This is a genomic window from Achromobacter agilis, assembly GCF_900496965.1.
Lineage (GTDB): Bacteria > Pseudomonadota > Gammaproteobacteria > Burkholderiales > Burkholderiaceae_B > Achromobacter > Achromobacter agilis.
The window spans coordinates 1-55,556 of the sequence record NZ_UFQB01000035.1 but is presented as its reverse complement, the minus strand read 5'-3'; the positions used below and the strand labels follow the sequence as shown (position 1 = coordinate 55,556).

Sequence of the window (55,556 nt, the reverse complement as noted above, 5' to 3'; positions counted from 1 at the left end):
GGCGGAATTGGTAGACGCGCATGGTTCAGGTCCATGTGCCGCAAGGTGTGGAGGTTCGAGTCCTCTCCTGGGCACCAATTATTACATCACGAGGTACCTGCGTGATGCGCCAAAAAAACCCCGAACGCGTAAGCGTCCGGGGTTTTTTCTTTGTGTCGCGCAATTTGTGCGGTCGATATGGTGCGGGCCGATATGCTGCGGTAGATATCGTCCAGCCGATGTTGGCGCCCGGCCCGCGCACCCTTTGAGCCGGGCACAAGCTCGCCTACTTCAGCACGCGCGTCATGACCACGTGCGGAATACCGGCTTCGATGAATTCCTCGCCTTCCACGCTGAACCCGTGCGCCTGGTAGAAGCCCGCCGCATGCGTCTGCGCGTGCAGCACCAGCATGCGGTGGCCGTCTCCATGGCCCTGTTCGATCAGCGCGTCCAGCAATTGGCCGCCCACCCCCATCCCTCGGGCCCGTTTGTGAACCGCCATGCGGCCAATGTGGCCATCGGGCAACAGCCGCCCCGTGCCCATCGGCGCACCGTCGGGCCCGTATGCCACGGCGTGCACCGACACCGCATCGTCGTCATCCATCTCGACTTCCGGCGGCACCTTCTGTTCGACGACGAACACCTCGTGGCGCACCGAATAGGCGTCCTCGCGCAAGCGGTCCCAGGTCCCCAGGGCAATACGCACCGTTGCTTGTTTGTTGGTCGACATTTCCTTCCCTCGCGTGCAGCAAATGAATTAAAGAATCCTACGCCGCATTTTCGCAGGGATGAAGACAGCCCAAAAGGGGGTACGATCGCGGCTTGCCCACGCCGCTCGTGTCCCGACATGCCGCCTGCCGCTCCGCCCCCCTGGTTGAAAGCCGCTCCCGCGCTTTTCCTGCTCCTCTGGTCCAGCGGCTTCGTCGTGCTCAAGGTCGGACTGGCCTACGCCGATCCCATGACGTTCCTGGCGTTGCGCTATGCCTGCGTGGTCGTGATCCTGGCTCCCGTGCTGCTGCTCGTGCGCCCGCCGATGCCCCGCGGGGCGAGCGTCTGGGGCCACCTGGCGATGGTCGGCCTGCTGTTGCAGGCAGGCTACTTCTGCTTTACCTACCTGTCGCTGAAGCAGGGCATGTCAGCCGGCGGCATCGCGCTGATCACCTCGCTGCAGCCCATTCTGATCGGCCTGCTGGCGCCGGCGATCGCTCACGAACAAGTCGATGCCCGGCGCTGGGCCGGCCTGGGGCTGGGCGTGTCGGGCGCCGCGCTGGTGATCGTCGCCAAGGCCTCGATCGACGTACTGTCGCCGCTGGGGCTGCTGTTCGCCGTCTGCGCCTTGCTGTGCATTACCGGCGGCACCCTGTATGAAAAGCGCTTCGGCACGCAGACCCACCCGGTCGCCTCCAACCTCGTGCAGTATGCGGTCGGCCTGGCCGTCACCGCGCCGCTGGCCTTCTGGCTGGAACCGATGCGCATCGAATGGACCGGGCCGCTGTGGGCGTCGCTGGCCTATCTCGTCGTGGGCAATTCCCTGGTGGCCATCACCCTGCTGCTGACTATGATCCGGCACGGCGAGGCCTCGCGCGTATCGGCGCTGTTCTTCCTGGTGCCCCCCTGCACGGCCATCATCGCGCTGGCCATCCTCGACGAGCCCATTCCCCCGCTGGCGTGGCCGGGCATGGCGCTCGCCGCGATCGGCATCCTGCTCGTCACGCGCGCCAGGCCCGCAAGTCCACGCTAGAATGAGCGCCGTCCCGCAAGCCTGCCCATGAACGCCGTCATTACCGCCGCCCTGCCGGTCTTCGCCCTGATCCTGACCGGCTGGCTGGCTGCTCGCTGGCGCATCCTCGGGCCCGCCGCCACCGATGCGCTGAACCGCTATGTCGTATACCTGTCGCTGCCCGCGCTGCTGTTTCGCGCCATGACGCAGGTGGATCTGGCGCAGACGGCGCACTGGGGCTTCGTCGCCGCCTTCGCCGGCGGCATCGCCGCCACGTTCCTGGCGTCGTTCCTGGGGGCCCGGCGCATGCAGCCGGCGCTGACCGACCGCAGCATCCAGGGCCTGGCCGCCTCCTACGCCAACGCCGGCTACATGGGCATCCCGCTGTGCCTGGCGCTGTTCGGCGCGGAAAGCCTGGCGCCCGCCACCTTCACCACCCTGCTCACCGCAAGCGTGCTGTTCGGCTTCGCCATCGCGCTCATCGAGTTCGACCGCCAGCAGGCGCCCAGCCTGCGCTCCACCCTGCTCAAGGTCGGGCGCGCGCTGATGCGCAATCCGCTGCTGGCAGCGCCGGTGCTGGGCCTGGCCTGGGCATTCACCGGGCTGCGCCTGCCGGAAGGCCTGGACCGCTACGTGTCGCTGCTGGGCGCATCCGCCAGCCCGTGCGCGCTGGTCACTATCGGCTTGTTCCTGGCGCAGACAGAAACGTCCAGCTCCGGGCCGGGCGTGCTGCGCCTGGTTGCCGGCAAGCTGCTGCTGCAGCCCGCCGTCACTGCGGTCCTGGCCTTTTACGTATTCCCCATGCCGCCCATGTGGGCCTGGACCGCCGTGCTGATGAGCGCCCTGCCTATCGGCACCGGTCCCTTCATGCTGGCCTCGATGTACGGCCGCGATGCCCGCGTGACCTCGCGCGCCATTCTGGTCAGCACCGTGGCTTCGGTGCTGACCGTAAGCCTGCTCGTCGCCTGGATCAGCGCGCACCCGCTCTCCTGAAGTCTTCCTCCATGCTGCTCGCCGCCGCCATATTCATTCTCACCATCACGCTGGTCATCTGGCAGCCCAGGGGCCTGTCCATCGGCTGGAGCGCGGTGCTCGGTGCCGCGCTCGCGCTGGCCACGGGCGTGGTCCACCTGGCCGACATCGCCGACGTCTGGCGCATCGTCTGGAACGCCACCGCGACCTTCATCGCCATCATCGTCACCAGCCTGATCCTGGACGAGGCCGGCTTCTTCGAATGGTCGGCGCTGCATGTGGCGCGCTGGGGTGGCGGACGGGGCCGGCTCCTGTTCGTGCTGATCGTTCTGCTGGGCGCGGCCGTGTCCGCGCTGTTCGCCAACGACGGCGCGGCGCTGATCCTCACGCCCATCGTCATGGAAATGCTGCTGGCGCTGGGCTTCGGGCCCGGCGCTTCACTGGCCTTCGTCATGGCCGCGGGCTTCATCGCCGACACGGGCAGCATCGCGCTCATCGTGTCCAACCTGGTCAACATCGTCTCGGCGGACTTTTTCAGCATCGGCTTCGGCGAGTACGCTTCGGTGATGCTGCCGGTGAACCTGATGGCAGTGGCGTCCACGCTGGCGGTCCTGCTGCTGTTCTTCCATCGGAGCATTCCGCCGCGCTACGACGTGAGCCAGCTGCCGGCGCCCGCCTCCGCCATCCGGGACCTCACCACGTTCCGCGCCGGCTGGGTCGTGCTGGGACTGCTGCTGGCGGGCTTCTTCATCCTGGAACCGCTGGGCATCCCCGTCAGCGCCATCGCCGCCGCGGGCGCGCTGGGCCTGCTGTTGATCGCCGGCCGCCAGCACATCGTGGGCACGCGGCGCATCATGCGCGAAGCGCCCTGGCACATCGTCATTTTTTCGCTGGGCATGTACCTGGTGGTCTACGGGCTGCGCAACGCCGGCCTGACCGCGCACCTGGCGCAGGTGTTGGACCGCTGCGCGGCATATGGCCTCTGGGGCGCGGCGCTCGGCACCGGCCTCATCACCGCCTTCCTGTCGTCCGTCATGAACAACCTGCCGACCGTGCTGGTGGGCGCGCTGTCCATCGCGGACACCAGCGCCACCGGACCGGTCCGGGACGCCATGATCTACGCCAACATCATCGGCAGCGACCTCGGCCCCAAGATCACGCCGATCGGCAGCCTGGCGACACTGCTGTGGCTGCACGTGCTGGCGCGCAAAGGCCTGCGCATCACCTGGGGCTACTACTTCCGCGTCGGGATCGTGTTGACCCTGCCCGTGCTGCTGCTGACGCTGGCCGCGCTGGTGTGGCGGCTGCAATAAGCCCAGCGGCGGGCATTTATATTACTTGTAGTTATTTAAAGAGCACAAATTGATGCTTTGAGAGATTTACCGCACGCCTTAGACTTTCAGGCATCCCACGGGTGCGGCCTCGCGCCCGTTTGCATTTCTACGTATTCCCCCAGGACTCATCCATGAGCGCCAACGCTTCGACCCTTCCCCTGCCTTCCTCGGCCCTGCCCCCGATCCGGATCAACCACAAGCCGCTATGGATCGCCCTGCTGCTGGTGCTGGCCGGCGCGCTGTACCTGAACCAGACCGTCAGCTGGCGCCAAGGCGCGCTCTGGATCGTCGGCGCCCTGCTGGGCGTCACGCTCTACCACGCCTCCTTCGGTTTCACGCAAGCCTGGCGCGTCTTCGTCTCGGACCGCCGCGGCGCCGGGTTGCGCGCACAGATGCTCATGCTGGGCGCGGGCGTGCTGCTGTTCTTCCCTTTCCTGGCCGCTGGCACGCTTTTCGGCCAGCCGGTCAGCGGTTTCGTATCGCCGCCGGGCGTGTCGGTAGTGCTGGGCGCCTTCCTGTTCGGCATCGGCATGCAATTGGGCGGCGGCTGCGCGTCGGGCACGCTGTTCGCGGTCGGCGGCGGCAATACCCGCATGCTGGTCACGCTGCTGTTTTTCATCGTGGGCTCGGTCATCGCCACCGCCAACTTCGGCTGGTGGTCGAATCTGCCGGCGCTTGCGCCGACCTCCCTCATCAAGACCTGGGGCCTGGCGCCCGCGCTCATCGCGAACCTGGCTGTTTTCGCGCTGATCGCCTGGGCCGTCACGGCGCTGGAAAAGCGCCGCCACGGCCACGTAATTTCGTTTGCCTCGCGCACCGCACGGCCCGGCTCCCTGCTGCAAGGTCCCTGGCCGCTGATCTGGGGCGGCATAGCCCTGGTCGTGCTGAACTTCATCACGCTGGCGCTGGCCGGTCGGCCCTGGGGCATCACGTCCGCCTTCGCGCTGTGGGGCGCCAAGACCCTGGACGCCGTCGGCGGCGACGTGGCCACCTGGGCCTACTGGGCTAAGCAGCCGTCGCTGGCCGCGCCGCTGCGCCAGGACGTCACGACCGTTATGGACATCGGCCTGATGCTGGGCGCGCTCGCCGCCGCCAGCGCGGCCGGCAAGTTCGCGCCCATCTGGAAAGTGCCGGCCCGGTCGCTGGCCGGCGCGGTCATCGGCGGCCTGCTGTTGGGCTACGGCGCCCGCCTGGCCTTCGGCTGCAACATCGGCGCCTATTTCAGCGGCATCCTGTCGGGCAGCCTGCACGCCTGGTTGTGGCTGCCCGCCGCCTTCGCGGGCAGCGCCCTCGGCGTGCGGCTGCGCCCGGCTTTCGGCCTGGCGGTCGAGAAAACGCCGTCGGCATCCAGCTGCTGAGAAACAGTATTCCAGCTACGCCTCCCCGTCGCGGGGGCCCGTAGCTGGTGTATGGTTGCTCCATCCCGAAATACGGAGATGGACATGAGCTGGATTTTCGGCCGCTATACGGCTTTTCTGTTGACCTTGGCGGGCGCGGCGGTCACCGCCGCCCTGGCCTTCGCAAGCTCCGCCTGGTGGCTGTGGATCGCTGTGCCGCTGGCGCTCCTGGGCGCGCTGGGCGTGTATGACCTGATCCAGACCCGCCACGCCATCCGGCGCAACTATCCGGTCCTGGGCAACCTGCGCTTCCTTTTCGAATTCATCCGCCCCGAGATCCGCCAGTACTTCCTCGAAGACGATACGCAGGCGGCGCCGTTCTCGCGCGCGCAACGCTCCATCGTCTACCAGCGCGCCAAGCGCGAGATCGACAAACGCCCCTTCGGCACGCAGGAAGACGTCTACGGCGACCGCTACGAATGGATCAACCATTCCATGTCGCCCTCGCGCATCGACGACACCGACTTCCGCGTCACCGTGGGCGGCCCCGACTGCACGCAGCCCTATTCCATGTCGGCCTTCAACGTATCGGCGATGAGCTTCGGCGCGCTGTCGGCCAACGCCGTCCTGGCCCTGAACGAAGGCGCGCGCCAGGGCGACTTCGCGCACGACACCGGCGAGGGCGGCATCAGCCGCTATCACCGCCAGCCCGGGGGCAGCCTGGTCTGGAATATCGGCTCGGGCTATTTCGGCTGCCGCGACGAGCATGGCGCGTTCTCGGAAGAGGCCTTCGTCAAGAACGCCTGTACGCCGCAGGTCAAGATGATCGAGATCAAGCTGTCCCAGGGCGCCAAGCCCGGGCACGGCGGCATCCTGCCCGCGGGCAAGGTCACGCCCGAGATCGCCGAGGCGCGCGGCGTCGCCCCCTGGCAGGACTGCAACTCGCCGGCCACCCACTCCGCCTTCGACTCCCCCATCGGCCTGATGAAATTCGTGGCGCGCCTGCGCGAGCTGTCCGGCGGCAAGCCGGTGGGCTTCAAATTCTGCGTGGGCCATCCCTGGGAGTGGTTCGCCATCGTCAAGGCCATGCTCGAAACCGGCATCACGCCGGACTTCATCGTGGTCGACGGCGCCGAAGGCGGAACCGGCGCGGCGCCGGTGGAGTTCGTCGACCACGTCGGCACGCCCCTGCGCGAGGCGCTGCGCCTGGTCCACAACACGCTGATCGGCGTGAACCTGCGCGACCGCATCAAGCTGGGCGCGTCGGGCAAGGTCATCACCGCCTTCGACATGGCCCGCGTCATGGCCATGGGAGCGGACTGGTGCAACGCCGCGCGCGGCTTCATGTTCGCCATCGGCTGCATCCAGGCCCAGGCCTGCCATACCGGCAAATGCCCTACCGGCGTCACCACGCAGGACCCGCTGCGCCAACGCGCGCTGGTCGTGCCGGACAAGGCGCAGCGCGTGGCCAACTTCCATCGCAACACACTGCATGCGCTGGCCGAGCTGCTAGCCGCCGCCGGCCTGACGCACCCCGGCCAGCTCCGACCGCACCACATCGCGCGCCGGATCTCGCCCAGCGAGATCCGGCTGTTGTCCGCGCTGTTTCCCGAGCTGGCGCCCGGCGAGCTGCTGCGCGGCGAATTCCGGCACCAGGTGTTCCGCGCCGGCTGGGCCATGGCCCAGGCCAACTCGTTCCAGCCGACGCGCGACATCACCACGGCGCTGGCGCAGGAGCATGCCGCCCAAGCCGCGCCGGCCGCAGCCGCCCGCGCCTGATCGGCTGCGCTACAACCAGCGCTCGAACATGCGCGAGAAGAACTCCATGTAGCGGTCGCCCACGCCCCGGGCCTTCCAGGCCTCGGGCGTAATGCGCACCGAATCGGCGACATCGCGCTGGAACAGCGCCTCCATTTCGCCCGCGAAATCCGGCCCCAGCACCACGGCGTTGATTTCGTAGTTCAAGGCAAAGCTGCGCCAATCCATATTGCTCGATCCCACGGTGGACCACACGCCGTCCACGACCGCGGTCTTGGCGTGCAGCAAGGCATCGCGCCGCTCGTAAAGCTTTACGCCCGCCTCCAGCAGGTCGGCGTAATGCGAACGGCCCGCATGGAAAACCAATGACGAATCGCTGAAGCCCGGCAGCACCAACGCCACGTCCACGCCGCGGCGCGCGGCCGCGCTCAGGACCTCGATGAACGCGGGATCGGGAACGAAGTACGCCATTGTGATGTGGATGGACTGCTGCGCGCTCTCGAACGCCGACATCAGCGTCAGGTAGACCGTGTAGCCGTCGCGGCGGTCCGGCTGGTTGGCCAGTATCCGCACGCTCGTCGCGCCCGAAGGGGGCGCCACGTACGAGCCGCCGCCCTTCATCGGCTCCTTGGCCTGCGACTCCCACCCCGCCTGGATGACCGCTTCCAGCTGCGCCACCGCGGGCCCCTCGATGCGCAGGTGCGTATCGCGCCAGGGCGCAGCCTGGGCGTCTCCGGTCGCCGCCGCGTCCGTCTTCGACGCGCCGGATCCCGACGCGGAACCGGGCGAGGACTCGTACACGCTGCTGACGTTGATGCCGCCCAGGTAGCCGACCTTGCCGTCCACCACCAGCACCTTGCGGTGGTTGCGCTGGTTCGGCGACCATCCGGCACGGGCGCGGACCGGATTAACCGGATTGAAAACGGCTACCTGCACGCCCGCGTCGCGCAGGCGCTTGAACAAGGTGTCGGGCGTTTTGAGCGTGCCGACCGCGTCGACCATCAGGGACACCTCGGCCCCGCGGTTGCGCGCCGCGATCAGCGCTTCGGCGAAGCGCGCGCCCTCCGCGTCGTCATCGAAAATATAGGTTTCCATGTGCACGTACCGGCGCGCCTGCCCGATGGAACGCAGCATGGCCTGGTAGGTGCTGGGGCCGTCGACCAGCAGCCTGACGCGGTTGCCCGCGACCAGGGGCTCGCCGCTGACGGCCTGTTCGACGGCAAGATGGCGCGCCAGGAAATCGTCCTTGGGCGTTCCGGGATCCGCGGCGATGCCTTGTCCGCGGCGGTAACTGTCGAGCGCCGCATCGGCGGATTGGGCGGCCTGCGCCTGACGTTCCTGGCGCTCTTGCGCATCCGGCACACTGGCGCAGGCGGCCAGCAGCGCGGCACAGGCCAGCGGCAGGGCCCGCGCCCACCGGAGGATGCCGGGCAGCCAGGACGCCCCGTCCGGCCACGGTCGGGGCCGGCGCGCAACCGGAGGCGACCTCATGAGCGCAAGGCTTAGCGCCGGCCGCCCGACATGAGGAAGCATCCGAGCAAGGCGCCGACCAGCGCCGCTACGCCCACCGATTTCCAGGCATGTTCATGCACGTACTCATCGGCATAGAGGCTCGCCCGGCGCGCGCGCTCCCGCGCCACGCCCGGCCACTCGGCCGCGGATTCACGCGCCTCGGCCATCTGGCGCCGCAGGCGCGCGCGCGCCGCCTCGATCTCGGAGCCCGTATACGACGCCGTCGAGCGCAGCAGGTCTTCCGTGCCCGCCAGCAGTTCCTCGAAGCTGTCGCTCACCCGTTCGCGGTGCAAAGCCATTTCGGCACGTTGATGCTTTCGGTTCATGGTCGCTCCTTGTGATTGTTTGAGGGGTGTCGGGCCTGCCTCCGCACGCGGCCGCGCGCTCCGCCAGGCCCATCTCCATTGTGGCGGCCATTGCGCCGCGCCGCCAGAGCGTTGGCAACCAGCCGTAATCCGATATTTCAGCGGGGAAAGAGCGTTCCGCAAGCCTTCCCTGCACGGCGCGCCCGCCTCGCCCGGACGGGGCTACCCGATTTCGTAAAAGTCCATTGCATTCAGCGGCTTAGCGCTTGACACCGCAACCCCTATCGCCGCCACAATAGACCTTTGCAATGCGCTTCACCCCCCTCGAAAAAAGGAACTGAACGCATGGTTTCCCCTTCCACCCTGTTTACCCCCGCCGCGCCGGAATTCATCGGACGGCACCTGCAGCACCCCAGTCCTGAACAGATCGAACTGCGCGACGGGCTGATGGACCATCCGGCCCACGTCGATCCCAAGTTCCTGTACGACGCGCTCGGCTCGGCCCTTTTCACGGCCATTACCCAGTTGCCGGAGTACTACCCGACCCGGTGCGAAGCGGAGATCTTCCAGCGCCACGGCGCCGACATCGCCCGCCACATCGGCCCCGTGCAATCGATGATCGACCTGGGCGCGGGCGACTGCGTCAAGGCCGAACGCCTCTTCCCCAGCCTGCGCCCCCGCCACTACGTGCCCATCGATATCTCCGCCGACTATCTGCAGTCCGCGGTGCGCCGGCTGCGGCTCTCGTATCCCGACTTGCAGATCACCGCCATCGGACAGGATTTCACGCATGCGCTGGCCCTGCCCGCCGGCATCCCCGCCGAACAGCGCCTGTTCTTCTATCCCGGATCCAGCATCGGCAATCTTAGCCCCGAGGACGCGCACGCCATGCTGCAGCGGATACGCGGCCAGTGCGAAGGCGGCGGGCTGCTGGTCGGTGTAGACGGCGTCAAACCCAGACAGGTGCTGGAACCGGCCTACGACGACGCGCTGCACCTGACCGCGGCCTTCAACCTGAACCTGCTGCGCCACGTAAACAGCGTGCTCGGCGCCGATTTCGACGTGGACGACTGGCGCCACGTGGCGCTCTTCAATAGCGCCAGATCGCGCATCGAAATGCACCTGGAAGCGCAACGGGCGGTCCGTGTGGCCTGGCCGGGCGGCCAACGCGAATTCGGCGCCGGCGAGCGCATCCACACCGAGAATTCCTACAAATTCACCCCGCCGTCTTTTGCCGGCCTGCTCGCCAGCGCCGGCTATCGCGATGTTGCGCACTGGTCCGATTCCCGCGGCTGGTTCTCTATTTTCAGCGCCCGCGCCTGACGCGGGCTTTCCCCACCCGCCACTGGAGGATCGCCATGGAACCTGCGTGCCTGCTGACCCACCCCGCCACCGGACCGTACGCGGCCGGCCAGGCCGGCCAGCACGACCGGTACGACGCCGTGCGCACGACCAGCACCGCCCTCGCCGCCCCGCTGAGCCCCGAGGACTGCCAAGTGCAGTCCATGCCGGACTGCAGCCCCGTCAAGTGGCATCTGGCGCACACGACCTGGTTCTTCGAGACCTTCCTGCTGACGCGCTTTCATCCGTCCTACGCGGTGTTCCATCCGCAATACCGCATGCTGTTCAACTCTTACTACAACGCGATCGGCGCCAAGCACCCGCGCCCGCAGCGCGGCCTGCTGTCGCGCCCCGCCCTCGGCGAGGTGCTGCGCTATCGCCAGCACGCCGACGCCGCCATGCACGAGCTGATCTCGCGCCTGGGCGGCAACGATCCGGACTTCGATGCCCTGCTGGAACTGGGCCTGAACCACGAACAACAGCACCAGGAACTGATCCTGAGCGACGTAAAGCATATGCTGTCGGCCAACCCGCTGCGGCCCGTCTACGTAGCGCCGGGCCCTTCCGCACTGCCCCCGGCCACGCCCGCCGGCTGGACCCGCTATGCCGGCGGCATCACCCGCATCGGTCACGACGGGCGCGGCTTCGGCTTCGACAATGAAGGCCCCGCCCACGACGTCCTGCTGACGCCGTTCTACCTGGCCGACCGCCTGGTCACACAGCACGAGTACCTGGCGTTCATCCGAGACGGCGGCTACAAACGACCCGAACTGTGGCTGTCCCTGGGCTGGGACCTGGTCTGCGCCCAGGGCTGGCAGGCTCCGCTCTACTGGGAGCGCCAGCGCGATGACTGGCGCGTTTTCACGCTGCGCGGCATGCAGGACCTGGAACTGCAGGCCCCGGTAACCCACGTCAGCTATTTCGAGGCCGATGCCTACGCCCGCTGGGCCCGCGTGCGACTGCCGCGCGAAGCGGAATGGGAACATGCCGCGCGCCAGTTGCCCGACGGCGCCCTCGCCGGCCGTGCCAACATGCTCGAAAACGGTCATCTGGATGCCCGCCCCGCCCCCGTGCGCAACGGGTCGGGCGGCCCCGTGCAGCTCTTCGGCGACGCCTGGGAATGGACGTCCAGCGCTTATGACGCCTATCCCGGCTTCAAGCCCGACGCCGGAGCCGTCGGCGAATACAACGGCAAGTTCATGTGCGGCCAGTACGTGTTGCGGGGCGGCTCCTGCGCCACGCCCAGGGATCACATCCGCCCGAGCTACCGCAACTTTTTCCCGCCCGAAGCCCGCTGGCAGTTCTCGGGCATCCGCCTGGCCCGCGACGCCTGAAACGCTTCCTGGAAATTTCCATTTCCGGCTACTTGCACGACAGAAAAACTTCATGCTAGAATTTCGTTCTTCGTTGATCACCACTTGCAACGCAACAGTGATCAAGGAAAAAGTGGCGCATTAGCTCAGCCGGTTAGAGCGACGGAATCATAATCCGCAGGTCCCCTGTTCGAATCAGGGATGCGCCACCAAAGAATCTGAAAGGCCCTCACTTCGTTGAGGGCCTTTTGCTTTTCCGGGCCTTTTGCTTTTCCCGCCCGCTAAAACGGATACACCACGACTCTGTTCCTGCCCGCGTTCTTGGCGCCGTACAGCGCCTGGTCCGCGAACTTCATGACGGCGTCCGTGTCGCCGCTGTCTTCGGGCCAACGGGCCACGCCGATGGAAATGGTGATGCGCCCCACGCCTTCGGGCATGTCGGTGCGCTCTACCGTGCTGCGGATCCGCTCGGCCACCCGGCGCGCAATGCCCACGTCGCCCGCCGGCATCAATACCAGAAACTCCTCGCCCCCCACCCGGCACGGCAAGTCGCCGGCGCGGATGCTGGCGCGCATGAGATCGCCCAGCACGATCAGGACCTTATCGCCGGCGGCATGGCCGAACGTGTCGTTGACGCGCTTGAAGTGATCGATATCCAGCGCCAGCACGGCAAACGGCTGGCGCGAGGCTTTGAGCCGCTCGACTTCGTCTTCCACGCCGCGCCGGTTCAAGAGCCGCGTCATGGGATCGGTCAGGGTTTCCGTGTTGAGCTCGGTAATCTGGCGCTGGTGCTGCGCCAGCGTCACCCCCACCGCCTCGCGCAATTGCTGCGCCTCGAAATACCACGGCGAAACGCCCTGCAGCGCGGCCCGGCCCTCGTCGCCCCGCAACAGCATGGCCTGCGCCAGGCGGGAAAGCGGCTGGGCAATCCAGCGGGCCAGAACATAGATCAGCAGCAGGGTCAGCACCGCGGCAGGAACCGAATACAGCAGGGAGCGCCACAGCAGATCCTGTTGCGGCTCCAGTATCACGTCCTCCGGCGTCTGCACCACCACACCCCAGTTGCCGCTGCGCATCGGCGCGTAGCCGGCGAAGAAGCGCTTGCCGCGTGTATTGGTGACGGCCATGGCGCCCGCCTCGCCGCGCCCCACCGCATCGACGACCACGTTGCCGCTTTCGCTCGTTCCTATCCTCGACTTGTCCCGATGCACCAGGATCTTTCCGTGGGAATCCACGACATAGACATAGGATCCGTCGTGGTGGAAATGCACGCTGATCAGGCGGTCCAGTTCGTTGTCCCGCTTGAGGAATATCGCCGCGCCCACCAGGCCGAGATACTCGCCTTTGGCATCGCGCACGGGCTCGGAGAAAAGAACGGTCGGAAAACCCTTGGCGGACAGGTATGCCGCCGAAACATGGCCCGCGACCTCTCGCTGGTCGATTTCGACGCGACTCAATTCAGCCGGCTTTTCAGTGAGCTCGGGCGCCAGGGACTCGAAGGCGATGATCCGGTTGGCACTGTCGGCAACGAATGCCGCGACGACACCGTCCGACTGTTTGGCCACTCTCAGGGCCTCGGCATCGAGCGCCTCCTGGGAGGCGAGCATCGCGGGAAGCCGGCTGGCGCTGACCTCCAATTGCCGCTGTATCGATTCGACGTACAGGTCGACCGTCTCGGCCAACTTGGCGGCATATGCCCGGTTGGCCTCCAGGGACCGGGCGATCAGCTGGTCTTTTTGAACGATCTGGGCCACGACCAGCGCGTTGATGAATGCAATCATCGCCGTCAGTATGGACAGGGCGACAATGAGGACCAAAAGCGTAACTCTCGATTTTCTCAAGCAAGCACCCCGCGCCTAAGCGACCAAGTACGAATCTGCTTTCTACCATCTATGGCGCAAAATGCACATCCCGGCGAATGCGGCGGCAAAGGCTCTGCCCCCGCCGCCGCGGGGGCGCTGGGCGTTTGGATGCATCGCATCCGGGCGGTGACGCCGGCGACAGAATCGAACGCTTGAAAGTCCTTGCATGCGCTGCGCGTTGCGCGCGGGTGCAGGGCTGTCAGGCCAGGTCGATCGTGCGCGGATCGCTGGGATCCGGCCGGGGCGGAACGGACGGATCCTCGACGGGTCCGTCCGGCGGGGGTTCCGGCGCGGGCACGGATTCGTCGGGCGGCAGGTTGCCGGGAAGCGCGGGATCGCCCGGCGGCAGGTCGTCGGGCAGGCCGGGTTCTCGATGCATGGATTGGGACATGGCGGAATCTCCTCGATCGGCGCGATAGGCGCTCCACCTTCCCAGCAAACCGTGTTCCCGGCCCGCGCTCCAAAGAAAAAAGCCCTCTGGCGAGGGCTTCGAGGCGGATTCTGCGGGCCAGATCAGGATCTGGGCTTGGTTTCCTGGCTTTTCTGACCGCCGCCGCCCAGGAATTCCAGCACGGCGGCCTTCCCCGCGGAAGAAGCCTCGTCCTGGCTGCCGTAGCGCCGCTCCGAGTAATTGGTGCTGCGCACATTACCGGTTTCGGGATCGAACAAGGTGATGATCCAGGCGAACTCGCCGGGCATCAATTGCCTGACCTGCAACGTTGCGCGCGTGCCCGGACGCAATTTCTGCGGCATCTGGCGGCCTTTTGGATGATTCGACGCCGCCATCGTAGCGCAAACCGGCCATCGTCACGACATCCGGAATGCCATCGAAAAATGCTGCGCCCGCACATCCAATCCATGCTGCACACCCCGCGGCAAATACGCCACAGACGGCGCAAAGCGCCTGGAAAACCCTAGGGCCCGGCACGCGAATACAGGCGCACAATCAACACAAATATCTAGACCGCTCAGCGGCGCCGAATCCCTTTAATCAGGCGAGGACGGAGACAACATGACTCACGTAGCAGTGGTTATCAGCTGTTTGATGGTTATGGGTATCGTCGCGTTGGTGATTCAAACGATTCAAAGCGCAGGGCCCGAGCCCTGGCTGAAAATATCGGCGGCGATCGTCAGTTCCCTGTTCGCTTCGCTTCTGCTGATCCCGCTTGGATACGCGGTCGCGCAATCCGTGCTCTGATCGAGCAACTCCTTTTTCCATGACAGGCGCGCCTGGGGCTACCCGTTCCGGGCCGTCTTGCCGCGCGTTGCCGCCCAACAGATCAATGAACCGGCGGTGACCATGGCCACCCCTTGCCAGAACGAGGCGTTCAGGCGGGTCGAGAGCCACGCGGCGGCGAAGAAAGTCGAGAACACCGGTGTGAAGTACGACGCGGTGGCCAGCAAGGTCAGATTGCCTTTGAGTATTCCCACGTTCCACAGCGCATAGCCCGCCGCCATGGCGCCGCCGGTCACGCACAGTTCGACCGTAGCGGCGCCGGTGAACGTCAGTGCGGGCTCATCGCCAAGCAGGTATTTGGCCCACAGGGCCGCCGCGGTCAGCATGAAAAACAGGGTGACGCCATTTTTGCCGTCGGCGAAGCGGCGCGTCACGTTGCAGTACAGCGCCCAGATGATGGCGCCACTGAAAGCCAGCCCATAGCTGAGGGGATTGCTGGACACGTTCGCGACGGTGCGTTCCCACGACAGCCCGCCGGAACCGCCGACGACCCAAACGATGCCGCCCAGCGACAGCAGGATACCGGGCACCACCCAGGCGCTGGCCCGCTGGCCATTGATGAGCATGGCAAGAATCACGGTGAAGCACGGCCAGAGATAGTTGACGATGCCCAGCTCGATCGCCTGCCCGCGATTGGCCGCGAAGCCCAGAGAGAGCGACAGGCAGATCTCGTAGGCGACGAAAAGCAGGCTGCCGACGAAAAGATAGGACCGGGGGAAGCTTCGCAGCTTGGGAAACCCCAGCAGCAGCACTAGGAAGGCAGAGCCTGCCGTATAGATGAGAGCGGCCCCGCCAACAGGCCCGAAGCTTTCGCTGACGCTGCGGATCAGGCCGACCACCGTGCCCCACAGCAGGACCGCCAGCAAACCTAAGGAGGTGGCCGTATTCCGGCCCATGGAAAATTGCATTACCGTTTCCGATTGCCCGTTATTGTCCGCGCCCTGCCTGCCAGGCGCTGCCGGACACCAAGCCGGGCAGTTTAGCGAAAACCCAGGCGCCATTGGCGCTTCGCAGGCTTGCAACAGGCCGCAGGCCAAACGCGACATCCCCGCCAAAGCAACAAAAATGGGAGAAAAGCCGCATGACCATATCGACACGCAGATTGAGCGATGTGCTCGCCAGCACGGAATCGGGCCGGCTCTATCGGATAGAAGTCTTCCTGCGGGCGGATGGCCCGGATGCCGCGGCACGCCGGCCCGACGCGGCGCGCTACATCTTCCGGACGTCCGACGGAGAGTGCGTGCTGCCGCTGGATCACAACCGATATCGCCTGAAATCGGGCGAAGTCCTGACCGCCCTGGCATCCCCGCGCCCCGAAGCGTGATCCGGCGACACTACAGATCCGACACCACCCGCCGCTTGCCCTCGCCCTTGGCCTTGTAAAGCGCCACGTCGGCTCGCTCCAGCAACTGCCTCAAGACCACGCCTGATTGCGGAAACACGGCTACGCCCACGCTCGCCGACACCGCCGTGTTGATATCGGGATAGGGTTGGGACAGGCATTCGACCAGCGCTTCGGCGACCAGCCGCGCGTTTTCCTTGTTGGCGCCGAGCAGCAGCACCGCAAACTCATCGCCGCCGAGCCGGGCCGCGACGTCCGACACGCGGATCGCTTCGGCCATCCGCTCCGCCGCCTCCTGGAGCACGGCGTCGCCGGCCGCATGGCCATGCATGTCGTTGACCGCCTTGAATCCGTCCAGATCGATCGCCAGGATGGCGAAAGACTCGCCGCTGCGCTGCGCCACCGCCAGCTCGCGCAGCACCAGTTCGCTGAACAGGACCCGGTTGCACAGGCCGGTCAGCGGATCGAAGTGCGCCAGGTGCTGCGCGTGGGCCAGCATGCGCGAGGCCTGCTGCATGGCGCCGCCCACCTCCGCCACCTCTTTGACCCGCGTGCCGGGCAGCTCGACCGCGCGGCCCTTGCCCAGGGCCAGTGCGGGCGCCACCAGGCCCTGCACCGCCGCGGTCAGGCGGTTCGCGAGCCGCAGGGCCAGCCATAACCCCAGGCCGAAGGCGAACAGGGTGCCCAGGGCGATCCACGCGATGGAGCGGTACAAGTCCGTGGTCACCAAGGTCATCGGCGCGCCGGCGGCGACCGTCCAGCCCGACAGCGACGACCGGCTGAACGCGGTGTAGACGGGCGTGCCCTCTTTCGTGACGGTCTCCAGCGAACCCTCGCTTTCCTGCAGCACGGCGCGCGCCAGCGCCGGCACCGCCTTCTGGCCGACAAACTTCGACGTGTCCCGCGTGCGCGCGACGATCGTGCCGGACCCGTCCAGCACGGCAGCGATCCAACCGGCGGGCAAGGTCCGGCGCCCCAGCACGTTGCCGATGCGCTCGGGCAGTATCCCGACATTCAGGCTATAGACGACCTCGTCGCTGCGCATCACCGGCACGCCAAGCACGATGGTGGGGCTGTGGCTCGCTTCGCCGGTAAACAGGCCCGTGAGTACCGGCGCGCGCGTCTGGAAAACGCGGGCCAACTCGACAGGCGCGCCGCTTGCCGGCAACGGGTTGCCGAAAGGCACCCGCGTATTGATGAGCTGGCGGCCGTCGCGGTCCGTCAGGACATAGTTGTCGACGATCTGGAAGCGCGCCGCTTCGCGCGCGCGCTCGTGGAAATCCACCAGGTTGCCGGCGACGAGATCCGGAGAGGACGCGAGCATTTTCAAACCGGCCTCGACACCGGTCAGTTCACGGTCCAGGATCGCGGTGAGATTGCGCGCCAGGAAAATCGTGTCGCGGAAAATTCGCTCTTTCTGGATGACGTAGCTTTCGTAGACAGCCACCGACGCCACCACCAGCGCGGGCGAAATGCACGCGACGACCAGGGCCAGCAGCCCCGTCCGCATGGAGTAGCGGCGCGGCGTGCGGGCGGGCGCGCCGGCGGCGATGCCCTGGCCGTCAGCCATGGGCGGGCCCGCGGGATGCAGCGCTCGGGCTGCGGAATTGCGATCGGACTGACACCATTGGACGCATGCGCCTCCCGAAACGTCCGGCCCGGCCCGTCGCCGAAGCACGAACTGAAGTCAGAAATTATTACAGAAGCTCGCAATCGCACAATCCACCGCGGCAAGAAGCGGATACAAGAGTGGCTAAAATCCACGCGTCCCCAATTTACTCCGAAACAGCGTACCCGGCCATGACCCAACCAGCAGGCAATTCCCCGGGCTCGCCCCGGTTCGACCCAGCCGACAGGACGGTACTGATCTACGGCGCACTGGCCGCTCTCTTTGGGCTGACGGTGCACGCCCTGGTGGCGCGAGGCTTTTGGCCTTCGGGCCGCCCCTACGCCCTCGCCTACCTCACGCACGCGATAGCGCTGGTTTGCCTGGCGGGCGCCCTGCTGGCGGGCATGCGCAGCGGCAAGCGCTGGCTCGTTGCCCTGGCCGCCTACGGCGCGGTCCTGCCGGCGCTGGGCGCCTATGGGTTCGGTTTCGGCGACGACGCGCGCTCGCTGAACCTGCTGATGACGGGCATCGCGGCCTTCGTCCTGCTGCCGCTGGTCCAGCAACTGGATGCCCGGCAGCCTCAATGGAACTATCCGGCGGTATTCCGCGCCGCATGGCGCAATACCGTGCACCTGGCGGTGGCGGGCTTCCTGACCCTGGCGGTCTGCCTGCTGTTGTGGGGCGCGGGCCAGATGTTCCAAATGATCGGGATCGCCATCGTGGCGAAAATCATCGGCAACATCCATTTCATGCTCGGCGTGTGGCCCCTCGTCGCGGCGGCATGCCTGGTGGGCGTGCGCCGCCGCCCTCAATTGACCGAAACGCTGCAACGCTCGTGGCTGACGCTCAATGCCTGGCTGCTGCCGCTCGTGACCGTGGTGGGGCTGGCCTTCACGCTGGCCCTGGCGGCGCGCCTGGCGCTCGGCCTGGAAGCCGTCACGCTGTCGGCCGGCGCGATCATCGCGTTCTCTCTCATCTGGATCAAGCTGATCAATGCCGCCTGGCAGGACGGCGAGCACGCTGCGCCCTTCGGGCCGCGTCTGCGCCGCCTGCTGCGCGCCGGCATGGTGTGTCTGCTGCCCCTGGCCGCGGTGGCCCTCTACGGGATCGCGGTGCGCGTCAATCAGTATGGCTGGACGGACAACCGTGTCTGGGGCGCCTACTGCGCGGCGCTCGTCGCCCTGTACGGTCTGGGCTATGCCTGGGCGGCGCTACGCCCGGCGCGCTACTACACAACGCTTGCCGCCACCAACCTGACGGCCGCCGCGGCAACCTTGGCGCTGCTCGCCCTGATCAATACGCCGGTCGCCGCGCCTGCGCGCGTAGCCGCGGACAGCCAGCTCCAGCGCCTGATCGACGGCCGCATCGAGCCGCACGCCTTCCGCTATTTCTCGATGGAGAACAACTACGGCCGCTGGGGCCGCGAAGCGCTGCGGCGGCTGGCCGACGGTGCGGCCAACGACCGAGACCCGCAGATCGCCGTTGCCGCCTCCATGGCGCTCGAGAATCGCCGCTACGACTGGAAGATCGCGCCCGGAGATCCCGGGTCGCCCGCCAACCCGCCCGCATTCGCCATCTTTCCGGCGGGGCATGACGTGCCGCCGGGCTGGTGGGAATACCTCGCCCACATCCAGGCCCACGATGCCAGGCTGTGCGCGGAAGAAGGGCCACCCGTGCCGGCCGGCGCCACGCCGGCTCCCCGTTGCGCGCTGATGTTCGCCGACGTTACGGGCGACGGCCGGGACGACCTCATCCTGTACATCCGCCCCAACCCCGAAGGCCATGCAAAATTCGTCCGCGAAATGGCCATTGCCTACGCCCCCCTCGCCGATGGGCAATGGCGCCGAATCGGAACGCTGACGCGGCAGCGGCGCGACGGCGGGGCGACGGGCGCCCCGGACCTCGCCACGGAGGCGGAACAAGGGCAAGTCCGCAGCGTTCCCAGACAAGACCGGGACCTGCTGATCGGCGACGATCTGCTGCGCCTGCGCTGACGCGACCCGGGCGCGGAGCCCGGAATCCGCGCCCAGCGCGCGTTATTGCTCTTCCAGGTCCGGCGTGCCGGTGAACTGGCTCTTGAGCAGGGTCAAGGCGCCCTTCTCCGCCAGCCCTTCGTTGGGAAACACATGCTTGGTGTCTTCGAGTATCGGGAAGCCGAAGACGCGTACACGCGTGTGATACCCCTCAGGCGTCTCCGCGAATTCGATATCGAAGTTGCGTTCTTCGATCCAGCCCGATCGATGCAGTTTCCATTCCATATGCAACACGCTCCTGAAAGGCGAAGTCGACACGAAAGGCCCGCCCCCTCGGGGCCGGACGCTGCTACACCATACACCCGTATCGGAACGGGGGGATGACGCAAGCGCCATCTCCCCGGCCCGCCCGGCCTATTTCTTCGCAGGCCGGCGTTCGTCGGCAGCCCCGGGCGCGCCTTCGGGCAGCGCAGGCGCGAACAGGTCCCAGCTGGCCATGAACAGCGCGGCGATCAGCGGACCGATCACGAAGCCGTTCAGGCCGAACAAGGCCATGCCGCCGAGCGTGGAAATGAGCACCACGTAGTCCGGCATCTTGGTGTCCTTGCCCACCAGGATGGGGCGCAGCACATTGTCCACCATGCCGATGACCAGCACGCCGAACAGGATCAGCGACACGCCCTTGACGGTGGCGCCCGTCAGCAGGAAGTAAATCGCGACCGGCGCCCAGATCAGCCCCGCGCCCACCGCGGGGAGCAGCGACAGGAAGCCCATGATCACCCCCCAGAGCAGCGCGCCCTGGATGGAGAGGATCGAGAAGATGATGCCTCCCAGCGCGCCCTGCGCCGCCGCGACGGCGACGTTGCCCTTCACGGTGGCGCGCACGACGGTGGTGAACTTGCGGAACAGATGCTGCTTGTGCGTGTCGCTCAAGGGCATGGCGCGCTTGAGCCGCGCCGACAGCAGCGGGCCGTCGCGCAGCAGGAAAAACAGCAGGTACAGCATGATGCCGAAGCTAATCACGAACTGGAACGTGTCCTGTCCGATGCTCAGCGCCTGGGTCGCCAGGAACTGGCTGGCCTGCATCGCGCCCGCGCTGAGCTTTTCCTGCAGGCTGGGGATATCGGCCAGGTCGAAGCGCGCCAGCACGTCATGCACCGATGGCGGCAAGGCCGCCATCGCCTGCTGGAAATACGCGCCGAAATTGATCTGCCCGGACTTGATGCTTTGATAGAGGTTCGCGCCTTCGCGCACCAGCGATCCGCTGATGGCGACCAAGGGCAGGATCACCAGCAGCAGCACGAGCAGCAGCGTGATCAGCGCGGCCAGATTGCGCCGCCCACCCAGGCGCGGCACCAGGCGGCGCTGCAAGGGGGCAAAGATGATGGCGAGGATGGTGCCCCAGAAAACGGCCCCGTAGAAGGGCCACAGCAACCACCCGAACGCGATGGTGACGCCCACCAGCAAGAGCAGAAAGGTTCTGTAGTGCACGCTGGAAGATTGACTCATGTTCCGTCCCTGGCACGGCAAGCGCCGCGAGACCCGCATTGTACAAAGCGCTGCGTCAAGGTTCGCCGCGGGCCGCGCCGGCCGCCTGCGACAGCGTGGCGCGGGCGCGCTCCAGTCCGTCCGATTGCGCATTCAGCCCTTGCAGGCGCAGGTTCAGCTCTTGCTGGAGCGTCGGCATCGTCACGAGCGTCTGTCCATCCACGAGCAGGATGTCGTCCTCATGTGCGGCCACGAACTCCGCCACGCCCAGGGCATCGCGCGCAACCGCATCCATCTTCGAGGCCGCATCCATGAGTTCGGCGGCGGGCGCGGTCACCGCTTCGTCATAGACACCGTCGTAGACGGGCGCGAGGTCCGGGGGCAGCGTCATGGCCGCACGCGCCTTGTCGGCCTTGGCGCGGGCGTCTTCGAGCTTCGCGGCATTCTCCGCGAGGGCCTTGCGCGCCGCTTCGAAGCGCGGCCTGCGCTCGACGATGTCGCCCACCGAGCGGATGGTCTCGACCGCCAGCACGTCGCGCATGGATACGGCCGCCTTGACCATTGCCTGCTGGAAATCGGCGATCACCTCATAGGCGTCGGCATAGTCGCCGACCGCTTCCTTTTCCGGCTCGCTCAACACGGCAAGCGGCACCAGCGCCCCGCTGTCGATCCGGGATTGCAGCAGCTGAATGAACGCCACGCGTTCCTGCGGTTCCTTGTTGACGCAGGCCGCGAGCAACAGCATCGATGCCGTCGCCAGGCCTAGAAGGCAAGCTCGCAGCAATGCCATGCCCATCCTCCTTGCATGCGGGTTTGCGGAAGCGGCGCAGCCCCGTGCCAGAGCGGCCGCACTCCCGCAGATTATCCCGAAGCGCCAGGCGCCCGCCGCCGGTGGGCGGATTTTGTTGCCATCGAAGCGTGTTGACACAGGGAGGCCTACGTGCATCACGCCGCCACGGGGCAAACCATGGCGCACCGGCGCGCCGGGTCGAAGCCCGCCGCTTCTTCAAGGCGCAGGCGCGCCGCAAGCGGCGCCGGAAGCCTGGCCGGCGGCAGTTCTGAAAAGCCGTGCCGCAGGTAGAAAGGCGCGTTCCAGGGCAGCTCGCGATCGGTTGTCAGCACCACCGAGCGGTAGCCCGCAGCACGCGCGTGTTCGCGCACGGCCAGCAGCAGGGCCCGGCCCAGGCCGCGCCCCTGCTGCGGCAGGGACACCGCCATCTCGGCAAGATAGAGATCGCCTTCCATGGACCGGGTGAGCGCAAAGCCGGCGGCCTGCCCGTCCTCTGCTTCAGCGACCCACAGCAGGCCGGCCGTCTGCGCCTGTTCCAGCACCGCGAGCGGCACGGGATCGTCGCCCGCGGCCCAGGCCATCGCGGTGCCCAGGAAGCGCTTCCCGGCGGAACGTTCGATATCGGCCAGGCGGGCCAGATCGGAGAGGCGTGCAAGTCTGATCATAGGGGTCGAAGTATGCATCATGCGGGCTTTCCGCCCCATTCCCATAAAATAGTGTTTTCGGCCCCCGAGGCCGCCCGTAACGCTGGCTTGCATCTCCATGACTCAGAACGCTACCCCCGCCTGGGGCTTCGCCCATCCCGATTGCCGCGGCGCTGCCGCCCTGCTGTTTTTCATGGACGATCTGGCGCGCGTCGTCAACCAGTACCTGGGCCACGGGCAACTGTCGGACGAGGCGCTGGCCGACGCGCAAAAAGCCGTCGACGCCCTGCTGGACCGCTATGTGGAAATCCAGGCGGCGCCCGAAGCCTTCGACAACGAGCGTATCCGTCTCGCGCTGGAAACGGAGCGGGGGCCGGATGGCCAGGCCGTCGCGCAGGTGGCGCTGCGCATGTCTCCGCGCCTGGAAGGCTTGATCATCGAAGCCCAGCGCCAGGCCCGCCCCGCTACCCATTAGCGCGCCAAGGCCGGGCGGAAAACTGCGTCGAAGACAGCCCTCCCGGCCCTTCTTTCAACAAAATACTTGCAAAATACGCCAACTGGCAGTATCATCAATGGTTGAGTGCTGCAAACAAAACAACCCAGACGGTGTTTTGCGCACAGCAAAGGTCAGGTATCTGACCCAGATATCCGACCCAGATACCTGACCCAGATGCACCGGCCACTTGACCCTGGCCGAGATAGATCCGGGCCGCATACCGCGCCCCGCTCGTCTGCGAGAAGCAGCGGCACTCAATAGCAAAAACCAGCAAGACCGCTTTTCGCGCCAATTTCCATCAGAAAACAAAACGGCGCGAAACCAACCCAGGCGGCCCTGCACACAAGCCGCACCGAACAAAAGCCATGCCGAAAGCAAGCTGCGCCGCAGCTGCCTTGCGGCGTTTTCCGGCAAGAACCCGACGCCAGACGCATTTTGCGCTGGCAAACGCACTGTCGCGCTATCGCGCCACATGCCTGAAATGATGCTACGCCAGACTTGGCGATGGCATCGCCACCCCCGGCCCCGCACGTGAAAACATGAGAATGCGCAAAGGGCCGGCGGCTGTTGTGAGGTAGTGTCATGGCAAGCCTTCGAACCATGGCACCACCGGCTTTTCCCATAACTAGAAACCAAGAGAACAAACACCATGAATATCCATTTCACCTCCTCGGACCTGATCCGACGTCCGGCCCACACCAAGCTGGACAACATGCCGATCCACGTCGGCGACATCGTCTACCTGAAGCCGATCGACGGCCCGGAAATCCGCGCGACGGTCATCTTCAATGCGCCGATCGACGGCACGACCACCTACACGACCGAAGTCGTGCCCTGCGGCGCATCCGCGCAAAAGGCCCCCGGCCAGCGCATCCGCTTCCGCCACGAGCACGTGCATCGCATCGAACCGGTGCGCCGCGGCTTCCACTAACCCCCGCCCGCCCTGCCCGCCCCTCCGGCGGCGGGGCGGCCCTTGCGTGATAAAGTCCCTTGCATCCAGGGCCTGTTGGTATCGGCAGGCCCCAGCCTTGGCGCTCCCCACATGCAGAACAACCGTCTCGCGGTCCACATCTGGGACCTCCCCACCCGCTTATTCCACTGGGCGCTCGTCGTCTGTATCGTCGGCGCCTTCGTCAGCGTGAAGCTCGGCGGCCTGTACATGGATTGGCACGTGCGCTTCGGCTGCACGGCACTGGGCCTGATCCTGTTCCGGCTGCTGTGGGGGATCTTCGGCCCGCGCTACGCCCGCTTCGCACAGTTCCTGCGGGGCCCGGCGGCCGTGGCCGGCTACCTGAAAGGCGGCACCGCGCCAGCCGGCCACAACCCACTGGGCGCGCTGTCGGTCGTGGCGCTGCTGCTCGTGATCGGGTTCCAGGCGGCCAGCGGCCTGTTCACCACCGATGACATCATGACGCAGGGCCCGCTGTTCGGGCACGTCAGCGAAGCCTTCGCCGGCGCCATGACGTCCTGGCACAAGCTCAACGAGTGGGTCATCATCGGCCTGGTGGCGCTGCACCTGGCCGCCGTGGCCTGGTATGCGCTGGTGCGCCGCAAGCGCCTAGTGCGCGCGATCATCACCGGCAAGGTCGACGCCAAGGACGTGCCCGCCGGCACGCCGCCCACGCAAGACGGCGTCGCCATCTGGCTGCGCGCCCTGTTGCTCGGCGCCTGCGTTACCGGCCTGGTACTCTGGATCCGCTCGCTGGAAGTCGCGGCGGACATGTCGTTTTCCTGATCCGCCTGGCGTAAAAAAGCCCCTCGAGATTCGAGGGGCTTTTTTGTGCGCAAGCGGCTTACTTCTTCTTGCGGTACGAATCGTGGCAGGCCTTGCAGCTTGCGCCGACATCGCCGAACGCCGCGCGCAGCTTGTTCAGGTCGCCGGAGTCGGCCGCAGCCGACAGCTTGACGATGTTGTCCTGGAAGGCCTGCTGCTTCTGCTTGAAGCCGGCCGCATCGCTCCAGACTTCCGGACGGGCGTCGCCGCCTTCCGTGCCCGGACCGAATGCCGCCCAGGGCAGCGCCGACAGCGTTTTCAGCACTTCCACATTAGCCTTGATCTGTGCGGCATCATAGGGCGCCTGGCCCTTCACCACCGGCGCCATGCGGCCGAAATGCGAGGCCATCAGCGTAAGCGCCGACTGGCGATACTTCACCGCATCTTCGGGCTTGGCGAACTGGGCGGAGGCGTTCGTCGCCAGCAACGGCCCAACGGTCATACAGGCCAACGCGACGAGCGTGGACAACTTCTTCATTGCTATCTCCCGTAAGGTCAAACAAGGCGCCGCGCGCATTGCGCGCGGCATGGCGACTATACCGCCCGGGCCAGCGCGGCAGCCAGCCCGATATACGAACGCGGGGTCATCGCCAGCAAGCGGGCCTTCGGCTCTTCAGGCAGCGCCAGGCCCTGGATGAATTCTCGCAGGCCTTCCTCGGTGATCCCCTTGCCCCGCGTCAAAGCCTTGAGCTGTTCGTAAGGCTGCGGCAGGCCATAGCGGCGCATGACGGTCTGCACCGGCTCGGCCAGCACTTCCCAGCATGCATCGATGTCGGCATCGATGGCTGCGGTATTGACCTCGAGCTTGCCCAGGCCGCGCATGCAGGCATCCCAGGCCACCAGGCAGTAGCCCAGGCCCACACCCAGGTTGCGCAGCACCGTGGAGTCGGTCAGGTCGCGCTGCCAGCGGGAGACCGGCAGCTTGTCGGCGAGATGGCGCAGCACGGCGTTGGCCAGGCCCAGGTTGCCTTCGGAGTTCTCGAAGTCGATCGGGTTGACCTTGTGCGGCATGGTGGACGAGCCGACCTCGCCCTCTTTCAGGCGCTGCTTGAAGTAGCCCAGCGCCACGTAGCCCCAGATGTCGCGGTCCAGGTCCAGCACGATGATGTTGGCGCGCGTGATGGCGTCGAACAGGGCCGACATCCAGTCGTGCGGCTCGATCTGGATCGTGTGGCGGTTCTGGGTCAGCCCCAGGCCGGCCAGCACGCGCTGGCTGAAGGCAGGCCAATCGATTTCTGGATATGCCGACAAGTGGGCGTTGTAGTTGCCGGTGGCGCCGTTCAGCTTGGCCAGCGGCTCAACGGCCTCGACGGCGGCGATGGCGCGGTTCAGGCGCGCGGCCACGTTGGCGAATTCCTTGCCCAGCGTCGTCGGGCTGGCGGGCTGGCCGTGCGTGCGCGACAGCATGGGCTGGTCGGCCTGGGCGATAGCCATTTCGTTCAGCTTGGCGGCGAGCTCGCGCAGGCGCGGCACCACGACCTCGTTGCGGGCACGGGTCAGCATCAGCGCATGCGAGGTGTTGTTGATGTCCTCGGAGGTGCAGGCGAAATGGATGAATTCGGCGGCGCGGGCCAGCTCGGCGTCATCCGCCACTTTTTCCTTCAGCCAGTATTCGACGGCCTTGACGTCATGGTTGGTGACGCGTTCGATGTCCTTGATGCGGGCGGCGTCCGCTTCGGAGAAGTCGCGCACCAATTGTTGCAGGCGCGCGCGGGCGGTCTCGGAAAAGGCCGGCAGCTCGGGCAGGCCCGCATCGGACAGCGCGACCAGCCAGGCCACTTCGACCTCGACGCGGTGCGCCATGAAGCCTGCCTCCGACAGCAGGCCGCGCAGCGCGTCGCCCCGGGAAGCGTACCGGCCATCCAATGGCGAAAGGGCGTTGAGTTGGCTAAGCTGATCGGCGATTTGCATGGTCTGGGAAAGAAAAAGCGGGGAATGAGCGAATCGGGCGATTTTATCATCCGGAAGCATGCAACATTGTGGCAAACTGGCGAAGATTCCGGCCTGCGGACGGTCTGACCGCCATGCGGCCTGCTATACTTCGGCCGCTTTCCGACTCCGCTTGTGACTCCATGAAACTGATCGGCTCGCTTACCAGTCCTTACGTGCGCAAAGTGCGTATCGTCATGGCCGAGAAAAAGCTGGACTACCGGCTCGAACTCGAAAACGTCTGGTCCGCCGACACGCAGATCCAAACGTACAACCCGCTGGGCAAGGTTCCGTGCCTGGTCATGGAAGATGGCGGCGCCCTTTTCGACTCGCGCGTCATCGTCGAATACGTGGACACCCTGTCTCCCGTCGCCCGCCTGATTCCCCAGCCGGGACGCGACCGCGCGGCCGTCAAATGCTGGGAAGCCATCGCCGATGGCCTCCTTGACGCCTGTGTGACCATCGTCAAGGAAAACCAGCGTCCCGAGGCTCAGCGCAGCCCGGAATGGATCGAACGCCAGTACTCCAAGATCCACGCCAGCCTCGACGCCATGAACAAGAGCCTGGGCGAAAACGCGCATTGCATGGGCATCAACTATAGCCTCGCGGATATCGCCGTCGGCTGCGCGCTGGGCTACCTGGACCTGCGCTTCGCCTCGCTCGACTGGCGCTCCAACCACCAGAACCTGGCGCGTCTGTACGACAAGCTGTCTCAGCGCCAATCGTTCATCGACACGATACCGGGGTAGCCCCCCCCCGAAGCGCTGCGCGCTTCCCCCCAGGGGGGCGCCGCTACGGACCGGCGGAGCCCGGATCCATGCGGCCTCGCTTGGCCACACCGCTCTCCGTCGGGCCGTGCGGCTCTATGTTCAGCCGGTAAAGGTTTGCCAGGCCTTGAACAGCATGTATCCGGCCAGCGCGAACAGCAAGCAGGCGAACACGCGTTTCAATGTCTGCACTGGCAGGCGGTGCGCCATGCGCGCGCCCAGCGGGGCCGTCAGCACGCTGGTGCACACCAGCGCCAGCAGCGCCGGCCAATAGATGTAGCCCAGCATGCCGGGACGCGATTCACCCGCGTTCAGGCCCGACACGACATAGCCCACGCTATTGGCCAGCGCAATGGGAAAGCCCAGCGCCGCCGACGTCGACACCGCGTTGTGCAAGGCTACGTTGCACCAGACCATGAACGGTACCGACAGGAAGCCGCCGCCCGCGCCCACCAGGCCCGACAGAAAACCGATACCCGCCCCGGCCGCGCTGGTGCCCACGACGCCAGGCATCTGGCGGCTGGGCTTGGGCTTTTTGTTGCGCAGCATGCTCCATCCGGAATACCCGACGAACAGCGCGAAGAACAGCGACAGCCACAGGGTGCTCAGCGCGGCGAACACGGCGCCGCCCGAGAACAGGCCGCCGATGATGATGCCGGGCGCCATCGCCCAGACGATGTTCCACTTGATCGTGCCCCGCTGCTGATGGGCCCGGACGCTGGAGACGGACGTGAACAGGATCGAGGTCATCGACGTGGCGATGGCCGCGTGCACCACCAGCTCGGCGGGCATGCCCTGCCACGCGAACAGCATCGTCAGGAACGGCACCAGCAGCATGCCGCCGCCGATGCCGAGCAGGCCCGCGGCAAAGCCGACCACGCCGCCCAGCACCAGCAGGCAAATCAACATCGTTACATCCACAACAGTCTCCTATTTCTTCTTGGTCATGAACAAGGCCCCTGGAGCAGCGCCCCAGGGGCCTCGGAAAAGGTCGGCGCCCGGCGGGCGCGTCCCGGCGCAGGCCGGCGCATCACCTACACGATGATGCCGCCCCCCAGGCAAACGTCGCCATCGTAAAGCACCGCGGACTGCCCGGGCGTCACTGCCCACTGCGGCTCGGTGAAATCCAGCGCGAAGGCCGCATCCGCGGCGCCGTCGAGACGGCATGCCGCATCCGCCTGCCGGTAGCGCGTCTTGGCGCCGTAGGCGCCGGATACCGGCGGGCGGCCCGCGATCCAGCTCGCGTCCTGCGCCCGCAGTTCGGTCGAGAGCAGCCAGGGATGGTCATGCCCCTGGACTACGTACAGCACGTTGCGCTCCAGGTCCTTGCGGGCCACGTACCAGGCCTCGGCCGTCCCGTCTTCGCGCTGCCGCCCCTTCACGCCGCCCACGCCCAGGCCCTTGCGCTGACCCAGCGTATAGAACGACAGCCCTTCGTGGCGGCCGACCGTCATCCCTTCGGGCGTCATGATCGGGCCCGGCTCGGTCGGTAGGTAGCGGTTCAGGAATTCGCGGAACGGGCGCTCGCCGATGAAGCAGATCCCCGTGGAGTCCTTTTTGGCGGCATTGTGCAGGCCTATCTCGTGCGCGATGCGCCGCACCTCGGTCTTGTGGATTTCGCCCAGCGGAAACAGGGTGCGCGACAACTGCGCCTGGTTCAGGCGATGCAGGAAATAGCTTTGGTCCTTGGACGCATCCAGCGCCTTGAGCAGCTGGAACTCCGTGCCGCCGCCCGCCGCCGGCACCTCGCGCACGCGCGCGTAGTGGCCGGTGGCGATGCGCTCGGCGCCCAGCGCCATGGCGTGGTCCAGGAAGGCCTTGAACTTGATCTCGGCGTTGCAGAGCACGTCGGGATTGGGCGTACGCCCCGCGGAATACTCGCGCAGGAATTCCGCGAACACGCGGTCCTTGTATTCGGCGGCGAAGTTGACGAACTCGAACTCGACGCCGACCAGGTCCGCCACGCTGGCGGCGTCCAGGAGATCCTGGCGCGTGGAGCAATATTCGGAATCGTCGTCATCTTCCCAGTTCTTCATGAACAGGCCGACGACCTCGTAGCCCTGCTGCTTGAGCAGCCAGGCGGTGACCGAAGAATCGACCCCGCCGGACATGCCGACGACAACGCGGCCTTTCTTGGTAGATGTTTGACTCATGATGACGCTATTTTAGATCGGAGTGGGCTTCTTCCTGCGGCTGCGGCTCGGCGGCCCGCGAGACTTCCATCAGCCACGTGCGGAACGCCTGCAGCGTGGGCAGGTTGGCCTTCTGTTCCGGATAGCACAGGTAGTAGCCCATGCGCGCCCGGATGGGCAGTTGGATGGCGACGGCCAGCTTGCCGTCGCGCAGTTCGTCTTCGATCAGGCAGCGCGGTATCAGCGCCACCCCGAAGCCCGCCGCGGCGGCCTGCGACAGCAACGCGTATTGGTCGAAGCGGGCGCCTTCCAGGCTGCGCCGGGTATCGCAGCCCGCCTGCTCGAACCAGTCGCGCCAGCCTTCCAGCGCCGAGGTATGGTGTAGCAGCGGATATGCCAGCAGATCCACCGGCGACGTACAGCCGCCCGGAATCAGGCGCGGGCTGCACACCGGCAGGATTTCGCGGCCGACGATGTAATCGGCCCCGCTGCCCGGCCAGATGCCTTCGCCGAAGCGCACGGCGGCGTCCAGCTCGGGCGTGGAAAAATCATAGCCCTGGCGGTGCGGCAGGAATTCCACGTGGATGTCCGGCCGCAGGCGCATGAAGGCAGTCAGGCGCGGGATCAGCCAGCGCGCCCCGAAGGTCGGCATACAGGTCAGGTTGAGCGTGCCTCCCTGCCCCTGATGCGCGATCAGCTCCACGGTGGCGGCTTCGATCTGGCCCAGGCCGGCCTGGATCTTGGTGAGATAGCTGCGCCCGGCTTCGGTCAGAACCAGGCCTTGCCTGATCCGCAGGAATAGTTCGATGCCTACGAACTCCTCTAAATGTTTCACTTGTTTACTGACCGCGCCTTGCGTCACGCACAGTTCCTGCGCCGCGCGCGTGAAACTGCTGTGCCGCGCAGCCACTTCGAACGCCTGAAGATCCGTTAAAGAGGGACAGAAACGCCGCATAAATATCGCTCCCACGGTTGCCGTGGGCTCCTTGCCCGCTGCGGGGCAGTTCTTGCCCGGGACGCTTCAGAGAATCGGTCCCGCGCCTCGCCGCGAAACACAAATTGTTTCAGATTGAGAGGCAAAAAACAGCGGCTTAGACGGCCGCCGCCAAAAGAGGCATGAAAAAAAGTCATAGCTTACGGAGAAACTTTCGTTTGCGCAAACAGGGCGGTCAGGAAAGAATCGTTGCGTTTGCGTCTGCCTTTGCGCATCCGCTTTCCAATTCATTAGGGGAATCCATGCAACGCCGTAAAGTTGTCCTGGGCCTGTGTGTCGCCGCCGCGACCCTGGCCACGCCGCTCACCTCGGGCATCGCGCACGCTGAAGACGCGTACCCGTCCAAGCCCATCCGCCTGATCGTACCCTTCCCGCCCGGAGGCACGACCGACATCGTCGGCCGCCTGTTCGCCGACAAGCTGAGCAAGGAACTGGGCCAGACCGTCGTGGTGGAAAACCGCGGCGGCGCCGGCGGCTCGATCGGCAGCGCGTTCGTCGCCAGCAGCGCGCCGGACGGCTATGTTCTGGGCATCGCCACCGTCAGCACGCACGGCATCAACCCGGCCATCTACCCGAACCTGCCGTTCGATGGCGAGAAGGACTTCACGCCCATCTCGAACCTGGCGGCCGTGCCGAACATCATGACCATCAACCCGAAGGTCCAGGCCAAGAATATCGCCGACCTCATCAAGCTGGCCAAGAGCGAACCGGGCAAGCTGACCTACGCGTCCGCCGGCAACGGTTCGGTCTCGCACATGATGGGCGAACTGTTCAAGATGGCCTCGGGCACCAACCTGATGCACGTTCCTTACCGCGGCGTGGGCCCGGCACTCAACGACGCGCTGGCCGGCCAGGTCGACGTCATGTACGACAACCTGCCCTCCACGCTGCCGCACGTGCAATCCGGCCGCCTGATCGCCATGGCCGTCGCCTCGCCCAAGCGTGTCGCGTCCCTGCCCGACGTTCCCACCTTCGCCGAAGCCGGCCTGCCGGCGGTGAACGACGCCTCGTGGTTCGGCCTGGTGGCTCCCGCCAAGCTGCCCCAGCCCGTGCTGGACAAGCTGAACGCGGCCGTGCAGAAGGTCAGCGCCGAAGCCGACGTCAAGACCCGCCTGGAAGCCCTGGGCGCCGCGCCGGCCGCCAACACCCCGGCCGAATTCGCCGCGCAGATCTCGGCTGAAATCGCCAAGAACAAGCGCATCGCCAAAGAAGCCAACGTGAAGATCGACTGATCGATCTTCGGTCCCCGCCGCCTTCAGGGGCGCGGGGGCCTCCGATTCACGAACGCACTCCCCCCATATGCGAATTACCCAACCCCTGTCTTACCGGCTCGACCTTCCGCAGCAATATCCGGATTCGGAATCCTCGGCCCCGCTCGTGCTGGACTCCCCGCACAGCGGCACCGCCTACCCTCCCGATTTCGCGGCCGCGGTGGACTTTGGCGCATTGCGCACAGCCGAGGACACCTGGGTTGACGACCTCTGGAGCGACGCCCTCGAGATGGGCGTGCCCATGATCGCCGCCGCCTTCCCGCGCGCCTACATCGACGCCAACCGCGCGCCCGACGAGATCGACGAACTGCTGCTGGATGAACCCTGGCCCGACGCGCTCAACGCCTCGCCCAAGGTCAAGCTGGGCAAGGGCCTGATCTGGCGCATGCTCGATGACGGCACGCCGCTGTACGACCGCAAGCTGACGGTCGAGGAAGTCCGCCACCGCATCAACGCCTGCTGGAAGCCCTATCACGCCGCCCTCGGCCGCGTGCTGGACGACGCCCACCGGAAGTTCGGCAAGGTCTGGCACATCAACTGCCACTCCATGCCCAGCGTCGCTGGCGCCTTCGCCACCGACCGCCCCGGCCTGGTCCACCCCGATTTCGTGCTGGGCGACCGCGACGGCAGCACCAGCGACCCGGCCTTCCGCGAATTCATCGCCGCCTGGCTGCGCGAACGCGGCTATGACGTCACCGTGAACGATCCCTATAAGGGCGTGGAACTGGTGCGCGCCTTCGGCCGCCCCCAGGAAGGCCGCCACAGTCTGCAGATCGAGATCAACCGCAAGCTCTATATGGACGAGGTCACGCTGCGCCCGTCCGAGAACTACGGCCGCCTGAAAGCCGATCTGCGCGACCTCACCGCCGCGCTCATCGCCTGGACTCGCGCGCAAACGGCTTGACGCCGGACGTTTGCGCGCAGTGCCGGCCAGCGGCGTGGTAAGCCTGGCCGGAATAGTGGGTTGAAAAGCCCCTGCCCCATGGTTCGCCATGGGGCTTTTTTTTGCGCCGGCCGCGCGCAGGGGCGGTGGAATGGAGCTGTTGCCTGTGGAGGTGTCTGACACCCGGGGACGCCAACTCGAACTTGGCGGCCTGCCAGTAAGGGTGTCAGACACCTGAAACATAGGGGTGTCAGACACCTGGGATTTGCTGGTTTCAGACACCTTGAACTTGCCAGTGTCTGACACCCTTACGAGACGCCCGCCCAGACGGAAGCCGGCGCCCCACGGGTGTCTGACACCACCGCGACATCACCCCGCCGCAGATCTCAGGCGCTCGTCCACGACCTCGATCCAATGCCGCACCGGCGTATCGGTGCCGCTTTGCAAGTGGCCGATGCAGCCGATGTTGGCGGACAGGATCACGTCCGGCCCGCCAGCGGAAATGGCGCTCAGCTTGCGGTCCCGCAACTGCAAGGCAATCTCGGGATTCAGCACGGAATAGGCGCCCGCCGAACCGCAGCACAGGTGCTTGTCGGCGAACGGCTGCAATTCGAAGCCCAGCTCGGCAAGCAATTGCTCCGACAGCGGCCGCAGGCCCTGCCAGTGCTGCAAGGTGCACGGTGGATGAAACGCCGCCCGGGTGCCCGCGGGCAAGCGCTCGCGCAACTGCGCGGCATGCGGCGCGACGATCTCGGCCACGTCCTTCACCAACGCCACGATGTCCGCGGCCTTCTGCGCGTAGGCGGACTCGTGCCGCAGATGGTGGGCGTACTCTTTCACCATGGCGCCGCAACCGGATGCGTTCATGACAATGGCCTCGACCTTGCCGTCCTGCACGAGCGGCCACCAGGCATCGACATTGGCGCGCATCTGCGCCAGCGCGTCGTCCTGCGCATCCAGGTGAAAGCTGACGGCTCCGCAGCAGCCGGCCCCCGGCGCGATGCGCGCGCCGATACCGACGGCATCCAGCACGCGGATGGTGGCGGCGTCGATCGTCGGCATCATGGCGGGCTGCACGCAGCCCGCCAGCATCAGCACCTGCCGGGCATGCCCGGCCACTTGCGGCAGCGCGCCGGCGTCGCGGCGTTCAGGCACTTTGCGTTTCAGCGATTCAGGCAGCAGGCCGCGCACGGCCTGCCCCAACCGCATCGCGGGCGCGAACAGCGGCGACATCATGGCCTTGCGCAGCAGGGTGCGCTTCGTCCGGTCGCCCCAGGAACGCGACACGCGCTCGTCCACGATCTTGCGGCCGATGTCCACCAGGTGCCCGTACTCGACGCCCGAGGGGCACGTGGTTTCGCAATTGCGGCAGGTCAGGCAGCGGTCCAGATGCTGCTGAGTGGACTGCGTGGGCTCGGCGCCCTCCAGCACCTGCTTGATGAGGTAGATGCGTCCGCGCGGGCTGTCCAGTTCATCGCCCAGCACCTGATAGGTCGGACAGGTGGCCGTGCAGAAGCCGCAGTGCACGCAACGCCTGAGGATGGCGTCGGCCTCGTTGCCCAGATCGGTATCGCGTGCCCAGGATGCCAGCTTGGTTTGCATGATGCTCTATAGCTCCAGGACCAGGCGACCGGGATTGAACAGGCCGGCCGGATCGAGCTCTTGTTTGAGCCGGCGCGTGATCGAAGCGATCCCCGGCGCCAGCGGATGGAATACGCCGTCGGCCGGCGGCTTGCCGTGGCCGGTCCGGAACAGCGTCGCGTGCCCGCCCAGCCGCGCCGCGGTTTCGCGCAGCGCGGCCGCGTCGTGCGAGCCCGACAGCCAGCGCTGCCCTCCTCCCCACTCCAGCAGGGTCGGGCCCAGCCCGAGCGCGGCGGCCGTGGGCGGCAAGGCCAGGCGCCACAATGGTCGGCCCGGCGTAAAAAAGGGATGGGTCTGCTCGCGCAGTGATCGCCACCAGCCTGCCGCCGCCTCGGGCGCCAGCGGATCGCCGCCGATCAATTGGCGGGCGCTGGCAACAGCCGGAGGCGCGCCGGACAGGCGCACCGTCATCGCGCCTTCGGCATCGCCGTCGCCGCCGGCCCAACTGGTGGCCGAAATCGGCAGGGGCTTGCCGCGCCACAGGGCGAAACTGGCCAGCGCCTGCGCCTGTGTGGCGGGCAGCACCAGCGTCAGCTCTTCCATCGGCCGGGGCACGACCTTCAAGGAGACGTCCAGAATCGCGCCGAAGATACCGTGCGATCCGGCCAGGAGGCGAGAGACGTCGTAGCCCGCCACGTTCTTCATGACCTCGCCGCCGAACGACAGGATGCGCCCCTCCGAATCCAGCAGCCGCGCGCCCAGCACAAAATCCTTCAGCGCGCCGGCGCTCATGCGGCGCGGCCCCGAAAGGCCCGCCGCGACGCAGCCGCCGACCGTGGCGGCCGGTGAGAAATGCGGCGGCTCGAATGCCAGCATCTGCCCGTTCTCGGCCAGCGCGGCTTCCAGTTCCGCCAAAGGGGTTCCAGCGCGCACCGTCACGACCAGCTCGGAAGGGTGGTAGCTGACGATGCCTCGATAGGGTGTCATGTCCAGCAGGCAATGTCCGTCCTGCGGCGTTACCGGGCGGTAATTGCCGTAGAACGCCTTGCTGCCGCCACCCATCACGAACAGGGGTTTGTGGCCGGCACGGGCCGTCATGACCTGGTCGCACAACTCCGACAGGACGAAATCCATAGGGGATGCGTCCTAGAAACGGGCGAGATCGGGGAAGCGCAACTCTCCAGCATGGACATGCATCTTGCCGTATTCGGCGCAGCGGGCCAGCGTGGGGATGACCTTTTCAGGATTGAGCAGGCACGGCGGGTCGAACGCCCGCTTTACCGCCAGGAACGCGTCGAGTTCTTCGCGAGAGAATTGCACGCACATTTGATTTATCTTCTCCATTCCCACACCGTGCTCTCCGGTCACGGTCCCTCCTACCTGCACGCACAGTTCAAGAATGGCCGCGCCGAATTTCTCGGCACGCTCCACTTCGTCCGGCTTGTTCGAATCGAACAGGATCAACGGATGCAGATTGCCGTCGCCCGCGTGGAATACGTTGGCGCAGCGCAGTCCGAATTCGTCTTCCATCTGCTCGATGGCGCCCAGCACGCGCGCCAGATGGCGGCGCGGAATCGTGCCGTCCATGCAATAGTAATCGGGCGACACCCGGCCCGCGGCCGGAAACGCATTCTTGCGGCCAGCCCAGAACTTCAGGCGCTCGGCCTCGGAAGCCGAGACCTGGCAGCGCGTGGCGCCCGCCGCGCGGAACACGGCCTCCATGCGCGCGATCTCGTGCTCCACCTCTTCGGGCGTGCCATCCGATTCGCACAGCAGGATCGCCTGCGCGTCCATGTCGTAGCCCGCGCGCACAAAGGGTTCGACCATATGCGTCGCGCGCCGGTCCATCATTTCCAGGCCGGCGGGGATCATGCCCTGGGCGATGACTTGCGTGACCGCGTTGCCGGCGGCCTCCACGCTGGAAAAACTGGCCATGACGACCTGCGCGCAGGCCGGCTTGGGTATCAGCTTGACCGTGACTTCCGTGACCACGCCCAGCATGCCCTCCGACCCGATGAAAACGGACAGCAGATCCAGGCCAGGCGCATCCGGCGCTTCCGAGCCGAGCTCGACCACGTCGCCATCGATGGTCACCACGCGCACGCGCAGCACGTTGTGCACCGTCAACCCGTACTTCAGGCAGTGCACCCCGCCGGAATTCTCCGCGACGTTGCCGCCGATCGAACAGGCGATCTGGCTGGAGGGATCGGGCGCGTAGTACAGGCCGTAAGGCGCGGCGGCTTCCGAGATGGCCAGGTTGCGCACGCCGGGCTGGACGATGGCCGTCGCGCTCGCCAGATCGATGTGCTTGATGCGGTTGAATTTCGACAGGCCGAGCAGCACGCCCCGGCTGTGCGGCATGGCGCCGCCCGATAGGCCGGTGCCCGCGCCGCGCGCCACGATGGGCGCGTTCAACCGCTTGCAGATGCGCATGACGGCCTGCACCTGCTCCTCGGTTTCGGGCAAGGCAACGACCGCCGGCAGCGCGCGGTAAAGGGAAAGGCCGTCGCACTCGTAAGGGCGGGTATCTTCCTCGCGGAACAGTATGCAGTGCGCGGGCAAAGCCGCCGACAGGGCCTCGATGAGCTGCTGCAAAGAATAAGGCGCCTGCACTTGTGCCAGGCCGGTTTCGACCAATGAATTCATGAGCGCAACAATAGCGCGAGAGGCCGCTATAAGCAGGCCGGGATTTACCCGCATCCGGGGGGGTGGCGCCTGCAGATACGTAACCAGTAGTTAGTTGATGCCCCCACGCTGCGCCCCTTTCCGGGGCTTGCTGCCCCCCAAGGGGGCTGGCCCGCCTTGGGGCGGCCCGGCGGCGGGCCGGCCCCCACGCTGCGCCCCTTTCCGGGGCTTGCTGCCCCCCAAGGGGGCTGGCTGTATGGACCGGGGACATAGGTAACAGGCGTACGGGGACATGGGTGACACTTTTCCGGGGCAGAAGCCCGCGCCCGGCGCAAAAAAAAAGCCGACGGCGGTGCGTCGGCTTCGATTGCTGGCGGCGAGGCCGCCTCAGGCCTGCCAGGAAACGATCTTGCCCGGGTTCAGGATGTTGTTCGGATCGAACGCGTGCTTCAGGCTGCGCATCAGTTCCAGGGCGTCCTCGCCATGTTCCTCGGCCATGAACTGCATCTTGTGCAGGCCCACGCCGTGCTCGCCGGTGCAGGTGCCGTCGGCGGCGATCGCGCGGCGCACCAGGTTGTGGTTGATGGTTTCGGACTCCTGCCATTCCTCGGCACTGTCGGCGTCGAGCAGCATCAGCACATGGAAATTGCCGTCCCCGACGTGGCCCACGATCGTATACGGGAAGCTGGCTCGGTCCAGTTCCTCGACGGTGTCGCGCACGCAATCCGCCAGGCGCGAGATCGGCACGCATACGTCGGTGGTGCTGGCGCGGCATCCGGGACGCAGTTGCAGGCCGGCGAAATAGGCGTTGTGGCGGGCAGTCCAGAGGCGGCTGCGGTCTTCGGGACGTTCGGCCCATTCGAAGTCCATGCCGCCATGGTCCGCGGTGATCGCCTGGACGGTCTCGGCCTGTTCCTGCACGCCCGCCGGGCTGCCGTGGAATTCGAACACCAGCAGCGGGGTTTCGCGCAGGCTCAGCTTGCTGTGCAGGTTCACCGAGCGCACGCTGGCCGCGTCCATGAATTCGACGCGGGCGACCGGCACGCCCATCTGGATGATTTCGATAACGCTCTGCACGGCGGCGTCGAGCGTGGGGAAGTTGCAGACCGCGGCCGACACGGCCTCGGGCTGCGGATACAGACGCACCGTGACTTCGGTGATGATGCCCAGCGTGCCTTCGCTGCCCACGAAGATGCGCGTCAGGTCGTAGCCGGCCGACGACTTGCGCGCGCGCCCCGCCGTGCGGACGATGCGCCCGTCCGCCGTCACCACGGTCAGCGACATGACGTTTTCGCGCATGGTGCCGTAGCGCACGGCGTTGGTGCCGGAAGCGCGCGTGGCGGCCATGCCGCCCAGGCTGGCGTCGGCGCCGGGATCGATCGGGAAGAACAGGCCGGTGTCGCGGATCTCTTCGTTGAGCTGCTTGCGCAGCACGCCCGCCTGCACGGTGGCGGTAAGGTCTTCGGCGTTCACCGCCAGCACCTTGTTCATCTGCGACAGATCGAGGCTGATGCCGCCCTGGATCGCCAGGATGTGGCCTTCCAGCGACGAACCCGCGCCGTAGGGAATCAGCGGAACGCGGTACTCGTTGCACAGCTTGGCGACCTCGGCGACTTCCTCGGTCGTGTGCGCGAAGACCACGGCGTCCGGCAGCATGGCCGGATACGGGGATTCGTCGCGGCCGTGGTGTTCGCGCACGGCGGACGACTCGGACAAGCGGTCGCCGAAGCGCGCGCGCAAGGCATCCAGACAGGCAGCCGGGACCGGTCGGCGCAACGTTTCAGCGTGCAAGGAAGCGTTCATGATCAGCGTGTTCTCGGGTTCGGTAATTCGATTATTCTACGCCGCCGCGCATGCTGCGCCGCAAACCGCCACGCGCAGGCGATCCGCGGCGCGCCCCCGCCCGTTTTACTTGCCGGAAGTCAGCGCAACCCGGCGGCGCTCGCGCACCGCATGGGCCAGGCGCTCGAGCACGGCAACGGAGGCATCCCAGTCGATGCAGCCGTCGGTAATGCTCTGGCCGTAGACCAGCGGCGTGCCCGGCACCATGTCCTGGCGGCCGCCCAGCAGGTGGCTTTCCACCATCACGCCCACCAGCCGGGCATCGCCCGATTCCATCTGGCGCGCCACGTCTTCGACGACCTGCGGCTGATTCTCGGGCTTCTTGCTGCTGTTGGCGTGGCTGGCGTCGATCATGATGCGTTGGGCCAGACCGGATTTGGCCATGTCCTGGCAGGCCGCCTCGACGCTCTCCGCATCGTAGTTGGGAGCCTTGCCGCCGCGCAAGATGACGTGGCAGTCTTCGTTGCCGGCCGTCGACACAATGGCGGAATGCCCGCCCTTGGTGACCGACAGGAAATGATGCGGCTGCGACGCCGCCTTGATGGCGTCCACGGCGATCTTCACATTGCCGTCCGTACCGTTCTTGAACCCCACCGGACACGACAACCCGGAAGCCAACTCGCGATGCACCTGGCTTTCCGTCGTCCGAGCCCCGATCGCCCCCCAGGAGACCAGATCCGCGATGTACTGCGGGGTAATCATGTCCAGGAATTCGCACCCCGCGGGCAGCCCCAGGCTATTGATGTCCAGCAGCAGTTCCCGGGCGACGCGCACGCCCTTGTTGATGTCGAAGCTGCCGTCGAGATCGGGATCGTTGATCAGGCCTTTCCATCCCACCGTCGTGCGCGGCTTCTCGAAATACACCCGCATCACGATTTCCAGGTCGGCGCTCAGGCGGTCGCGCACGGGCTTCAGACGCTTCGCGTATTCGATGGCCGCGCGCGTGTCGTGGATCGAGCAGGGGCCGATCACGACAATCATCCGGTCATCCATGCCATGCAGGATGCGGTGCATCGCCTGGCGGGCGGCGAACACGGTGTCGGACGCCTCCTTGGTGCAGGCGAACTCGCGCATGACGTGCGCGGGCGGGTTCAGTTCTTTGATTTCTCGAATACGAAGGTCATCGGTATTGTGCGACACGGTACTGCTCCTGGGTTGCCCGCCACGGGGATGGTTCCCGAGGGATTCCTCAACCGGCGGCGCAAAAAAAGCCGCCAGTTCGCTGGCGGCTTTTTTGGGGGGATTCTTTCCAAACTTCAGATTGAGCGCGTCCCTTCCTCCGCCAGCGGCTTCAGAAAACCATAAAAATAAAAATAAAAAGCGGGGGACGCGAATTTCATGGGGAATGACTCTAGCACAGATTTTTGCAGGCGTCAGATTTTTTTCGAGACGCGGCATGGGGGGCAACGCCTCGCCGCCGGGCCGCCCCAAGGCGAGGCAGCCCCCCCTCGGGGGGGCAGCTAGCCCGCGCAGCGGGCGCGGCGTGGGGGGCAACCTAAGCCGTACCGCCGACCGTCAGGCCTTCCATGCGGACCGTCGGCATACCCACGCCCACGGGAACGCTCTGGCCGTCCTTGCCGCAGGTGCCCACGCCGGAATCCAACTGCAGATCGTTGCCGATCATGGTGACCCGGTTCATGGCGTCGGGGCCGTTGCCGATCAGGGTAGCGCCCTTGACCGGGTACGTTACCTTGCCGTTTTCGATCATATAGGCCTCGGACGCCGAGAAAACGAACTTGCCGTTCGTGATGTCGACCTGGCCGCCGCCGAAATTCACGGCGTACAGCCCGCGCTTCACGGACGACACGATCTCCTCGGCCGGCTTGTCGCCCGCCAGCATGTAGGTATTGGTCATGCGCGGCATCGGCAGGTGGGCGAACGATTCGCGGCGCCCGTTGCCGGTGGCGGCGGTCTTCATGAGCCGCGCGTTCAGCGTGTCCTGCATGTAGCCGCGCAAGATGCCGTCTTCGATCAGGACGTTGCGCTGCGTGGCGTTGCCTTCGTCGTCGATGTTGAGCGAACCGCGGCGGTCCGGGATCGTGCCGTCGTCCACCACCGTGACCCCCTTGGAGGCCACCCGTTCGCCGACGCGGCCCGAAAACACGCTGGACCCCTTGCGGTTGAAGTCGCCTTCCAGCCCGTGGCCGACGGCCTCGTGCAGCAGGATGCCCGGCCAGCCCGAGCCCAGCACCACGGTCATCTCGCCCGCCGGCGCGGGGCGCGCTTCCAGGTTGACCATGGCTTCGTGGACGGCTCGCTCGACATAGCCCTGCAGCATCTCGTCCGTGAAGTACGCCAGGCCGAGGCGCCCACCGCCTCCGGCATGGCCCATTTCGCGGCGGCCGTTGCGCTCGGCGATGACGGTCAGGGACAGGCGCACCAGCGGACGCACGTCCGCGGCCAGACGGCCATCGCTGCCGGCCACCAAGACGACGTCGTATTCGGCGCCCAGTCCCGCCATGACCTGGATCACGTGTGGATCGCGCGCGCGCGCCATGCGCTCCACGCGTTCCAGCAGGGCGACTTTCTCGGGCGCGCTCAGCGTGGCCACCGGATCGATATCGGCATACAGGCTGCGGCCGATCTCGGCTTCGACCTGCGCCGCCACCTTCACCTTGCCGGCGCCGCGCCGCGCGATGCCGCGCACGGCATGGGCGGACGACAGCAGCGCTTCCGGCGACAGCGAATCCGAATAGGCAAAAGCCGTTTTCTCGCCGCTCACGGCGCGCACGCCAACGCCCTGGCCGATCGAGAAGCTGCCCGTCTTGACGATGCCCTCTTCCAGGCTCCAGCCCTCACTGCGCGTGTATTGGAAATACAGGTCGGCATAGTCGACCTTATGGGTGAAGATCTCACCCAGCGCGCGCGCCATGTCCGCCTCCGTCAGCCCCCAGGGGTCGAGCAGCAGCGATTTGGCGGTGGCGAGAGAAGCAATGGCGGGATCGATGATTTTCATGGGACTCTATTCAGGGGCGGCGGCGCGGAGGCGCCCGCCTGCAATGGCGCTCAAGACCATATCGTAACGCCGACACAGGCCCGGCGTCCCGGCCCTGCCCGAAAAAGCCGGGCTGGCCTCGACGGGCCGGAACACGGAAAAATGGGGGCGCTGATTATCTACGCAAGATCAGATGGGGCCGGAATATTACGTATCAAGTTAAGCAAACCTCGGGTGAACGAGTTTTATGAAACACTTTTCCTGAACTTGGCTGCGGCGATCCACAAGCCTTTCGATACTCGTCATACAACCTGACATGAAAATGAAACCCGGACAATTTGCAGCCGGGTTATGGTCGCCAAGGCATTCTCGCCGGATGGGAATGCCAAAATGCGCGGGCGCTCGCCAATACGGGCGGCCCTTCATGACAAGTCATCAGACTACCCGGCGGAACTCCGCCGCCCGCTTGCCGCCCAATCTCCGCAGCTCGCCGGCGGCATTGCGGTGAACCGCGGCGCGCCCGGCGCGCTCGCGCCACGAAGCAAAACCAGGCTTCCGGGAAAATATGGCGCGCGATTCGTCCGCCTCGTGAACCAACGCCGGATTTGTTTCAAGTTGTCCCAAATATGGGAATACCATTCCCAACCGTTGCTTCCGGCGCTGCCGGTAAAGCGGAAAAGGCAGCCGGCTCTTTTGATACAAAGTAATTAGTCCTAAAACCAGGAAGTCAAGGCGTAATTTCTGTATTATGCGAAGCACAACAAATACACATAACTTCGCCGGCGATTAAAAGCAGTTCCATAATCAGGAATAAACCATGGCCCGAGAAACCTACGCAGCACTGCAAGCAAAGATCGAAAAGGAAATCAACAAGCTCCAGAAGAAGGCTGAAGTCCTCCAAACGAAGCGCCGCAAGCCCGTGATCTCGTCGATCATCGCCTCGATGCGCGAGTACGACATCACGCCCGAGGAGATCATTGCAGCCTATGGCGCCGGCAAAACCGCCCGCGCCCCCGCCGGACGCCGCAAGGCCGGCCCTGCAGCCTCCCGCCCCGCCAACGCGGCCAAGCGCGCCGTGGCGCCCAAGTACCGCCACCCGCAAACCGGGGAAACCTGGAGCGGCCGCGGCAAGGCGCCCCGCTGGCTGGCTGCTGAAGAAGCCGCCGGCGCCACGCGCGACAGTTTTCTCATCAAAGAATAAAACCTATCCAGAAGTAAGAAATAAAATCGGCGCACCATGTTGGTGCGCCGATTTTATTTATGCGGCTAGCCGTAAAAGGCCGGCCGGAACTTATTGGACGGGAAACTGGATCTCGCGCTCCGCACCATTATTTCCCGGAAAATTATCAAATATTGCACGGACGAGATACGGCATGGTCCGCAGGAAATCGTCGCGTTCGCTCAGTATGAAAGCGGTGGAACGGTATACCTCCGCGCCGCCGCGCTGGGTATCGTGGATCTGCAGCGTCAGCGAATTGCGCTGCACGACCGTCGGCACGTCAACCCAGTCCGGCCCCCAGTAGCCGCCCCCCCAGGGGCCAGGGCCGTAAAAACCGCCATAGCCATACCCACCGTAGAAATACGGGTTATACGGACGCCGCACCATTACCTGCGTTTGCGTGGTTCCGTAACGGAACGAGACGTCGAAACGCCCCTTGGCGCCGGGTTTGGCCTCGACCAGGCCGGTCGGTCCGATGCCGGCCCGCACCATATCCTGATAGGACTGGTATTCGAGATTATTGTTTTGCGACGGATCGGCCGGCACGAACTGGTAGGTCTGCCCCTCCACGCCCGTAGGCCATTGTTGAAAGGACGTCACGCGCGCCGATACCGTGGGAGCCGCGCAGCCCGTCAATGCAAGCGCCCCCAGCACGGCGAGCAAACCGGCCCAGCGGCCCGCATTGAACATAGACGACCTCGACATTCTGCGACTCCTTCGCGCGCGACGGCGCCATCATACTGAGCTTTGACCGGCGCGGCCTTGAAAAGTTTACGGTAGCTCACAAGGTGGCGGGCGGCGCGGCGTGCCCAGCCACTACAATAGGTCCCTCGTTCATACAGGACTGCAATCCCATGCGCACAGACACGCCCGTAACCGTATATCGCAAGGATTACCAGCCCTACCCCTACGACATTCCCGAAGTCGCCCTTGCGTTCGACCTTGCCCCCGACGCAACCGAAGTGCGTTGCGTCATGCAGGTGCGGCGCAAGCCCGGAGCCAGCGCCGACGCCGCCCTGGTTCTCGATGGAGAAGACCTGGAACTCGTCTCGGTAGGGGTGGATGGCGCGGCATTGCCCGCCAACCGTTACCGCCTGTCCGGCCACCGTCTCGAACTCTTTGGCCTGCCCGCCAGCGCCACGGTGGAAATCGTCAGCCGCTGCAAGCCTTCCGCCAATTCCACGCTGATGGGCCTGTACGTATCGGGCGGCAATTTCTTCACGCAATGCGAGGCCGAGGGTTTCCGCCGCATTACCTGGTTCGCCGACCGCCCCGACGTCATGTCGCGCTACCACGTGACCCTGCGCGCCCTGCCGGACTACCCGGTGCTGCTGTCAAACGGCAACCTGGTCGCCTCGCGTCAGCTGCCCGACGGCCGCAACGAGGTCGAATGGGAAGACCCCTTCCCTAAGCCCTGCTATCTGTTCGCGCTGGTGGCCGGCAAGCTCACGCACCGCGAAACCACGGTAAAGACCGCCAGCGGCCGCGACGTGCTGCTGCAGGTCTATAGCGACCCGGGCTCCGAAACCAAGACCGAATGGGCCCTGGACTCGCTCGTGCGCGCGCTGCGCTGGGACGAAAGCCGCTTCGGCCTGGAGCTGGACCTGGACCGCTTCATGGTGGTGGCCGTCCATGACTTCAACATGGGCGCGATGGAAAACAAGGGCTTGAACATTTTCAATGCCGCCTACGTGCTCGCCGATGCCGACACGGCCACGGACGCCAACTACGAAGGCATCGAATCCGTCATCGGGCATGAGTACTTCCACAACTGGACCGGCAACCGCGTAACCTGCCGCGACTGGTTCCAGCTGAGCCTGAAGGAAGGCCTGACCGTCTTCCGCGACCAGGAATTCAGCGCCGACATGATGGCCAACGGCATGGATGCCGCCGAAGCCGCCAGCGCCCGCGCCGTCAAGCGCATCGACGACGTGGTGGCGCTGCGCGCCGCCCAGTTCCCGGAAGACGCCGGCCCGATGGCTCACCCCATCCGCCCGGAAAGCTACCAGGAGATCGGCAACTTCTACACGGCCACCGTGTACGAAAAAGGCGCCGAGGTCATCCGCATGCAACACACCCTGCTGGGCGAGGAAGGCTTCCGCGCCGGCATGGACGAATATTTCCGTCGCCACGACGGCCAGGCCGTAACCTGCGACGACTTCGTCGCGGCCATGGAATCCGTCTACGTGCGTCAGCACCCCGGCCGCGATCTGTCCGTGTTCCGACGCTGGTACCGCCAGGCCGGCACGCCGCGCGTGACCGTCAAACTGGACCACGACGCCGCCGCGCGCCGCTGCACCGTGACGCTCACCCAGGAATGCCCGCCGGTCGGCGTGGAAAAAAAGGCTGGCGCCGACTACGTCAAGGCGCCTTATCACATCCCGTTCGCCATCGGCCTGCTGGACCACCAGGGCCGCGCGCTGGCGCTGCACCATGAGGGCGAAGCCCGGGAAACCGCCCTGCTGGAACTGACCACGCAGAGCCAGCAATGGGTTTTCGAAGACATCGCCGAACGTCCCGTACCGTCGCTGCTGCGCGATTTCTCGGCGCCCGTCATCGTGGAATACGCCTGGACGGACGAGGAACTCGCTCTGCTTTCCGCGCACGACAGCAACCCGTTCGCGCGCTGGGAAGCCGGCCAGGAATTCGCCACCCGGCAGATCCTTGCCTTGGCCGAAGCGCACCAGGCCGGCGGGACGCTGCAGGCCGATGCCTCCTTCATCAACACCTGGCGCGCGCTGCTGACCGATCCCGCGATCGACGCCGCCTACCGCGCCCGCGCGCTGGCCCTGCCTTCGGAGAAGACGCTGGCCGAACGCATGCGTCAGGTCGACCCGCCCGCCCTGGCCGTGGCCCGCGACTTCCTGCGCGCCGAACTGGGCCGCCAACTGGCCGCCGAATTCCGCCAGGCCTACCAGGCCAACCAGACCCCGGGCGAATACAGCCCGGCCCCGGTCCCCGCCGGCAAGCGCGCCCTGAAGAACCTGGCGTTGGGCCACCTCATGGCTGCCGGCGAGGCCGGCGCCCAGGGCCTGGCCGAACAGCTCTACGGCCAGGCGGGCAACATGACCGACAGTATGGCCGCGCTGTCCGCCCTGATCAATTTCGGCCAGGGAGAATTTCCGCGGCAGGCACTGGCCGCGTTCTACGACAAATGGCGCGACAATCCGCTGGTGGTGGACAAATGGTTCGCCTTGCAGGCTAGCGCGCGCTCGACCACGGTGCAGGCCGCGCGCGAACTGATGCAGCATCCGGCATTCACGCTGCGCAACCCGAACCGCGCCCGCGCGCTGATTTTCCAGTTCTGCCTGAACAATGCCCGCGGCATGCATCACCCGGATGGTTCGGGCTATGCGTTCTGGGCCGAGCAGGTGCTGGCGCTGGACGCGCTCAACCCGGAAATCGCCGCCCGCCTGGCCCGTGCGCTGGACAATTGGGCGCGCTTCGTCCCCACCCTGCGCGCGCCGATGCAAGCTGCGCTGCAACGGGTGCAGGCGCATGAAGGGCTGTCGCGCAACGTGCAGGAAATCGTATCCAAGGCTTTAGAATTCGCAGCATAGGGAGATCCTTTTGAAACGTAAAACACTGACCCAATACCTGGTGGAGCAGCAACGCTCCGCCCAAGCCCTTGCGCCGGAAGTGCGACTGCTCATCGAGGTGGTCGCGCGCGCCTGCAAGGCCATCAGCCATGCGGTAAGCAAGGGCGCGCTCGGCGGCGTCCTGGGCAGCCTGGAAAGCGAGAACGTCCAGGGCGAAGTCCAGAAAAAGCTGGACGTACTGTCCAACGAGATCCTCCTCGAAGCCAACGAATGGGGCGGCCACCTGGCGGCCATGGCGTCCGAGGAAATGGAAACCATCCACCTGATCCCGAATCGCTATCCCAAGGGCGAATACCTGCTGCTGTTCGATCCCCTGGACGGCTCCTCGAACATCGACGTGAACGTCTCGATCGGCACTATCTTCTCGGTGCTGCACGCGCCCCACAACGTGTCGGGCGCTCCGGTGTGCGAACAGGATTTCCTGCAGCCCGGCGACAAGCAGGTCGTGGCCGGCTATGCCGTCTATGGCCCGCAGACCATGCTGGTGCTGACGATCGGCAGCGGCGTCGTAGGCTTCACGCTGGACCGCGAAATGGGCTCCTGGGTGCTGACGCACGAAGATATCCGCGTGCCCGAAGACACCAAGGAATTCGCCATCAACATGTCGAACATGCGCCACTGGGCCGCCCCGGTCAAGCGCTACATCGACGACTGCCTGGCCGGCACCACCGGCCCCCTGGGCAAGGACTACAACATGCGCTGGATCGCCTCGATGGTGGCCGACGTGCATCGCATCCTGACCCGCGGCGGCATCTTCATGTACCCCTGGGACGCCCGCGAACCCGGCAAGGCCGGCAAGCTGCGCCTGATGTACGAAGCCAACCCCATGAGCTTCCTGATCGAGCAGGCAGGCGGCGCGGCCATCAACGGCGTCCAGCGCATCCTGGACATCCAGCCCGAGAAGCTGCACCAGCGCGTGAGCGTGATCCTGGGCTCGAAGAACGAAGTCGAGCGCGTGGGCCGCTACCACGCCGAAGACGCCGCGTAGGACGCGGCGGCATAAAAGCAAAGCCCCGGCTCGCAACGAGCCGGGGCTTTTACATTCCGCGTGCCGGAAGAGCGCTTACTTGACCTGTTCGATCGACTTCACATCGTCCTTGTTGATCTGGACCTTCTTGCCGTCCTTGTCGTATTCGTACATGCCGGAATCCTTGTCGTACTTGGGCTCGTCGGGCGTCACGGTCGAGCTGCCGTCCCGCTGCTGAATGACCGAGGGGGACGAGCATCCGGCCAGCACTCCAAATCCTGTCACAGCCAGGACAAGCGTCATGGTCTTCAGGTTCATGGGCGTGTTCTCCAAGTGTGAATGTGGATTTACTGTATCTGACGCTGCAGCCCCATACGTGACGGGTTGTCGTCAAAATGCATGAGAACGTAATCCGTTCGTCCGCGCCCGGCACCGCGCAAACCGGCGCTTTTCGCCTTATGGCGGCCCGGCGGCAAAAACGAAAAACCCCTCGCAAGCCGGGCCTGCGAGGGGTTGCACACTTACACAAGCGGCAAGCGGCCTTTACACCTTGGCATGCGCCTCGATGAAGCGGCGCACTTCGGCCTGGTCGCAATCCATGACTTCCACGCGCTGCGGCAGGGACTCCAGATCGGCCAGGTTGCCCGGCGGCTTGGCCGGATGGCCCAGCGCCTCCTCGATCGTTTCCGAGAACTTCGCAGGCAAGGCGGTTTCAAGGACGAGCATCGGCACGCCGGGCTCGATGAAGTCGCGCGCGACCTTGACGCCGTCGGCCGTGTGCGGATCGATCAGCACGCCCGTGGCGTCGTAAACGGAACGGATCGTGGCCAGGCGGTCGCCGTGCGAGCTCGCGCCCGACACAAAGCCGTAACGGGACTCGAACTGCGGCAGCAGGTCCGAAAGGTCGAACGATCCGTCACGCGCCAGCGAGGTCCACAGCGCTTTCACGCGGCTGGCGTCGCGGCCCACGAGGTCGAACACGAAACGCTCGAAATTCGATGCGCGCGAGATGTCCATGGACGGACTGGAGGTGGCGTAGGTCTGTTCCGCGGGACGCGGGCGGTACACGCCGGTGCGGAAGAATTCTTCCAGCACGTTGTTCTCGTTCGTGGCCAGCACCAGGCGGCGGATGGGCAGGCCCATACTGCGGGCGATATGGCCCGACAGGATGTTGCCGAAGTTGCCCGAGGGCACAGCGAACGACACCTGCTGGCCCGGCTTGCTGGTGGCGCGCAGCCAGCCGTGGAAGTAATACACCACCTGAGCCGCAATGCGCGCCCAATTGATGGAGTTCACGGCGCCCAGGCGGTACTTGGTCTTGAACGCCAGGTCGCCCGCCAGCGCCTTGACGATGTCTTGCGCTTCATCGAACACGCCGCGCACGGCGATGTTGTGAATGTTCTCGTCCTGCAGCGAGTACATCTGCGCGCGCTGGAAGGCGCTCATGCGGCCGTGGGGAGAAAGCATGAACACCGCCACGCCGCGCTTGCCGCGCAGGGCATATTCCGCCGCCGAGCCCGTGTCGCCGGAGGTGGCGCCGACGATATTCAGCGTGGTGCCTCGCTTGCCCAGCACGTATTCGAACACCTGGCCCAGGAACTGCATGGCCATGTCTTTGAACGCCAGCGTCGGCCCCTCGGACAGGCCCAGCAACGACAGGCCGCCGTCCAGCGGACGCAGCGGGACGATGTCTTCGCTGTTGAACGTCTCTTGTGTGTAGGCGGCACGGGTCAGGCGGCGCAGGTCGTCCGCCGGAATGTCGGTGGCGAACAGCGACAGTACTTCAAACGCCAGGTCGGCGTACGGCAGGCCGCGCCACGACTCGAGCGTCTCGGCCGACACCTGCGGCAGTTGTTCCGGCATGGCCAGCCCGCCGTCCGGCGCCAGGCCTTCCAACAGGATGTCCGAGAATTCCAGCGCGGCCATGCCGCCGCGGGTAGAAATGTATTTCATGTCGAGACTTCCACTAAACCCCCTACGCGAACTACGGCAGCAGTTCGCCTCAAAGCGAGGCGCCGCGGATCCGGCTTTGCCGGTCCGCCTGCGCGCCCCCTTGAGGGAGAGGCGCCTCTGGCGCCCCGGGGGTGGGTTCACCCATTAGATCAGGTTTTCCACGCGCAGGCGCGTGACCTTGGAGCGCACGAACGGCAAGGCTTCGATGCGTTCGATGGCCTGGTTGACGTTGCCTTCCACCGCTTCGTGCGTCAGGAAGATGATATCCGCGCCGCCGATATGGGACGGCTGCTGGATCATCGACCCGATCGAGATGGAGCGGTCGGCCAGGATGCGGGCGATGTCGGCCAGCACGCCGGGCTGGTCGTCCACGCGCAGGCGCAGGTAGTACGACGTGCTGACCTGTTCGATCGACAGGATCGGCGTGTCCGACATGGCGTCCGGCTGGAAGGCCAGGTGCGGCACGCGGTTGCCCGGATCCGCGGTGTGCAGGCGGGTCACGTCGACCAGGTCGGCCACGACGGCCGAGGCCGTGGGCTCTTCGCCCGCGCCCTGGCCGTAGTACAGCGTCGGGCCGACGGCGTCGCCCTTGACCAGCACGGCGTTCATCGCGCCTTCGACATTGGCCAGCAGGCGTTCGGCCGGCACCAGCGCGGGATGCACGCGCAGTTCGATGCCATCGGCGCGCCGCTTGGTGATGCCCAGCAGCTTGATGCGGTAGCCCAGGCGCTCGGCGTGTTCGATGTCTTCGGCGGCCAGCTGCGAAATGCCTTCGATGTGGGCACGGTCGAACTGCACGGGCACGCCGAAGGCCAGCGAGGCCAGCAGCGTCAGCTTGTGAGCGGCGTCCACGCCTTCCACGTCGAACGTGGGATCGGCTTCGGCGTAGCCCAGGCGCTGTGCCTCGGCCAGCACGTCGGCGAACGGCAGGCCGCGCGACCGCATTTCGGACAGGATGAAGTTCGTGGTGCCATTGATGATGCCGGCCACCCACTGAATGCGGTTGGCCGTCAGGCCCTCCCGGATCGCCTTGATGATGGGGATGCCGCCGGCAACGGCGGCTTCGAACGTCACCATCACGCCGCGCTCGTGCGCCGCGGCGAAGATCTCGTTGCCGTGCTTGGCCAGCAGGGCCTTGTTCGCGGTGACCACGTGCTTGCCGTTGGCAATGGCTTCCAGCACCAGCTCGCGCGCCAGCGTGTCGCCGCCGATGAGTTCGACGACGATATCGATTTCCGGGTCGCGCACCAACGCGTGCACATCGGTGTCGACCAGGATCGCGTCGCCGACGCGCGCGCGCGCCTTGGCCACGTCGCGCACGGCGGCGCGGGTCACCTCGATACGGCGTCCGGCGCGGCGCGCGATTTCCTCGGCGTTGCGCGACAGCACGGTCCACGTGCCGCCGCCCACCACGCCAAGGCCCAGCAGGCCCACTTTCATGGGGTTCATCGCGGCGCCCTCTGCGGGCGGGCGTTGAGGGGAATTCATTTTCAGTTCTCCATAACTGCTGTGCGACACACTCGACGCAAGAAACGTTGCGCTGTCGCGATGCCGCGGATCCGGCTCCGCCGGTCCGCAGGCATGCCCCCTGGGGGGAAGCGCGCAGCGCTGCGGGGGGAGCCTCTACTTCAGCAACCCGTCCTTGCGGAACATATCTTTGATGCCGCGCACCGCTTGCCGGGTGCGTTGCTCGTTTTCGATAAGCGCGAAGCGCACGTATTCGTCGCCATACTCGCCGAAGCCGATCCCGGGGGACACGGCCACTTTCGCATCCGACAGGACGCGTTTGGCAAACTCCAAAGAGCCCATTGCCCGGTAGGGTTCGGGGATCTGCGCCCAGATGTACATGGACGCCTTGGGAATCTCCACATTCCAACCTGCTTCATGCAGGCCGCGCACGAGGACGTCGCGGCGGCTCTGGTACTGCGCCACGATCTCGTTCACGCAGTCCTGCGGGCCGTCCAGGGCGGCGATGGACGCCACCTGGATCGGCGTGAACGTGCCGTAATCGTGATAACTCTTGATGCGGGCCAGCGCGTTGACCAGCTCGCGGTTGCCGACCATGTAGCCGATGCGCCAGCCGGCCATGTTGTAGCTCTTGCTCATCGTGAAGAACTCGACGGCGACGTCGCGCGCGCCGGGCACCTGCATGATGGACGGGGCCACGTAGCCGTCGAAGGTGATGTCGGCGTAAGCCAGGTCATGCACGACGAGGATGTCGTGTTCCTTGGCCAGCGCCACCACGCGTTCGAAGAATGACAGGTCCACGCACTGGGCGGTCGGGTTGCTGGGAAAGCCCAGCACCATCATCTTGGGCTTCGGAATGGATTCGCGCACGGCGCGTTCCAGCTCTTCGAAGAAATCCACGCCCGGCGTCATGCGCACGGAACGGATGTTGGCGCCGGCGATGACCGCGCCGTAGATGTGGATCGGGTAGCTGGGGTTCGGCACCAGCACGGTGTCGCCGCGGTCCAGCGTGGCCAGCATCAAGTGGGCCAGGCCTTCCTTGGAGCCGATCGTGACGATGGCCTCGGAATCCGGGTCGAACTCGACGGCGTAGCGGCGCTGGTACCAGTCGCAGATCGCCTTGCGCAGGCGCGGGATGCCTTTGGACACCGAGTAGCCGTGCGTGGTCGGGCGCGTGGTGGCTTCCACCATCTTGTCGACGATGTGCTTCGGCGTCGCGCCGTCCGGATTGCCCATGGACATATCGATGATGTCTTCGCCCCGCCTGCGGGCCGCCATCTTGAGCTCGCCGGTAATGTTGAAAACGTACGGGGGCAAACGCTCGATGCGAGAGAACTTCCTCATGATGGGAATCCTTAGGGGCGGAAAAAAAGCAAAAAAACCAGGGCGCGGTCGCGCGAAGGGGAAAAGGGAGCCAAATGGCCGCGTCGCCGCAAGATTGCAGCGCAGCAAAACCCTGTAATCTAGCGCAAGGACGCCTAGGCGGCAAATGGCAACAAAATGGGGCCGTTTTCACCCCTGCCGCCTCAGGCAAAACACCTCCCCCCGCAGGCCCGCAAGCCCGCAGGAAGGGCGCGGCGCGGGGGCTTCGCCCGCCGCGTGAATACGGTGCAACATGGCGACATGTTGATGCGCTATTATCAGGCACATAAAGCTGGAGTTTTTATTGAAGCTGCATACCGATCCTGCGACGGCCGCCCTGAACACCGTCACCGCCTATGGTGATGGTTATATCGAGGTCAACCAGGTACGTTTTTCCTCATCGGTCGCGTTCGGCCCCGAGGGCGAAGTTACCCAATGGCCCGTCGAGTCGCCGGCCGACATCACCCCTACCCTCTTGCTCCAGGCGGCCGGTTTGTCCGAGCCCGTCCGCGATCCATTGGCGTTCCTGGACGAACCTGAAGCCGCCCCCGGGCGCCCCGCGAATGCACCGGAGGTGCTGCTGGTGGGAACCGGCGGCAGGCAGCAGTTCCTGCGCCCCGACGTGCTGCGCCCCCTGCTGGCGCTCGGCATCGGCGTCGAGATCATGGACACCCACGCCGCCTCGCGCACCTACAACATCCTGATGGCGGAGGGCCGGCGCGTCGTCGTGGCCCTCATCCCTCCCACCGGAGAATCCCAGCAATGACGCCGACCATAGGCAAGCCCGCCCCGCCGTTCACCGCTGAAAGCACCATAGGTCCGATCAGCCTCGAGCAATGCCAGGGCCGCGCCGTGATCCTGTATTTCTATCCCAAGGACAACACGCCTGGCTGCACCACCGAAAGCCAGGACTTCCGCGACCTGCACGCCGAATTCCTGGCAGCCAGCGCCGTGGTCATCGGTATCTCGCGCGATTCGCTGAAATCGCACGAGAATTTCAAGGCCAAGTACGAACTTCCTTTCCCTCTCATCTCCGACGCCGACGAAACCGTGTGCAGTCTGTTCGGCGTCATCAAGCAGAAGAACATGTACGGCAAGCAGGTGCGCGGCATCGAACGCAGCACCTTCTTGATCGATGCCTACGGCGTGTTGGTGCAGGAGTGGCGCGGGGTGAAGGTCCCGGGCCACGCGAAGGAAGTCCTGCAAGCCGCAAAGAGCATCGGCTAGCCGCAAGCTCAGGTAGACCCGTCAGGCGCTATAGCCGGCCCACACTGGAGAGTGACGCATATGCCGCTTCCGAAGTTGCCCACCCGCCCCGCAGCCATCCTGACCTTCCCCTCGGGCGAGCCCGCCCGGGCGCAGGCCCGCACGACCAAGACCGCCGCTGCGCGGTCGAACACCCAGGCCGCCCTGGCCGAAGACGACGAGGAAGTGCTGTCCGTCCAGCCTGAACTCGACGGACTGGCCGCTCCGGCCCGCAAGGCGCAGGCTCCCGTCCCGGCCCGCCAAGTGCCGCCGCCTCCCGCGGCGCCGGCCGTGCGCGCCGAACAGCGCCAGGCCAAGCCGGCGGCCGCTCCCGCCAAACGCGCCAAACCGCGCGCCCAGAACGCGCCGCGCAAGCTGTTCGTCCTGGACACGAACGTGCTGCTGCACGATCCCAGCTCGCTGTTCCGCTTCGAAGAGCACGACATCTTCCTGCCGATGATGACGCTCGAAGAGCTGGACCACCAGAAGAAAGGCATGTCGGAAGTGGCGCGCAACGCGCGCCAGGTCAGCCGTTCGCTGGACGCGCTGGTGCAGGACGCCACCCAGCTCGATGAAGGGCTGGAGCTGGCCAAGCTGGGCAACAAGGACGCCACCGGGCGCCTGATGTTCCAGACCACGGCCATCCACAGCACCCTGCCCTCCGACCTGCCCATGGGCAAGGCCGACAACCAGATCCTGGGCGTCGTCCGCGCCCTGCAGGAAAAGTACCCGCAGCGCGAGGTCGTGCTGGTGTCCAAGGACATCAACATGCGCCTGAAGGCGCGCGCGCTGGGCATGGCCGCCGAAGACTACTTCAACGACCACGCCCTCGAAGACTCGGACCTGATGTATTCGGGCGTCATGCAGCTGCCCGAGGACTTCTGGAACAAGCACGGCAAGGACGTCGAATCCTGGCAGCAGGGCGGCACCACCTTCTACCGCATCCACGGACCGCTGTGCTCGCAGTTCGTCGTCAACCAGTTCGTCTACTTCGAAGGCCAGATGCCCCTGTACGCGCAGGTGCGCGAGGTCAGCGGCAAGATGGCGGTGCTGGCGACGCTGCGCGACTACACGCACGGCAAGAACAACGTCTGGGGCATTACCGCGCGCAACCGCGAGCAGAACTTCGCCATGAACCTGCTGATGAACCCGGAATGCGACTTCGTGTCGCTGCTGGGCCAGGCGGGCACGGGCAAGACGCTGCTGGCGCTGGCCGCGGGCATCACCCAGGTGCTGGAAACCAAGCGCTATACCGAAATCATCATGACCCGCGTCACGGTGCCCGTCGGTGAAGACATCGGCTTCCTGCCCGGCACGGAAGAGGAAAAGATGCTCCCCTGGATGGGTGCGCTGGAAGACAACCTGGACGTGCTGAACATGGGCGAAGGGGAAGGCAACGGGGACTGGGGGCGCGCCGCCACCATGGACCTGATCCGCTCGCGCATCAAGGTCAAGTCCCTGAACTTCATGCGCGGCCGCACCTTCCTGAACAAGTACCTGATCATCGACGAGGCGCAGAACCTCACGCCCAAGCAGATGAAAACGCTGGTGACGCGCGCGGGTCCCGGCACCAAGGTGATCTGCCTGGGCAACGTCGCCCAGATCGATACGCCCTACCTCACCGAGGGCAGTTCCGGCCTGACGTTCGTGGTCGACCGCTTCAAGGGCTGGCCGCACTCCGGCCACGTCACGTTGCAGCGCGGCGAACGCTCCCGCCTGGCCGACTACGCGGGAGATGTATTGTGAGCCCCCACGCCGCGCCCACTACCGTGGGCTAGCTGCCCCCCGGGGGGGCGGTTTCCCCTTGGGGCGGCCCGGCGGGGAAACGGTGAGCCCCCACGCCGCGCCCACTACCGTGGGCTAGCTGCCCCCCGAAGGGGCGGTTTGTACGGACCGGGGACATAGGTAACAGGTGTACGGGAACATGGGTAACAGGTTGATCAGCTTACTTCATGGCCTTCAGATCCACTTGTCCGAGGCAGTGATGGCAGAAGAGGAT

General features: G+C 65.9%; 50 protein-coding genes and 2 tRNA genes. 24 read left to right on the top strand and 28 right to left on the bottom strand.

Translation table 11 applies throughout. The features are described from left to right. A tRNA-Leu gene (locus AGI3411_RS27870) sits at window positions 1–77 on the top strand. A 188-nt stretch (window positions 78–265) separates the two neighbouring features. Here AGI3411_RS27870 and AGI3411_RS27865 read toward each other — a convergent pair. After that, window positions 266–709 (bottom strand): GNAT family N-acetyltransferase, encoded by a 444-nt coding sequence (locus AGI3411_RS27865; RefSeq protein ID WP_129530555.1) that lies wholly within the window; start codon window positions 707–709, stop codon window positions 266–268. A 117-nt stretch (window positions 710–826) separates the two neighbouring features. On the opposite strand from AGI3411_RS27865, the gene AGI3411_RS27860 reads away from it, so the two are divergent. The 5 genes from AGI3411_RS27860 (at window position 827) to AGI3411_RS27840 (ending at window position 7,121) form a co-directional block, all read left to right on the top strand. Then, window positions 827–1,720, top strand: coding sequence for a DMT family transporter (locus AGI3411_RS27860; protein ID WP_129530554.1), 894 nt, complete (start codon window positions 827–829; stop codon window positions 1,718–1,720). 27 nt (window positions 1,721–1,747) lie between these two features. Further along, a complete protein-coding gene (locus AGI3411_RS27855; RefSeq protein WP_129530553.1) occupies window positions 1,748–2,692 on the top strand; it encodes an AEC family transporter in 945 nt (314 codons plus the stop codon). A gap of 11 nt (window positions 2,693–2,703) precedes the next feature. After that, the gene (locus tag AGI3411_RS27850) at window positions 2,704–3,984 is read left to right on the top strand and encodes an arsenic transporter (RefSeq protein ID WP_129530552.1); all 1,281 of its coding nucleotides are present in this window, start codon (window positions 2,704–2,706) and stop codon (window positions 3,982–3,984) included. Between the two features lie 152 nt (window positions 3,985–4,136). Then, entirely contained in the window at window positions 4,137–5,363 is a 1,227-nt protein-coding gene (locus AGI3411_RS27845) for a YeeE/YedE family protein (RefSeq protein ID WP_165359295.1), read from the top strand. Window positions 5,364–5,447: 84 nt separating this feature from the next. Next, window positions 5,448–7,121, top strand: coding sequence for an FMN-binding glutamate synthase family protein (locus AGI3411_RS27840; protein WP_129530550.1), 1,674 nt, complete (start codon window positions 5,448–5,450; stop codon window positions 7,119–7,121). Window positions 7,122–7,130: 9 nt separating this feature from the next. Here AGI3411_RS27840 and AGI3411_RS27835 read toward each other — a convergent pair whose 3' ends face one another. Together AGI3411_RS27835 and AGI3411_RS27830 are read right to left on the bottom strand one after the other, a co-directional pair. Continuing rightward, a complete protein-coding gene (locus AGI3411_RS27835; protein WP_129530549.1) occupies window positions 7,131–8,591 on the bottom strand; it encodes a phospholipase D-like domain-containing protein in 1,461 nt (486 codons plus the stop codon). 11 nt (window positions 8,592–8,602) lie between these two features. Continuing rightward, a complete protein-coding gene (locus AGI3411_RS27830) occupies window positions 8,603–8,938 on the bottom strand; it encodes an ElaB/YgaM/YqjD family protein (RefSeq protein WP_129530548.1) in 336 nt (111 codons plus the stop codon). Window positions 8,939–9,262: 324 nt separating this feature from the next. On the opposite strand from AGI3411_RS27830, the gene egtD reads away from it, so the two are divergent. The 3 genes from egtD (at window position 9,263) to AGI3411_RS27815 (ending at window position 11,783) form a co-directional block, all read left to right on the top strand. Continuing rightward, the gene (gene egtD / locus AGI3411_RS27825; protein ID WP_129530547.1) at window positions 9,263–10,240 is read left to right on the top strand and encodes an L-histidine N(alpha)-methyltransferase; all 978 of its coding nucleotides are present in this window, start codon (window positions 9,263–9,265) and stop codon (window positions 10,238–10,240) included. Window positions 10,241–10,275: 35 nt separating this feature from the next. Continuing rightward, window positions 10,276–11,592, top strand: a complete 1,317-nt coding sequence (gene egtB, locus AGI3411_RS27820; RefSeq protein WP_129530546.1) for an ergothioneine biosynthesis protein EgtB — start codon at window positions 10,276–10,278, stop codon at window positions 11,590–11,592. A 114-nt stretch (window positions 11,593–11,706) separates the two neighbouring features. Next, window positions 11,707–11,783, top strand: a tRNA-Met gene (locus AGI3411_RS27815). A gap of 69 nt (window positions 11,784–11,852) precedes the next feature. Here AGI3411_RS27815 and AGI3411_RS27810 read toward each other — a convergent pair. From AGI3411_RS27810 to AGI3411_RS27800, 3 genes are all read right to left on the bottom strand, one after another. After that, complete coding sequence (locus AGI3411_RS27810; protein WP_129530557.1) at window positions 11,853–13,352, bottom strand: sensor domain-containing diguanylate cyclase; 1,500 nt, start codon at window positions 13,350–13,352, stop codon at window positions 11,853–11,855. A gap of 280 nt (window positions 13,353–13,632) precedes the next feature. Beyond that, complete coding sequence (locus AGI3411_RS27805) at window positions 13,633–13,824, bottom strand: hypothetical protein (protein WP_129530545.1); 192 nt, start codon at window positions 13,822–13,824, stop codon at window positions 13,633–13,635. A 122-nt stretch (window positions 13,825–13,946) separates the two neighbouring features. Beyond that, entirely contained in the window at window positions 13,947–14,186 is a 240-nt protein-coding gene (locus tag AGI3411_RS27800; RefSeq protein WP_129530544.1) for a hypothetical protein, read from the bottom strand. Window positions 14,187–14,445: 259 nt separating this feature from the next. Here AGI3411_RS27800 and AGI3411_RS27795 point away from each other — a divergent pair, with 259 nt between their 5' ends. Next, complete coding sequence (locus AGI3411_RS27795) at window positions 14,446–14,631, top strand: hypothetical protein (protein WP_062684001.1); 186 nt, start codon at window positions 14,446–14,448, stop codon at window positions 14,629–14,631. Between the two features lie 38 nt (window positions 14,632–14,669). Here AGI3411_RS27795 and yddG read toward each other — a convergent pair whose 3' ends face one another. Next, window positions 14,670–15,578, bottom strand: coding sequence for an aromatic amino acid DMT transporter YddG (yddG, locus tag AGI3411_RS27790; RefSeq protein ID WP_129530543.1), 909 nt, complete (start codon window positions 15,576–15,578; stop codon window positions 14,670–14,672). Between the two features lie 173 nt (window positions 15,579–15,751). Between yddG and AGI3411_RS27785 the strand changes: the two genes are divergently transcribed. After that, window positions 15,752–15,994: a 6-phosphofructokinase gene (locus AGI3411_RS27785; protein ID WP_129530542.1), complete on the top strand. Its 243-nt coding sequence runs from the start codon at window positions 15,752–15,754 to the stop codon at window positions 15,992–15,994. A 10-nt stretch (window positions 15,995–16,004) separates the two neighbouring features. Here AGI3411_RS27785 and AGI3411_RS27780 read toward each other — a convergent pair whose 3' ends face one another. Continuing rightward, window positions 16,005–17,582 (bottom strand): GGDEF domain-containing protein, encoded by a 1,578-nt coding sequence (locus tag AGI3411_RS27780; protein ID WP_129530541.1) that lies wholly within the window; start codon window positions 17,580–17,582, stop codon window positions 16,005–16,007. 230 nt (window positions 17,583–17,812) lie between these two features. Between AGI3411_RS27780 and AGI3411_RS27775 the strand changes: the two genes are divergently transcribed. Continuing rightward, entirely contained in the window at window positions 17,813–19,615 is a 1,803-nt protein-coding gene (locus AGI3411_RS27775; protein WP_129530540.1) for a DUF4153 domain-containing protein, read from the top strand. A 42-nt stretch (window positions 19,616–19,657) separates the two neighbouring features. On the opposite strand, the gene AGI3411_RS27770 is transcribed toward AGI3411_RS27775, so the two are convergent. The 4 genes from AGI3411_RS27770 to AGI3411_RS27755 all read right to left on the bottom strand — a co-directional run bounded on the left by AGI3411_RS27770 (window position 19,658) and on the right by AGI3411_RS27755 (window position 22,537). Next, window positions 19,658–19,879 (bottom strand): hypothetical protein, encoded by a 222-nt coding sequence (locus AGI3411_RS27770; RefSeq protein ID WP_129530539.1) that lies wholly within the window; start codon window positions 19,877–19,879, stop codon window positions 19,658–19,660. Window positions 19,880–20,008: 129 nt separating this feature from the next. Continuing rightward, window positions 20,009–21,103 carry an AI-2E family transporter gene (locus AGI3411_RS27765; RefSeq protein ID WP_129530538.1) on the bottom strand — a complete coding sequence of 365 codons (1,095 nt, stop codon included), beginning with the start codon at window positions 21,101–21,103 and terminating at the stop codon, window positions 20,009–20,011. Window positions 21,104–21,158: 55 nt separating this feature from the next. Next, the gene (locus AGI3411_RS27760) at window positions 21,159–21,872 is read right to left on the bottom strand and encodes a DUF3053 family protein (RefSeq protein WP_129530537.1); all 714 of its coding nucleotides are present in this window, start codon (window positions 21,870–21,872) and stop codon (window positions 21,159–21,161) included. Between the two features lie 155 nt (window positions 21,873–22,027). After that, a complete protein-coding gene (locus AGI3411_RS27755) occupies window positions 22,028–22,537 on the bottom strand; it encodes a GNAT family N-acetyltransferase (protein ID WP_129530536.1) in 510 nt (169 codons plus the stop codon). A 97-nt stretch (window positions 22,538–22,634) separates the two neighbouring features. Between AGI3411_RS27755 and AGI3411_RS27750 the strand changes: the two genes are divergently transcribed. The 3 genes from AGI3411_RS27750 to AGI3411_RS27740 all read left to right on the top strand — a co-directional run bounded on the left by AGI3411_RS27750 (window position 22,635) and on the right by AGI3411_RS27740 (window position 24,747). Then, the gene (locus tag AGI3411_RS27750; protein WP_129530535.1) at window positions 22,635–22,991 is read left to right on the top strand and encodes a hypothetical protein; all 357 of its coding nucleotides are present in this window, start codon (window positions 22,635–22,637) and stop codon (window positions 22,989–22,991) included. A 670-nt stretch (window positions 22,992–23,661) separates the two neighbouring features. Further along, window positions 23,662–23,943, top strand: coding sequence for a hypothetical protein (locus AGI3411_RS27745; protein ID WP_129530534.1), 282 nt, complete (start codon window positions 23,662–23,664; stop codon window positions 23,941–23,943). Window positions 23,944–24,054: 111 nt separating this feature from the next. Then, a complete protein-coding gene (locus AGI3411_RS27740; protein ID WP_129530533.1) occupies window positions 24,055–24,747 on the top strand; it encodes a cytochrome b/b6 domain-containing protein in 693 nt (230 codons plus the stop codon). Window positions 24,748–24,805: 58 nt separating this feature from the next. Here AGI3411_RS27740 and AGI3411_RS27735 read toward each other — a convergent pair whose 3' ends face one another. Next, entirely contained in the window at window positions 24,806–25,264 is a 459-nt protein-coding gene (locus tag AGI3411_RS27735) for a c-type cytochrome (protein ID WP_129530532.1), read from the bottom strand. A 56-nt stretch (window positions 25,265–25,320) separates the two neighbouring features. Continuing rightward, complete coding sequence (gene purB, locus AGI3411_RS27730) at window positions 25,321–26,697, bottom strand: adenylosuccinate lyase (RefSeq protein ID WP_129530531.1); 1,377 nt, start codon at window positions 26,695–26,697, stop codon at window positions 25,321–25,323. A 161-nt stretch (window positions 26,698–26,858) separates the two neighbouring features. Between purB and AGI3411_RS27725 the strand changes: the two genes are divergently transcribed. Further along, window positions 26,859–27,464 (top strand): glutathione S-transferase, encoded by a 606-nt coding sequence (locus AGI3411_RS27725; protein ID WP_129530530.1) that lies wholly within the window; start codon window positions 26,859–26,861, stop codon window positions 27,462–27,464. Between the two features lie 120 nt (window positions 27,465–27,584). Here the strand turns inward: AGI3411_RS27725 and AGI3411_RS27720 are convergent, their stop codons facing one another. The 3 genes from AGI3411_RS27720 to gcvA form a co-directional block, all read right to left on the bottom strand. Continuing rightward, entirely contained in the window at window positions 27,585–28,403 is an 819-nt protein-coding gene (locus AGI3411_RS27720) for a sulfite exporter TauE/SafE family protein (RefSeq protein ID WP_129530529.1), read from the bottom strand. Window positions 28,404–28,516: 113 nt separating this feature from the next. Next, window positions 28,517–29,635: a tRNA 2-thiouridine(34) synthase MnmA gene (mnmA, locus tag AGI3411_RS27715; RefSeq protein WP_129530528.1), complete on the bottom strand. Its 1,119-nt coding sequence runs from the start codon at window positions 29,633–29,635 to the stop codon at window positions 28,517–28,519. 7 nt (window positions 29,636–29,642) lie between these two features. After that, window positions 29,643–30,569, bottom strand: coding sequence for a transcriptional regulator GcvA (gene gcvA, locus AGI3411_RS27710; protein WP_129530527.1), 927 nt, complete (start codon window positions 30,567–30,569; stop codon window positions 29,643–29,645). 281 nt (window positions 30,570–30,850) lie between these two features. Between gcvA and AGI3411_RS27705 the strand changes: the two genes are divergently transcribed. Both AGI3411_RS27705 and AGI3411_RS27700 read left to right on the top strand, forming a co-directional pair. Then, on the top strand, window positions 30,851–31,840 hold the full coding sequence (locus AGI3411_RS27705; RefSeq protein ID WP_129530526.1) for a Bug family tripartite tricarboxylate transporter substrate binding protein: 990 nt from the start codon (window positions 30,851–30,853) through the stop codon (window positions 31,838–31,840). Window positions 31,841–31,907: 67 nt separating this feature from the next. Beyond that, on the top strand, window positions 31,908–32,783 hold the full coding sequence (locus tag AGI3411_RS27700) for an N-formylglutamate amidohydrolase (RefSeq protein WP_129530525.1): 876 nt from the start codon (window positions 31,908–31,910) through the stop codon (window positions 32,781–32,783). Window positions 32,784–33,131: 348 nt separating this feature from the next. On the opposite strand, the gene glcF is transcribed toward AGI3411_RS27700, so the two are convergent. The 6 genes from glcF to tldD form a co-directional block, all read right to left on the bottom strand. Next, entirely contained in the window at window positions 33,132–34,364 is a 1,233-nt protein-coding gene (gene glcF / locus AGI3411_RS27695) for a glycolate oxidase subunit GlcF (protein WP_129530524.1), read from the bottom strand. A 6-nt stretch (window positions 34,365–34,370) separates the two neighbouring features. Beyond that, window positions 34,371–35,477, bottom strand: coding sequence for a glycolate oxidase subunit GlcE (gene glcE / locus AGI3411_RS27690; RefSeq protein ID WP_129530523.1), 1,107 nt, complete (start codon window positions 35,475–35,477; stop codon window positions 34,371–34,373). A 12-nt stretch (window positions 35,478–35,489) separates the two neighbouring features. After that, complete coding sequence (locus AGI3411_RS27685; protein ID WP_129530522.1) at window positions 35,490–36,989, bottom strand: FAD-linked oxidase C-terminal domain-containing protein; 1,500 nt, start codon at window positions 36,987–36,989, stop codon at window positions 35,490–35,492. A gap of 366 nt (window positions 36,990–37,355) precedes the next feature. Next, window positions 37,356–38,771, bottom strand: a complete 1,416-nt coding sequence (locus AGI3411_RS27680; RefSeq protein ID WP_129530521.1) for an FAD-binding oxidoreductase — start codon at window positions 38,769–38,771, stop codon at window positions 37,356–37,358. A 105-nt stretch (window positions 38,772–38,876) separates the two neighbouring features. Then, window positions 38,877–39,950: a 3-deoxy-7-phosphoheptulonate synthase AroG gene (gene aroG / locus AGI3411_RS27675; protein WP_129530520.1), complete on the bottom strand. Its 1,074-nt coding sequence runs from the start codon at window positions 39,948–39,950 to the stop codon at window positions 38,877–38,879. A 355-nt stretch (window positions 39,951–40,305) separates the two neighbouring features. Further along, window positions 40,306–41,766: a metalloprotease TldD gene (gene tldD / locus AGI3411_RS27670; protein ID WP_129530519.1), complete on the bottom strand. Its 1,461-nt coding sequence runs from the start codon at window positions 41,764–41,766 to the stop codon at window positions 40,306–40,308. A 796-nt stretch (window positions 41,767–42,562) separates the two neighbouring features. Here tldD and AGI3411_RS27665 point away from each other — a divergent pair. Further along, window positions 42,563–42,946 carry an H-NS histone family protein gene (locus AGI3411_RS27665; RefSeq protein WP_129530518.1) on the top strand — a complete coding sequence of 128 codons (384 nt, stop codon included), beginning with the start codon at window positions 42,563–42,565 and terminating at the stop codon, window positions 42,944–42,946. A gap of 90 nt (window positions 42,947–43,036) precedes the next feature. Here AGI3411_RS27665 and AGI3411_RS27660 read toward each other — a convergent pair whose 3' ends face one another. Then, window positions 43,037–43,669: a DUF4136 domain-containing protein gene (locus AGI3411_RS27660; RefSeq protein WP_129530517.1), complete on the bottom strand. Its 633-nt coding sequence runs from the start codon at window positions 43,667–43,669 to the stop codon at window positions 43,037–43,039. A gap of 149 nt (window positions 43,670–43,818) precedes the next feature. On the opposite strand from AGI3411_RS27660, the gene pepN reads away from it, so the two are divergent. Then, window positions 43,819–46,524 (top strand): aminopeptidase N, encoded by a 2,706-nt coding sequence (gene pepN, locus AGI3411_RS27655; RefSeq protein ID WP_129530516.1) that lies wholly within the window; start codon window positions 43,819–43,821, stop codon window positions 46,522–46,524. 10 nt (window positions 46,525–46,534) lie between these two features. Beyond that, window positions 46,535–47,551, top strand: coding sequence for a class 1 fructose-bisphosphatase (locus tag AGI3411_RS27650; RefSeq protein ID WP_129530515.1), 1,017 nt, complete (start codon window positions 46,535–46,537; stop codon window positions 47,549–47,551). 75 nt (window positions 47,552–47,626) lie between these two features. On the opposite strand, the gene AGI3411_RS27645 is transcribed toward AGI3411_RS27650, so the two are convergent. The 4 genes from AGI3411_RS27645 to alaC all read right to left on the bottom strand — a co-directional run bounded on the left by AGI3411_RS27645 (window position 47,627) and on the right by alaC (window position 52,294). After that, window positions 47,627–47,848 carry a YgdI/YgdR family lipoprotein gene (locus AGI3411_RS27645; protein ID WP_129530514.1) on the bottom strand — a complete coding sequence of 74 codons (222 nt, stop codon included), beginning with the start codon at window positions 47,846–47,848 and terminating at the stop codon, window positions 47,627–47,629. Window positions 47,849–48,073: 225 nt separating this feature from the next. Continuing rightward, window positions 48,074–49,483, bottom strand: a complete 1,410-nt coding sequence (gene thrC, locus AGI3411_RS27640) for a threonine synthase (RefSeq protein WP_129530513.1) — start codon at window positions 49,481–49,483, stop codon at window positions 48,074–48,076. Window positions 49,484–49,627: 144 nt separating this feature from the next. Beyond that, a complete protein-coding gene (locus AGI3411_RS27635) occupies window positions 49,628–50,932 on the bottom strand; it encodes a homoserine dehydrogenase (protein WP_129530556.1) in 1,305 nt (434 codons plus the stop codon). 174 nt (window positions 50,933–51,106) lie between these two features. Next, window positions 51,107–52,294 carry an alanine transaminase gene (alaC, locus tag AGI3411_RS27630; protein WP_008164319.1) on the bottom strand — a complete coding sequence of 396 codons (1,188 nt, stop codon included), beginning with the start codon at window positions 52,292–52,294 and terminating at the stop codon, window positions 51,107–51,109. Between the two features lie 322 nt (window positions 52,295–52,616). On the opposite strand from alaC, the gene AGI3411_RS27625 reads away from it, so the two are divergent. The 3 genes from AGI3411_RS27625 to AGI3411_RS27615 are packed head-to-tail and all read left to right on the top strand — an operon-like array spanning window position 52,617 to window position 55,303. After that, a complete protein-coding gene (locus tag AGI3411_RS27625; RefSeq protein ID WP_129530512.1) occupies window positions 52,617–53,078 on the top strand; it encodes an Mth938-like domain-containing protein in 462 nt (153 codons plus the stop codon). Beyond that, window positions 53,075–53,539, top strand: coding sequence for a peroxiredoxin (locus AGI3411_RS27620; RefSeq protein WP_129530511.1), 465 nt, complete (start codon window positions 53,075–53,077; stop codon window positions 53,537–53,539). The genes AGI3411_RS27625 and AGI3411_RS27620 overlap by 4 nt, the downstream gene beginning before the upstream one ends. A gap of 60 nt (window positions 53,540–53,599) precedes the next feature. Further along, a complete protein-coding gene (locus AGI3411_RS27615; protein ID WP_129530510.1) occupies window positions 53,600–55,303 on the top strand; it encodes a PhoH family protein in 1,704 nt (567 codons plus the stop codon). Window positions 55,304–55,556: the final 253 nt, after the last annotated feature.

Bases quoted from the DNA above. Each gene is read 5' to 3' on its own strand.
- AGI3411_RS27840 (WP_129530550.1), top strand. From the start codon at position 5,448: ATGAGCTGGATTTTCGGCCGCTATACGGCTTTTCTGTTGACCTTGGCG.
- glcF (WP_129530524.1), bottom strand. From the start codon at position 34,364: ATGCAAACCAAGCTGGCATCCTGGGCACGCGATACCGATCTGGGCAAC.
- AGI3411_RS27680 (WP_129530521.1), bottom strand. From the start codon at position 38,771: ATGAACGCTTCCTTGCACGCTGAAACGTTGCGCCGACCGGTCCCGGCT.
- alaC (WP_008164319.1), bottom strand. From the start codon at position 52,294: ATGAGGAAGTTCTCTCGCATCGAGCGTTTGCCCCCGTACGTTTTCAAC.
- AGI3411_RS27635 (WP_129530556.1), bottom strand. From the start codon at position 50,932: ATGAACCCCATGAAAGTGGGCCTGCTGGGCCTTGGCGTGGTGGGCGGC.
- AGI3411_RS27770 (WP_129530539.1), bottom strand. From the start codon at position 19,879: ATGGAATGGAAACTGCATCGATCGGGCTGGATCGAAGAACGCAACTTC.
- tldD (WP_129530519.1), bottom strand. From the start codon at position 41,766: ATGAAAATCATCGATCCCGCCATTGCTTCTCTCGCCACCGCCAAATCG.
- thrC (WP_129530513.1), bottom strand. From the start codon at position 49,483: ATGAAATACATTTCTACCCGCGGCGGCATGGCCGCGCTGGAATTCTCG.
- egtB (WP_129530546.1), top strand. From the start codon at position 10,276: ATGGAACCTGCGTGCCTGCTGACCCACCCCGCCACCGGACCGTACGCG.
- AGI3411_RS27865 (WP_129530555.1), bottom strand. From the start codon at position 709: ATGTCGACCAACAAACAAGCAACGGTGCGTATTGCCCTGGGGACCTGG.
- AGI3411_RS27800 (WP_129530544.1), bottom strand. From the start codon at position 14,186: ATGCCGCAGAAATTGCGTCCGGGCACGCGCGCAACGTTGCAGGTCAGG.
- AGI3411_RS27685 (WP_129530522.1), bottom strand. From the start codon at position 36,989: ATGAATTCATTGGTCGAAACCGGCCTGGCACAAGTGCAGGCGCCTTAT.
- AGI3411_RS27745 (WP_129530534.1), top strand. From the start codon at position 23,662: ATGAATATCCATTTCACCTCCTCGGACCTGATCCGACGTCCGGCCCAC.
- AGI3411_RS27700 (WP_129530525.1), top strand. From the start codon at position 31,908: ATGCGAATTACCCAACCCCTGTCTTACCGGCTCGACCTTCCGCAGCAA.
- AGI3411_RS27760 (WP_129530537.1), bottom strand. From the start codon at position 21,872: ATGGCATTGCTGCGAGCTTGCCTTCTAGGCCTGGCGACGGCATCGATG.
- AGI3411_RS27755 (WP_129530536.1), bottom strand. From the start codon at position 22,537: ATGATCAGACTTGCACGCCTCTCCGATCTGGCCCGCCTGGCCGATATC.
- AGI3411_RS27645 (WP_129530514.1), bottom strand. From the start codon at position 47,848: ATGAACCTGAAGACCATGACGCTTGTCCTGGCTGTGACAGGATTTGGA.
- AGI3411_RS27765 (WP_129530538.1), bottom strand. From the start codon at position 21,103: ATGAGTCAATCTTCCAGCGTGCACTACAGAACCTTTCTGCTCTTGCTG.
- AGI3411_RS27620 (WP_129530511.1), top strand. From the start codon at position 53,075: ATGACGCCGACCATAGGCAAGCCCGCCCCGCCGTTCACCGCTGAAAGC.
- AGI3411_RS27735 (WP_129530532.1), bottom strand. From the start codon at position 25,264: ATGAAGAAGTTGTCCACGCTCGTCGCGTTGGCCTGTATGACCGTTGGG.
- gcvA (WP_129530527.1), bottom strand. From the start codon at position 30,569: ATGCGGCGTTTCTGTCCCTCTTTAACGGATCTTCAGGCGTTCGAAGTG.
- pepN (WP_129530516.1), top strand. From the start codon at position 43,819: ATGCGCACAGACACGCCCGTAACCGTATATCGCAAGGATTACCAGCCC.
- AGI3411_RS27660 (WP_129530517.1), bottom strand. From the start codon at position 43,669: ATGTCGAGGTCGTCTATGTTCAATGCGGGCCGCTGGGCCGGTTTGCTC.
- AGI3411_RS27855 (WP_129530553.1), top strand. From the start codon at position 1,748: ATGAACGCCGTCATTACCGCCGCCCTGCCGGTCTTCGCCCTGATCCTG.
- purB (WP_129530531.1), bottom strand. From the start codon at position 26,697: ATGCAAATCGCCGATCAGCTTAGCCAACTCAACGCCCTTTCGCCATTG.
- AGI3411_RS27835 (WP_129530549.1), bottom strand. From the start codon at position 8,591: ATGAGGTCGCCTCCGGTTGCGCGCCGGCCCCGACCGTGGCCGGACGGG.
- AGI3411_RS27845 (WP_165359295.1), top strand. From the start codon at position 4,137: ATGAGCGCCAACGCTTCGACCCTTCCCCTGCCTTCCTCGGCCCTGCCC.
- AGI3411_RS27705 (WP_129530526.1), top strand. From the start codon at position 30,851: ATGCAACGCCGTAAAGTTGTCCTGGGCCTGTGTGTCGCCGCCGCGACC.
- AGI3411_RS27775 (WP_129530540.1), top strand. From the start codon at position 17,813: ATGACCCAACCAGCAGGCAATTCCCCGGGCTCGCCCCGGTTCGACCCA.
- glcE (WP_129530523.1), bottom strand. From the start codon at position 35,477: ATGGATTTCGTCCTGTCGGAGTTGTGCGACCAGGTCATGACGGCCCGT.
- AGI3411_RS27725 (WP_129530530.1), top strand. From the start codon at position 26,859: ATGAAACTGATCGGCTCGCTTACCAGTCCTTACGTGCGCAAAGTGCGT.
- AGI3411_RS27860 (WP_129530554.1), top strand. From the start codon at position 827: ATGCCGCCTGCCGCTCCGCCCCCCTGGTTGAAAGCCGCTCCCGCGCTT.
- AGI3411_RS27750 (WP_129530535.1), top strand. From the start codon at position 22,635: ATGACTCAGAACGCTACCCCCGCCTGGGGCTTCGCCCATCCCGATTGC.
- AGI3411_RS27615 (WP_129530510.1), top strand. From the start codon at position 53,600: ATGCCGCTTCCGAAGTTGCCCACCCGCCCCGCAGCCATCCTGACCTTC.
- AGI3411_RS27810 (WP_129530557.1), bottom strand. From the start codon at position 13,352: ATGATTGCATTCATCAACGCGCTGGTCGTGGCCCAGATCGTTCAAAAA.
- AGI3411_RS27785 (WP_129530542.1), top strand. From the start codon at position 15,752: ATGACCATATCGACACGCAGATTGAGCGATGTGCTCGCCAGCACGGAA.
- AGI3411_RS27740 (WP_129530533.1), top strand. From the start codon at position 24,055: ATGCAGAACAACCGTCTCGCGGTCCACATCTGGGACCTCCCCACCCGC.
- AGI3411_RS27830 (WP_129530548.1), bottom strand. From the start codon at position 8,938: ATGAACCGAAAGCATCAACGTGCCGAAATGGCTTTGCACCGCGAACGG.
- egtD (WP_129530547.1), top strand. From the start codon at position 9,263: ATGGTTTCCCCTTCCACCCTGTTTACCCCCGCCGCGCCGGAATTCATC.
- AGI3411_RS27805 (WP_129530545.1), bottom strand. From the start codon at position 13,824: ATGTCCCAATCCATGCATCGAGAACCCGGCCTGCCCGACGACCTGCCG.
- yddG (WP_129530543.1), bottom strand. From the start codon at position 15,578: ATGCAATTTTCCATGGGCCGGAATACGGCCACCTCCTTAGGTTTGCTG.
- AGI3411_RS27850 (WP_129530552.1), top strand. From the start codon at position 2,704: ATGCTGCTCGCCGCCGCCATATTCATTCTCACCATCACGCTGGTCATC.
- mnmA (WP_129530528.1), bottom strand. From the start codon at position 29,635: ATGAGTCAAACATCTACCAAGAAAGGCCGCGTTGTCGTCGGCATGTCC.
- AGI3411_RS27665 (WP_129530518.1), top strand. From the start codon at position 42,563: ATGGCCCGAGAAACCTACGCAGCACTGCAAGCAAAGATCGAAAAGGAA.
- AGI3411_RS27780 (WP_129530541.1), bottom strand. From the start codon at position 17,582: ATGGCTGACGGCCAGGGCATCGCCGCCGGCGCGCCCGCCCGCACGCCG.
- AGI3411_RS27795 (WP_062684001.1), top strand. From the start codon at position 14,446: ATGACTCACGTAGCAGTGGTTATCAGCTGTTTGATGGTTATGGGTATC.